Below are 55,577 nucleotides of genomic sequence, written 5' to 3'. Positions count from 1 at the left end.
CCAGCCAGGTCCGTACGAGGCGCCCCTCCTCGCCCGCCTTGGCGGCGTCGTCCACGTACGCCACGGCCTGCGGGAAGCGGCGGCGCAGCGCGGCCAGGTTCTTCAGGCCGTCGCCGGAGGTCTGCCCGTACACGGCGCCGAGGACGGCGAGCTTGGCCATGTCCCGGTCGCCGGAGAAGCCCTGGCGGGAGATGGCCGTGTACAGGTCCTCGGGGCGCCCGGCCACCTCCATGAAGGCGGGGTCGCGCGAGATCGCGGCCAGGACGCGGGGCTCCATCTGGTCGGCGTCGGCGACGACGAGCCGCCAGCCTGGGTCGGCGACGACGGCCCTGCGGATCACCTTCGGGATCTGCAGGGCCCCGCCGCCGTTGGTGACCCAGCGGCCGGTGAGGGTGCCGCCGGGGACGAACTCGGGGCGGAAGCGGCCGTCGCGCACCCAGTCCTGGAGCCAGGACCAGCCGTGGGCGGTGTAGATCCGGTACAGCTTCTTGTACGCGAGGAGGGGCTCCACGGCGGGGTGGTCGAGCTCCTGGATCTCCCAGCGGCGGGTGGACTTGAGCCGGATCCCGGCCTCGGCGAAGGCCTTGATGACGTCGGCCGGGAGATCGGGGCGTACGCGGCGGCCGAACGCGGCGGAGATCTCGTCGGCCAGCTCGGCCAGGCGGCGGGGCTCGCCGCCGCCGGCGTAGCGCTCGCCGAGGAGCTCGGTGAGCAGCGCGCGGTGGACGTCGGCCCGCCAGGGGAGCCCGGAGCGGTGCATTTCGGCGGCGATCAGGAAGGCGGCGGACTCGGCGGCGACGAGGAGGCGCAGGCGGTCGGGGTGGGCGGTGGCGGCGCTGCGTTTCGCCTGGTCGTGGAAGACGGCGACGAGCGCGTCGAGGGGGAGGGGGGCGGAGGTGGGCTGGGGGTCGAAGAGGGAGTCCTGGGTGGTGGGTGTCGCGGTGCGCTGCGGGGGATCGGGGGGTACGGGGGCGCCGGTGAGGCGGGCCCAGGCGGCTGCCGCCGAGCGGGGTTCGCCGTAGCGGCCCTCGTGGGCGAGCAGGAGGAGCTCGGCGTCCTCGATGTCGTGGCAGCGCTCCACACGGGTGCCGGCGGCGAGGAGGCGGGGGTAGACGGCGCTGGTGCTCCGCCAGATCCAGCGGGTGGTGGCGGGGGCGGAGCGGATCGCGTCCGCGGGGTCGTGGACGGTGAGGGGGCGGCTGCCGGGGCCGGGGTTGGGGGTGAGCGGCGTGGCGTGCCAGAGGCCGTCGCCGGCTTCGGCGAGGGCCCAGTGGGGGGTGGGGTCGCTCATGGGTGCGAGTGTCCCACCGGGGTCTGACAGCCCGCCTGCCTGCCACTCCGGGGGCGCTCCGCTCCCGGACCCTCCCCACGCTGCCGCTGGGGGTACCCGCAGCGGCAGCGTGGGGGAGGGCGGGCTGTGCGCGGTGGGGGCGTGCAAAGCTGAGGGGGTGAGAGAGATTGTCGACCGTGCCTGTGAAGCCGCCCTTTACAGCCAGGACGATGCCGGGCTGGATGCCGGGGCCTCGGTGCTCGTCGGGGACGGCGGGCAGTGGGGCGCGGTCGGGCGGGAGCTGTTGGGGCGCGGGGAGGCGTACGTACGGCAGGCCTGGGAGCGGGGGTGGCAGCCCGCCGACGTGCTCCGGCTGGTGGGGCGGGACCTCGGCGACCGGCATTTGCGGATCACCTGCGACCTGATCGCCGCCGAGGCGAGGCGCTACGCCCGGCTGCCCGAGCGGTGGACCGACGCCGAGGTGTGGTGGGCGGACGACGCGGAGTACGGGGAACTGCTCGTGCGGCGCGAGAAGGCCGACCGGTTCAGCCTCGCCACCTCCGTCCTCGAGGTGTTCCGGCTGCTGATCCGGCTGCCCTCCATCGAACCGGTGGGTCCGGTTCCCGGGGACCCGGCCGCCGATGCCCTGGAGCACGCGCACATCGAGCCGCGCATGCTCGGCCGCATCCGGGCCCTGCTCGCCAAGGCCGAGGCGACCACCTTCCCGGAGGAGGCGGAGGCGCTCAGCGCCAAGGCCCAGGAGCTGATGGCGCAGCACACCGTCGACGAGGCCCTGCTCGCGGCGAGCGGCAAGGGGCCCGCCCAGGTGCCCGGGGCCTGCCGGATCGGGGTCGAGGCGCCGTACGAAGAGGCCAAGGCCGTGCTGCTGGACGCCGTCGCCACGGCCAACCGGTGCCGGGCGGTGTGGAACAGCGCCTACGAGTTCTCCACCGTGGTGGGGTTCGAGAGCGACCTGGAGGCCGTCGAGCTGCTCTACACGTCCCTGCTCGTGCAGGGGACCGCCGCCATGACCCGCGCCGAGGCCGCCCAGCGCTCCGGCGGGCGCAAGCGGACCAAGACGTTCCGGCAGTCCTTCCTGCTCGCGTACGCCAGCCGGCTCGGCCAGCGCCTCGCCGAGACGGCCGAGCACACCGTGGCCGAGGCCCCCGACAACCTGCCCGCGCTGGTGGCCCGCGACGTCGCCGTCACCTCCCGGGCGGACGAGATGTTCCCCCGGACCACGACCACCCGGCTGCGCGGGGCCACCGACCATGCGGGCTGGGAGGACGGCACGGCCGCCGCCGACCGCGCGCACATGGGCGGCAAACGCCGCCCGCTGCCTCGCTAGGGGGTGTTGCCGCCCTCGTCTCGCAGGGCCTGGGTCTCCGACTTCAGGATGCGCATCGACCTGCCCAGGGAACGGGCCATGTCGGGCAGCTTCTTCGAACCGAAGACCAACACGCAGACCACGAGGAGCAGGATCAGGTGCCAGGGCTCAAGGGCATTGCGGAGCATGCGCGTTCCCACCTTCGGGCGGCGACGGGTGTTTCGGACGGACCCGGCCATCGAACAGCTCCGCACGCATCCGTACAAATCTGAAGGAGTGCTGAAAGGCGTGCCGTGCACGCCGATGACCCCCGCTGCGCCTTGATCCAATCCTTATAAGGGTCTGATTCGCCCCTGATCCACCCGAGTTCTTCCCTGACAGTGATCGGGAGAGCACCCTCCGCGTGCACGTGCATCTGCCCATGCATGCGCTTATGAACACAGCTATGATCCGGTGCAGTTGACATCTGCACTATCGGGGGCTTCCTGTGGACCACGCGTACAACGGGATGGCAGCTGCAGAACTCGACGGAGTGACCTGGCAGAAGAGCAGACACAGCAACTCGCAAGGTTCCTGTGTGGAGTTCGCCAAGCTGCCGGGTGGAGCTGTCGCCATGCGCAACTCGCGCTTTCCGGACGGGCCCGCGCTCGTCTACACGCCGGCCGAGATCGAGGCGCTGCTGCTGGGCGTCAAGGACGGCGAGTTCGACCACCTGATCGCCTGATCGACCGATCGGCACATCGCCCGATCGCCCGAGGAACGGCGCACCGATCAAGCCATGCACGTGCACTGGCCGGGACTGATCGAAATGATCAACCCCGGCCAGTCGTCGTATGCCCGTGTGTGCCCGCGAACGACCCGCTGTCTATTCGTGCAGCATGAACAGCGCCCAGACCACCTTGCCGGTCAGCCGTCCCGCGAGCGGATGCCAGCCCCAGCTGTCGCTGTACGCGTCCACGAGGAACAGCCCGCGCCCCGACTCCAGGTCGCAGTTCTCCTGCGTCCGCTCCGGCGCGAACGATCCGCCCGGCCGGTCCTCGCTGGGGTCCCGTACCGCGCACACCAGGCGGGTGCTCCACCGCATCAGGTGCAGCCGTACCGAGGCCTCCGGCTCGCCGGCGCCGCCGGTCGCGGGCCTGGTGTCCTCGGGCAGGGCGTGGCGCAGCGCGTTCGTGACGAGTTCGGAGACCACCAGGGCGACGTCGTCGAAGCGGTCGTCGAGGCCCCACTGGGACAGGGTGGACCGGGTGAACGAACGGGCGCCCCGCACCGCCTCGAACCGGGCGGGCAGAGCGCAGGAGGCGGACCCGGAGACAGCCGTGGGGTCGACCGGGGGCAGCCCCTGCCGTAACGGCTCGAGCATGGTCGATCCATTCGTCCCCATGCGAGGCACTCCCGGGATTCGCGGGCAGAGCGGCGCGCTCCGTCCAGAAAGAACTGCGGGGTGGGTCCGGCGCCGGCGCGAAGAGCACGCAGGTGCGCGGCACCATCGTTCCGAATGCAGAAGCTGGATGCAAGGGCAGATGCACGTGCACGCGCCGGACCTGTCCACTCCCGTGATGGTTCTTGCTCATTTCTTCCTACGCATACTTACGGACTTCTTTTCCGGCAGGCGGGATTCCGTTACAGAACGAGTACGGACCGATGCGTTTTGGTGGCAGACTGCGGGACCTGGGGTGCGGGGGCCCCGGCGACGCACATCACGCGCAGACCACGCGTACACATGGCGATGGGGAGGGCAGGACTAGTGACCGCAGAAGCAAGCGGTTCTGTGGTGCGCCGCATCCTCCTGGGCTCTCAGCTCAGGCGACTCCGAGAATCCCGCGGCATCACCCGTGAGGCGGCCGGCTACTCGATCCGCGCATCCGAATCGAAGATCAGCCGCTTGGAGTTGGGAAGGGTGAGCTTCAAGGCAAGGGACGTGGAGGACCTCCTCACGCTCTACGGAGTCACGGACGGCGCGGAGCGGGAGTCCCTGCTGGGGCTGGTCCGCGAGGCCAACGCGGCCGGCTGGTGGCACAGTTACGGCGACGTGCTGCCCGGGTGGTTCCAGACGTACGTCGGCCTGGAGGGCGCGGCCTCGCTCATCCGGATCTACGAAGTCCAGTTCGTCCACGGCCTGTTGCAGACCGAGGCCTACGCGCAGGCCGTCGTCAGCCGCGGCATGCCCGGCGCCACGAAGGCCGAGATCGACCGCCGCGTCGCACTGCGCCTCGAGCGCCAGAAGGTGCTCGTCTCCGAGAGCGCCCCGGTCTTCCACGCCGTCCTCGACGAGGCCGCGCTGCGCCGCCCGTACGGCGACCGCGATGTCATGCGCGGACAGTTGGAGCACCTCATCGAGGTCTCCCAGCGGCCCAACGTGCAGCTCCAGGTGATGCCGTTCTCCTTCGGCGGCCATGCGGGCGAAAGCGGAGCCTTCACCCTGCTGCGCTTTCCGGAGTCCGACCTCCAGGACATCGTCTATCTGGAACAGCTCACCAGTGCCCTCTACCTGGACAAAGACGAGGAAGTGGCGCAGTACGAAAGGGCGATGGAACGGCTCCAGGCAGACTGCCCCGACGCCGACCGGACGCGGGATCTTCTCCGCGGTCTTCTTCAACTGTCTTGATTCGCACGTAGTATGACGTCTGATCAGTGCATGATGACCGATCGGTCTCCGGTGCAGCGCACGGGTGCGCGCTCGCAGTAAGGGATGGCATGTCCATATTCGACGACCTGGCTCACCAGTACATCGACGGCGAATGGCTGGCCGGCACCGGTTCGTGGGACATCATCGACGTCAACCCGTACAACGGGGAGAAGCTCGCGGCCATCACGGTGGCCACCGTCGAGCAGGTGGACCAGGCCTACCTCGGCGCCGAGCGCGCCCAGAGAGAGTGGGCCGCCACCAGCCCGTACGCCAGACGCGCCGTCCTGGAACGCGCCCTGCGGATCACCGAGGAGCGCGAGAAGGAGATCATCGAGGCGATGATCGACGAGCTCGGCGGGACGCGTCCCAAGGCCGAGTACGAGGTCTACCTCGCCAAGGAGTTCATCCGCGAGTCGATCCAGCTGGCCATCCGCCCCGAGGGCCGCATCCTCGCCTCGCCGGTCGAGGGCAAGGAGAACCGGGTCCAGCGCCTCCCGGTCGGCGTCGTCACCGTGATCAGCCCCTTCAACTTCCCCTTCCTGGTCACCCTGAAGTCGGTCGCCCCGGCCCTGGCGCTGGGCAACGCGGTGGTGATCAAGCCGAACCAGAACGCACCCGTGGTCGGCGGCGGGGTCATCGCCAAGATCTTCGAGGACGCGGGCCTGCCGGCCGGGCTCCTCAACGTGCTGGTCACCGACATCGCCGAGATAGGCGACGCGCTCCTCACGCACCCCGTCCCGAAGGTCATCTCCTTCGCCGGCTCCGACCGGGTCGGCCGGCACGTCGGCTCCGTCGCCGCCCGGCACTTCAAGCGGACGGTCCTGGAGCTCAGCGGCAACAGCGCCCTCGTCGTCCTCGACGACGCCGACCTCGACTACGCGGTGGACGCGGCCGTCTTCAGCCGCTTCGTCTACCAGGGCCAGGTCTGCATGGCCGCCAACCGCATCCTCGTGGACGCCTCGGTCGCGGAGGAGTTCACCGAGAAGTTCACCGCCCGGGTGCGGAGCCTGAAGACCGGCGACCCCCACGAGGCGGACACCCACATCGGCCCGCTGATCAACTCCTTCCAGGCCGACGCCCTGACCGCGCTCGTGGACCAGGCCGTGGAATCCGGGGCGCAGGCCCTCGTCCGCGGATCTACGCGCGGCAACCTGGTCGAGCCGACCGTGCTGGCCGGCCTCCCCGAGGACTCCCCGCTGCTCGGCCAGGAGATCTTCGGCCCGGTGGCGCTGCTGGTGGTCTTCGACGGCGAGGACGAGGCCGTACGGCTGACCAACGCCACCCCGTACGGGCTGAGCGGCGCCGTGCACACGCGGGACGTGGAGCGCGGCGTGCGCTTCGCGCAGCGGATCGAGACCGGCATGATCCACGTCAACGACTCGACCATCGGGGACGAGCCGCTCGCCGCGTTCGGCGGGGAGAAGTCCTCGGGCCTGGGCCGGCTGAACGGCGAGGCCACGATCGAGGCGTTCACCACCCAGAAGTGGATCTCGGTGCAGCACGGCCGCACCAGTTTCCCCTTCTGACCGCGCTTCCCCTTCCGGGCTCGCTCTAGACTCGTGCGAGTCAGCGGCAGGCAGCGTTCCGGGGGAGACCTGAGTTGAGCAACATTCCGGAGACGGGGCGCACGCCCCGGGTCCAGAACCGCCTGGTCGTCATCCAGGTGGTCGTCTTCTCGCTGCTGCTCACCCTCGGCGGGCGCCTGTGGTACCTCCAGGTGCGCAACGGCCAGGAGTACACGGACGAGGCGAAGAACAACCACACCCAGCAGGTCGTCCAGCCTGCGGTGCGCGGTTCGATCCTGGACTCGCGCGGGGTCCCGCTCGCCGACAACGAGACGCGCATGGTCGTCTCCGCCAGCCGTACCGACCTCACCAGGATGAAGGACAGGGGCAAGGACGTCCTGACCCGGCTCGCGGGCGTCCTGGGCCTCAATCCCGAGGACGTGGTCAACAGCGTCCGGCTGTGCGACGTCAAGACGCCCAAGCCGTGCTGGAACGGCTCCCCGTACCAGCCGATCCCCGTCACCGACGAGGCGACCACGGACCAGGTGCTGGAGATAAGGGAGCACGCCGAGCAGTTCCCCGGCATCACCGCCGAGCCGACCGCCCTGCGCCGCTACGCCGGCCCCGACGGGGCCAACACCTCGCAGGTGCTGGGCTACCTCTCGCCGGTCACCGACGCGGAGATCACCAAGGCCAAGAAGACCGACTCCCCGTACCTGCGCTCCGACCAGGTGGGCCGCTCCGGCCTGGAGCGCACGTACGACAAGGAGCTGCGCGGCAAGGCGGGCATCACGCGCTACGAGGTGGACAACCTCGGGCGGGTCATCGGGCAGGCGCAGGCCGACAAGCCGACGCCCGGCTCGAACGTCGTCACCTCGATCGACTCGCGCGTGCAGGCGGTGGCCGAGCGCGAGCTGAACAACGCGATGATCGAGGCCCGCAAGGGGTACGACAAGAACACGCACAAGAACTACGAGGCCGACTCGGGCGCCGTCGTCGTCATGGAGGCCAAGACGGGCCGCATCGTCGCGATGGCCTCCAACCCGACCTACGACCCGAACGCGTGGGTCGGCGGCATCTCGGCCAAGGACTACGCGTCCCTCACCGACAAGGACTCCAACTACCCGCTGCTCAACCGCGCGATCCAGGGCCAGGCGGCCCCGGGCTCGATCTTCAAGGTCGTCTCCTCGACCGCCGCGGTGAACGCCGGGTACCCCTTCAACGGGCGGTACGGCTGCCCCAGCTCGTACTCGGTGGGCAGCCAGACCTTCACCAACTTCGAGTCGCAGGGCTACGGCGACATCACCATCGGCCGGGCCCTCGAGGTCTCCTGCGACACCGTCTACTACGCCCTCGCGGACAAGGAGTGGAAGAAGGACGGCGGGATCAACCCCAGGAAGGACCCGGGCGACTGGTTCCTCAAGACCGCCCATGAGTTCGGCCTGGGCAGAGCGACCGGCATCGACCTGCCTAGCGAGGTGAACGGCCGGGTCCCCGACCGCCAGTGGAAGAAGGACTTCTTCGAGGCGAACAAGGCCGCCTGGTGCCGGGACGGCAAGAAGGACGGCTCGTACGCCGAGAAGATCGCGTACGAGAACTGCCGCCAGGGCAACCAGCTCCGCGAGGGCGACGCGATCAACTACTCGATCGGCCAGGGCGACACCCTCGTCACCCCGATACAGATGGCGTCGATCTACGCGGCCATCGCCAACGGCGGCACGATGCACCAGCCGAGCGTCGGCAAGGCGATCGTCAGCGCCGACGGCACCTCGGTCAAGGAGATCGCGCCGAAGGAGCAGGGCCGGCTGCCCATGGACGCGGAGCTGCGCGACGACATCGACGGCGCGCTCGCCGCGGTGGCCACCACGGGCAGCGCGGCCTGGCGGTTCGGCGGCTGGCCGCAGAAGCAGATCCCGATGCACGCGAAGACGGGCACCGCGGAGGTCCAGGGCAAGCAGACCACCTCGTGGTTCGCCTCGTACACCGAGGACTACTCGATCGTCATGACGATCTCCCAGGGCGGTACGGGCTCCGGGGCCTCCGGACCGGCGGTGCGCAAGATCTACGAGGCGATGTACGGGCTCGACGAGAAGGGCGGCCAGGACCTGACCAAGGCCCTGCTCCCGAAGCCGCAGACGGCCCTGCCGGCGATCCGCCCCGACGACGCCGGAAATTGAGGCAGGGATCAGGTGGGGATTGAGGACAGAACCTGACCTCAATCCCCCGTACCGTCGTTCTTGTCAGCAGGAAGACGCACGGAAAAGGCGGTAGGTCATGGCGCACATCTCCGAAGAGGTCCTGGGCGACGAGCGCGGCACGCTCATGCTCTTCGTCGAATCCCAGCGCATTGCGATCCGCGCATCGCTGGCCGGGCTGACCGAGGACCAGGCGGCGAGCCGGCCCAGCGCCAGCGAGCTGTCGCTGTCCGGGCTCGTCAAGCACGTCGCCGGGGTCGAGCTGAACTGGCTGCGCATGGCACAGGGGCGGGCGGGCGAGACCGAGCACAGCCCCGAGGCCTGGGCCGACGCCTTCCGGCTGGTCGGGGACGAGACCATCGCCTCCGTCCAGGCGTTCTGGGACGAGGTCACTGCAGAGCTGACGGCCTTCGTCCGGGACCTGCCCAGCCTCGACGAGACCTTCCCGCTGCCGCCGGCGCCCTGGTTCCCCGAGAACCACAAGGTCTCCATGCGCTGGATGCTGCTGCACCTGGTGGAGGAGTTCGCGCGGCACGCGGGCCACGCGGACGTCATCCGGGAGTCCATCGACGGCACCAAGGCCATGGGATAGCCCGTAGGGCGTTTCCCGCCCCGGCGGCGGACTTGCACCTCACGTGGCGTGAGGACTCAGAGTGAAGGGCGTACCCAACCAGAGGAGCGGAAACGATGAGTCACTCCGTGGGACAGGTCGCCGGATTCGCCGGAGTCACGGTGCGCACCCTGCACCACTACGACGAGATCGGCCTGCTCTCCCCGAGCACCCGCAGCAGCGCGGGTCACCGGCGTTACGACGACGCCGACCTCGACCGGCTGCAGCGGATCCTGTTCTACCGGGAGCTCGGCTTCCCGCTCGAAGAGGTCGCGGTCCTGCTGGACGATCCGGAGTCGAACCCGAGGGAGCACCTGCGCCGGCAGCACGCCCTCCTGTCCGACCGGATCGCCCGGCTCCAGCAGATGGCCGAGGCCGTGGAGCACGCCATGGAGGCACAGAGAATGGGCATCAACCTCACGCCCGAGGAGAAGTTCGAGGTCTTCGGGGACTTCGACCCCGACCGGCACGCGGACGAGGCGCACCGGCGCTGGGGCGGCACGGACGCGTACAAGGAGTCCGCCCGCCGGGCGGCCACGTACACGAAGGACGACTGGAAGCGCTTCCAGGCCGAGGCGGACGAGATCAACCGGCGGTTCGCCGCGCTGCTGGACGCCGGTGCGGCCGCGGAATCCGACGAGGCCATGGACGTGGCCGAGGAGCACCGCGGCTGGATCGACCGGAACTGCTACACCTGCTCGCACGAGATGCACACGTGCCTGGGTGAGATGTACGTCGCGGACGAGCGGTTCACGGCCTACTACGACACGGTCCGCCCCGGTCTGGCGGTGTTCGTACGGGACGCGATCCTCGCGAACGCCGTCCGCAAGGTGTAAACAGCCGGATGTTCCCCACACGGCCCCCTCCCGGTGACTGGAACCGGGAGGGGGTCCTGTGCGTTGATAATTGAAACCGCCGTCATGTCCGATGCACCCGCGGACGCCCGCCGCGATACCCCCGATCCAGGAGAGCCCGGAACTCGTGTACACGCTTGCGCTCGCCCCTGAGTGGCTGTCCCCGGACTATCTGATCTCGCACTACGGCCTGATCGGCATCCTGGTCATCGTCTTCGCGGAGTCCGGGCTGTTCGCCTTCCTGCCCGGCGACTCCCTGCTGTTCACGGCGGGCCTGCTGGTCGCGAACGGCGAGTACATCAAGCAGCCGCTGTGGCTCGTCTGCACCCTGATCTCGGCCGCCGCGATCGTCGGTGACCAGGTCGGGTACATGATCGGCAAGGTCTTCGGGCCGAAGCTCTTCAACCGCCCGAAGTCGAAGCTCTTCAAGCGGGAGAATCTGGACAAGGCGCACGAGTTCATGGACAAGCACGGCCCGAAGGCCATCGTGCTCGCCCGCTTCGTGCCGATCGTCCGTACGTTCGCCCCGATGGTCGCGGGCGCCGGCTCGATGAAGTACCGCACGTTCCTGACCTACAACGTCATCGGCGGCGTCGCCTGGGGGGCCGGGCTCACGGTTGCGGGCTTCTGGCTCGGCCAGATCGACTTCATCAAGACCAACGTCGAGGCGATCCTCGTCCTGATCGTCCTCCTCTCGCTCATCCCGGTGATCTTCGAGGTGCTGAAGGCCCGCAAGGAGGCCAAGGCGAACGGCGGCGGCTCCGAGGCGGCGCCGGCCGGCGGCGAGCGCCGCCGCCACGCCAAGCGCTAGGACGCAGGCCGGGCCGCTGCAGGCGGCGGAGCCGCGCGAAGGGCGGGCACCCCTCAGGGGTGCCCGCCCTCGTGCTGTTGCCGTTCGTCGTGGCCGTCAGAAGGGCAGCGGCAGCGGGAAGGGGAACGGCAGCTTCGGCAGCGGGATCGGCAGCTTGGGTACCGGCGGCAGCGGGATCGGCAGCTTGGGTACCGGCGGCAGCGGGATCGGGAGCTTCGGTACCGGGGGCAGCGGGATCGGGAGCCTGGGCGGGACCGGCAGCGGGATCGGGAGCTTCGGTACCGGGGGCAGCGGGATCGGGAGCCTGGGCGGGACCGGCAGCGGGATCGGCAGCTTCGGCGGGATCGGCAGCGGGATCGGCAGCTTGGGTACGGGCGGCAGCGGGATCGGCAGCTTGGGCACGGGCGGCAGCGGGATCGGCAGCTGCGGCGGCAGCGGGATCTTCGGCAGCTCAGGCGGCGGCACCGGGAGCTTCGGCGGGAACGGTATCGGAAGCTGCGGCAAGGGCAGCTTCGGCGGCGCCGGAAGCTTGTTGTGCCCGCCGTTTCCCTTTCCCTTCCGCTGCTTGTTGTTGTTCTGCTTTCCTCTGTGGTTGTTGTTCCGGCTGTCATTTTTGTCGTTGACAAGGTCGGTGTGACTGACTGAGGCAGTCTTGTGCGGCGTCGCGGCGAATGCGCTCGCGGGTAGCGCCACGATTCCGGCCGCCAGGGCGGTCGTCGTCGCCAACGTCACGAAATGCCGGGTCAAGGCTGTCTTGGGCATGGGATTCTCCTTGTGCGTCGAGAGGGCGAATCCCGGCTCCGGCGCTGGTCCGGCCGGTGCCGGGATGTCACGAACCTGGTCGGCCCGTGCCTCAAGTAAGCGCGGGTCGCCACACAAGGGCACGTCCCGGGAATTCGGGACTTGACAGGTCGGATTGACGCATCGGGTGAATCCACGGAATCCGCGCTGCGGTTTTCCGGAAAAGGCGCCCATGCCGCGGCGACGGCATCCCGAAAACCGGGACGCCGTCGAGCGATCAGCTTGACGAAAAGGGCTCTAGAAGCCGCGGGTCCGCTTCGCCGCACGGCGCTTGGCGGCGCTGGCGGCCCCCGGGATCCGCATGAACAGCCGAGAGGTCTCGGAGCCCAGGTTGACCCCGATCGCGATGGCCAGCGCGATGGCGGCGGCGTTCACGAGCGAGCCGAGGCCCTCGTTCAGCCGGTTCTCGGCGATCAGCAGCAGCCCGTAGTACGTCGCCGAGCCCGGCAGCAGCGGGCCGATGGCCGCTGTCGTGTACGGCAGGGCCGACGCGAAGCGGTAGCGCGAGAAGAGCTGGCCGAACAGGCCGACCAGCCCGGCGGCGATGGCCGTGGAGGGCACGGGCGGGATGCCGCCCGCGTAGTGCAGGGCCCCGAAGGTCACCCAGGCGACCCCGCCGTTCAGCGTCACGATCCACACGGTGGAACGTTCCTGCTGGAGCAGGATCGCGAACGTGAACACCAGAACCATCGAGGCCGCGATCTGGATCAGCGGCCGCTGGGTGATCTGGAGGACCTCCTCCGGCTTCGGCGAGGTGCCGAGCTGGAGCCCGAGGTACAGCACGACCAGCACGCCCATGATGATGCCGATGAAGAGGTACATGACCTCCAGCAGCCGGGCGGAAGCGGTGATGTAGAAGCCGGTCAGGCCGTCCTGCACGGCTGCGACCAGGGCCCGCCCGGGCAGCAGCGCGAACAGGCCGCCGGTGATCACCGCGGACGCGCGTACGTCGATCTCGGCCAGCGCCAGGGCCACGCCTATCGCGGCGGGCGGCATCGCGGCGACCACGAACTGGTAGAACTCCGGCAGCCCGCGCCCGGCGCACAGCCAGGCCAGCCGGTCGCCGAGCATCGCCCCGATCGCGGCCGCGAAGAAGACGAGCACGCCACCGCCGACCAGGGTGGAGGCGGCCCCGGCGAGCAGCCCGGCGGCGGTCGTGAGGACCCAGGAGGGGTACGGGTGCCGGTTGCGGCGGATCTCGGCGAGGCGCCGGTAGGCCTCCTCCAGCGAGAGCTCGATCTCGTGCGCGCTGATGTCGTCGACCAGCTGGTAGACGGCGGCCAGGCGGGTGTAGTCGGTACCGCGGCGGCGCACGGTCCGGCTCGCCGAGACCGGGTCGTCGACCAGGGAGGGCTGGTGGGTGATCGACAGCAGCGTGAAGGTGACCGTGGGCTCGCAGCGGTCCAGCCCGTACGAACGGGCCACCGCGAACATCGCGGCCTCCACGTCCTCGGCGCCCTCGCCGCCCGCGAGCAGCAGCTCGCCGATGCGCAGGGTCAGGTCGAGTACGCGGCCCACGGCGGGCCCGGTCTCGCTGTGCTTGTGCAGTGCAGCCTCGGGGACGGGCCGTACGTCCACCGGCATGCGCAGCATGGTGCGCATGCGGTCCTGCCAGGGGGATTCCTTCATCAGGGAGACGGGGAAGCCCTGGCCGGGGGTGTAGGCGGGCGGGGACTGCCGGCCGCTGTAGGTGGCCGGGGGCGCGAACGCGGAGCCCTCGGGTTCCGGCTGCACCGTTTCGGCGCCCGCCGGACGGACGAACTCCGAGGTGGGCTGGTCCTCCTCGGGAACGCCCGGCTCCATACCGGGCGGGGCTGTGAAAGCGCTGTGCGCCTCGTCGGACTGGGGCTTCCCGTCCTCGGCCCCATCGGCCTCCGCCACGCGTCCTCCAGTCCGTGATCACCCGCGGGTACCAGTATGCGGAACCCTTCCGTCCCCGGCGCAACCAGACGACGAACGGGCGGCACCCCCTCGATGAAGGGGTACCGCCCGTCGTGTTCGAGCCTGTTACCGGCTGAGCGGACTCAGCGGATTCAGTGGTGGCCGCCCTGGGCCTCGAGGCGCTTGTAAGAGGCCTCGATCTCGGCCTCGGCCTCGGTGCGGCCGACCCAGTTCGCGCCCTCGACCGACTTGCCCGGCTCCAGGTCCTTGTAGACCTCGAAGAAGTGCTGGATCTCCAGGCGGTCGAACTCGGAGACGTGGTGGATGTCGCGCAGGTGCTCGACACGCGGGTCGGAGGCCGGCACGCAGAGCAGCTTGGCGTCGCCGCCCGCCTCGTCCGTCATGTTGAACATGCCGATGGCGCGGCACTTGATCAGGCAGCCGGGGAAGGTCGGCTCGTCCAGGATGACCAGCGCGTCCAGCGGGTCGCCGTCCTCACCGAGGGTGTTCTCGACGAAGCCGTAGTCCGCCGGGTAGCTGGTCGAGGTGAAGAGGCGACGGTCCAGGCGGATCCGGCCGGTCTCGTGGTCCACCTCGTACTTGTTCCGCGAACCCTTGGGGATCTCGATGGTGACGTCGAACTCCACGTCCTGCTCCTCCATGATCAGCTTCATTGCTTCGAGACTGCATTGATTCATCCGCGCGAGCGCCCGGCCCAGCCTCCCCCACTTACCGCTGGGAGGTGCCCCCAGCCGGGTGGGGTGCCATGCTCGCGGCAAGACGCAGTGGTTAAGTGTCCCTCACGCACATGTGTGATCGCGAAAGGGGCTGGTCCGAGGTGCCATTGGTCAAGACGTGGCAGCTCATCGCGGTGTCGGCCGTCGCCGGCCTCGCCCTGTCGGTGGCTGCGGTGGCCGCTGCCGGTCCTTGGGACTCCGGCCAGCGTAAGGCCGAGCGGGACAGGGCCGCCTCCTGGGGCCTTACGGGTGGCGCAGATCACGGTGCGGACGACGGCGGCGGGGCTCTGCCGCAGGCCGCGCCCAGTGCCCCCGGAGTGCTCCCGGGGATCGGGCCGGGCGTCACGATCAAGGCCGGGAGCGGGGTCGCGGCCGCGGATCCCGGGCGGCTCGCCGCGGCCCTGGGCCCGCTCCTCGCCGACCCCGCGCTCGGATCGGTCCGTACCGCGTCGGTCGTCGACACCGCCACCGGCCAGGTGCTCTTCGAGTCCGGGCCGCGCGAGGCCATGACCCCCGCATCCACCACCAAGATCGCCACCGCGACGGCCGCGCTGGCCGCGCTCGGCCCCGAGCACCGGATCCGGACCACGGTGGCCCCCGGAGCCGGCCCCGGGGAGATCGTCCTGGTCGGCGGCGGCGACCCCTCCCTCACCGCCAAGAAGAAGAGCCCCGCCGGATCGGGCGGCAGCCTCGTCGCGCTCGCCGCCGACACCGCCCAGGCCCTCAAGGCCGCCGGCACCGACACCGTGCGCGTCGGCTACGACGACACCCTCTTCACCGGGCCCGCCCTCCACCCGATCGGCGAGAACCCCAACCTCGCGCCGGTCACGGCCCTGGCGGCGGACGAGGGCCGCCCCGACGACTCCACCTCCGGCCCCGTCGAGCGGGTCGAGGACCCCGCCAAGGAGACCGCCCGCTCCTTCGCCGCCCTCCTCAAGGAACGCGGCATCAAGGTCACCGCCGACCCCGCCCAGGCCAAGGCCCCCGCCGGCGCCCAGCCGCTGGCCACCACCCTCTCCACCCCGCTTGCCGGGCTCGTCGAGCGGATGCTGACCAACAGCGACAACGACATCGCCGAGGTCCTGGCCCGCCAGACCGCCCTCGCCTCCGGGCAGCCCGCCAGCTTCGAGGGCGCCGAGAAGGCCGTCAAGGACCGGCTCACCGCCCTCGGCATCGACACCGGGGGCGCCCGATTCGCCGACGGCAGCGGCCTCAACCGCGCCGACAAGATCAACACCGGCCTGCTGACGGGGCTCCTGGCCAAGGCCGCCGACCCGCAGCGCCCGGAGCTGCGGCCCGTGCTCACCGGCCTGCCCGTCGCCGGATTCACCGGGACCCTGCGCAGCCGCAACGCCGGCAGCTCCCCGGCCGCCGGCCTCGTCCGGGCCAAGACGGGCACCCTGAGCGGGGTGAACTCCCTCGCCGGGACCGTCGTCGACCCCTCCGGCCGACTCCTCGCCTTCGCGTTCCTGACCGCGAACACCCCCGACGCGGGGGCCGCGGAGAAGGGCCTCGACAAGCTCGCAGCGGCCGTCGCCCGCGCCTCGTAGCGGTTCCGGGGGGCTCCGCACCGGCGCTGGTCCACGTACCGTTGACGCATGACGAGCATCGGTGGTGCCGAGATGGTCGACTGGAATCTCGCGGTGGCGACCGCGACCCGGCTGGTGCGGCCGGGTCCCGAGGTCAGCCGCGACGAGGCCCGGGCCGTGGTGGCGGAACTGCGCAGGCATGCCAGGACCTCCGAACGCCACGTGCGCGAGTTCACCCGGATGATCCCCGAGGGCGCGGCCGTCCCCGACACCCCCGTCCTCGTCGTCGACCGGGCCGGCTGGGTCAAGGCCAACGTGGCCGGCTTCCGCGAGCTCCTCGCCCCCCTGCTCGGCAAGATGCAGGACCGCCGCGCCGGCGCCCCCGGCGGCGCCGTGCTCGGCGCGGTCGGCGGCAAGGTCACCGGCGTCGAGCTCGGCATGCTGCTCAGCTTCCTGGCCTCCCGCGTGCTCGGCCAGTACGAGACCTTCGCGCCGGCCGGCCGCGACCTGCCGGGCTCCGCCGCGGGCGGCGGCCGGCTGCTGCTCGTCGCCCCGAACATCGTCCACGTCGAGCGCGAGCTGGACGTGCGCCCGCACGACTTCCGGCTGTGGGTCTGCCTGCACGAGGAGACGCACCGTACGCAGTTCACGGCCGTGCCCTGGCTCCGCGACCACCTCGAGGGCGAGATCCAGACCTTCCTCGGCGCCACCGAAGTGGACCCGGCGACCATCCTCGAGCGACTGCGCGAGGCCGCCCAGTCCTTCGCCGGCGCCCGCCCCGACTCCCAGCAGGGCGACGAGGGCCGCTCCCTGGTCGAGCTCGTCCAGACCCCCGAACAGCGCGAGGTGCTCGGCCGCCTGACCGCCGTCATGTCCCTGCTCGAGGGCCACGCCGACTACGTCATGGACGGGGTCGGCCCCGCGGTGGTGCCCTCGGTCGCCGAGATCCGGGAGAAGTTCCAGCAGCGCCGGGCCAGCGGCGCGGGGCGCCTCGACGCCACGCTGCGCAAGCTGCTGGGGCTCGACGCCAAGCTGCGCCAGTACCGCGACGGCGAGCGCTTCGTACGGGCCGTCGTCGGCCAGGTCGGCATGGACGGCTTCAACCGCGTCTGGACCTCACCGAACACGCTGCCGACCAAGGCGGAGATCGCCAAGCCCGCGGACTGGGTCGCGCGGGTGCACCGCAAGGGCGAATAGAAGCGAAGGGGAGTGACTCAGGGGGCGTAAACATGTCTCACTGGGGGAAGCAGCGTCACCCGTCCGAGGGACCGTGAGGCGTGGAAGGCCGTGCGATGCTCAGGGAACGGCTCGGTTCTGTCACCATCGACGCACTCTGAGTGACAACCCCTCATCTCGTGGGGGCTCCCGGCGGGGGCTCCTCACGGGGCCGGGGCACCGGGCAGCGTCGAACAGCACCGAACAGCAGCCGTTGCAGCACCACACCCCCACGGGGGCACCTCCCGGCGTCGGCCAGGGGGAGCCTCCGAGGCATCCGAACTCCACCGAAGGGCACCGGACATGGGTCCCCATCCTGCGGTCGCGGCGATACGCCTGGCGGTCCGCCGCGTACTCCACGACGTCCTCACCGACCTCACAGACCGTCCCGCCGGCCTCTCCACGGCTCCGCCCGGGGGGACCCCCGCCCCCGCGGCCGGCTCCCCGCCACTCGTACTCGTCGCCTGCTCCGGCGGCGCCGACTCCATGGCGCTCGCCTCCGCCCTCGCCTTCGAGGCGCCCAAGCTGGGCATCCGGGCCGGCGGCATCACCGTCGACCACGGGCTCCAGGCGGGCTCCGACCTGCGCGCCGCCGAGGTCGTCACCCGCATGACCGCACTCCGCCTCGACCCGGTGGAGTCCGTCGCCGTGCGCGTAGGCCGCGACGGCGGGCCCGAGGCCGCCGCCCGCGATGCCCGCTACGCCGCCCTGGACGAGGCCGCGGACCGCCTGGGCGCCGCCGCCGTGCTGCTCGGCCACACCCGGGACGATCAAGCCGAAACCGTCCTGCTGGGGCTCGCCCGCGGCTCCGGCATCCGCTCGCTGTCCGGCATGCCGGAAGTCTCGGGTGGTCCCGGCGTCTCCGGCCGCAGCCACCGCTACCGCCGCCCCTTCCTCCAGGTCGACCGGCAGACCGCCCGCAAGGCCTGCATGGTCCAGTCCCTGCCGGTCTGGGACGACCCGCACAACATCGACCCCGCCTACACCCGCTCCCGGCTCCGCCACGAGGGGCTGCCCGCCCTCGAGAAGGCGCTGGGCAAGGGCGTGGTCGAGGCGCTGGCCCGCACCGCCCAGCTGTCCCGCGACGACGCCGACGCCCTCGACGCCTGGGCCGCCGAGGCCGAGGCCGGCGTACGGGACGCGGACGGCCGCCTGGAGTGCGCCAAGCTGTACGCCCTGCCCCCGGCCGTCCGCCGCCGCGTGCTGCGCAGGGCCGTGGTCGCGGCCGGTTCCCCCGCAGGCTCGCTCTTCGCCCGCCACATCGAGGAAGTGGACCGGCTCATCACCGGTTGGCGGGGTCAGGGCGCCATCAACCTGCCCGGCCGGGTCGAAGCCCAGCGGCAGGGTGGCAGACTTGTCATCCGGCAGGGCTGATTGGTGCTGAAACACGGCTGAGTCCTCCGGGGGAACCCCCGGAGCCCCGGCCGACAACGAAAGTGATGCGGGTGGACGAGAAGGACATGGGCAGCGACCTCCAGTCGGTGCTCATCACCAAGGAAGAGATCGACGCGAAGCTGGCCGAGCTGGCCGCGAAGATCGACGCGGAGTACGCGGGCAAGGACCTGCTCATCGTCGGCGTCCTCAAGGGCGCGGTGATGGTGATGGCGGACCTGGCGCGTGCCTTGTCCACCCCGCTCACCATGGACTGGATGGCGGTGTCCTCGTACGGCGCCGGGACCCAGTCCTCCGGTGTGGTCCGGATCCTCAAGGACCTGGACACCGACATCAAGGACAAGCACGTCCTGATCGTCGAGGACATCATCGACTCGGGCCTGACCCTGTCCTGGCTGCTGTCGAACCTGGGCTCCCGCCAGCCGGCCTCGCTCGAGGTCGTCACGCTGCTGCGCAAGCCCGACGCCGCCAAGGTCGCGATCGACGTGAAGTGGGTCGGCTTCGACATCCCGAACGAGTTCGTCGTCGGCTACGGCCTCGACTACGCGGAGAAGTACCGCAACCTGCCGTTCGTCGGCACGCTCGCCCCGCACGTCTACGGCGGCTGACGCCGCGGGCCCCGGTCGGGGTCCGCACAGGGGAACCCTGGAACGATTCCTGCCGTTGGAGCAGGGGAAAGCAGTTCTGTCAGCCGTCCCACGAGGCCGCGGGTGACAATACAGGGGTACATTCCGAAGAACAGTCTTTACTCAGAGCAGCATTTACCTACGGGCAGGAGGGACGGGGCGCCTGGCGCCCCGTATGGATGGACGTGAAGCGATACTTCCGTGGGCCGGTCATGTGGATCGTGCTGGCCGTCCTCGCCGTGGTCGTGTTGATGAACGTCGTCGGCTCCGGCGGCGGCTACAAGTCGGTGGAGACCAGCGAGGTCATCAAGGCGATCAACAGTGGCCAGGTGCAGAGCGCCAAGCTCACCACCGGTGACAGCCAGATGATCAAGATCGAGCTGAAGAAGGACCAGAAGCTCGGCGACAACGACGGCACCAAGTTCCAGGCCAACTACATCGGGGACCAGGGCGTCCAGCTCGCCCAGAACCTCCAGACCAAGTACGAAGCCGGTCAGATCCCGAACGGGTACACCGTCTCGCCGGACAAGACCAGCCCGTTCCTCAGCGTGCTGCTCTCGCTGCTGCCCTTCGTCCTCATCGTCGTCGTCTTCCTGTTCCTGATGAATCAGATGCAGGGCGGCGGCTCCCGGGTGATGAACTTCGGGAAGTCCAAGGCCAAGCTCATCACCAAGGACACCCCGAAGACGACGTTCGCCGACGTCGCGGGCGCGGACGAGGCCGTCGAGGAACTCCACGAGATCAAGGAGTTCCTGCAGGAGCCGGCCAAGTTCCAGGCCGTCGGGGCCAAGATCCCCAAGGGCGTGCTGCTCTACGGCCCGCCCGGCACCGGCAAGACCCTCCTGGCGCGTGCCGTCGCCGGCGAGGCGGGCGTCCCGTTCTACTCGATCTCCGGTTCCGATTTCGTCGAGATGTTCGTCGGTGTCGGTGCCTCGCGTGTCCGCGACCTGTTCGAGCAGGCCAAGGCCAACGCCCCGGCGATCGTCTTCGTCGACGAGATCGACGCCGTCGGCCGGCACCGCGGTGCGGGCCTCGGCGGCGGCCACGACGAGCGCGAGCAGACCCTGAACCAGCTGCTCGTCGAGATGGACGGCTTCGACGTGAAGGGCGGCGTCATCCTGATCGCCGCCACGAACCGCCCGGACATCCTCGACCCGGCGCTGCTGCGCCCGGGCCGCTTCGACCGGCAAATCGCGGTCGACCGTCCCGACATGCAGGGCCGTCTGGAGATCCTCAAGGTCCACCAGAAGGGCAAGCCGGTCGCTCCGGACGTCGACCTCTCGGCCGTCGCCCGCCGCACCCCCGGCTTCACGGGTGCCGATCTGTCCAACGTCCTGAACGAGGCGGCGCTCCTGACCGCCCGCTCGGACCGCAAGCTGATCGACAACCACATGCTGGACGAGGCCATCGACCGCGTCGTGGCGGGCCCGCAGAAGCGGACCCGGATCATGTCGGACCGGGAAAAGAAGATCACCGCGTACCACGAGGGCGGCCACGCCCTGGTCGCGGCGGCCTCCCCGAACTCCGACCCGGTCCACAAGATCACGATCCTGTCCCGCGGCCGGGCCCTGGGCTACACCATGGTCCTGCCCGACGAGGACAAGTACTCGACCACGCGCAACGAGATGCTCGACCAGCTGGCGTACATGCTGGGCGGGCGCGCGGCCGAGGAGCTGGTCTTCCACGACCCGACCACCGGCGCGGCGAACGACATCGAGAAGGCCACGGCGACGGCCCGCGCGATGGTGACCCAGTACGGCATGACCGAGCGCCTCGGCGCGATCAAGTTCGGCGGGGACAACACCGAGCCGTTCCTGGGCCGCGAGATGTCGCACCCGCGGGACTACTCGGAAGAGGTCGCGGCGCTGGTCGACGAAGAGGTCAAGAAGCTCATCGAGACGGCGCACAACGAGGCCTGGGAGATCCTGGTCGAGAACCGCGACGTCCTCGACAACCTGGTTCTCGCGCTCCTCGAGAAGGAGACGCTGAACAAGGAGCAGATCGCCGAGGTCTTCTCGACGATCGTGAAGCGCCCGGCCCGCCCGGCGTGGACCGGCTCCTCGCACCGCACCCCGTCGACCCGTCCGCCGGTGCTCTCTCCCAAGGAGCTCCAGCTGACGAACTCGGCGAACGGCACGTCGGCGAGCACGCCGGCCGTGTCCGTGGAGAAGGACCCGTCCCCGGAGGACCGCGCCGAGTAGCCTTCGGCCGGACCGTCCCGGAATGGATGCCGCGCCCCCCAGGTTCTAGCCTGGGGGGCGCGGCACTTTTGCGTGCCCGCGAGCGCCAGTGCACACAGGAACGAGGAAGAGATGACCGACCCAGTGACCCTGACCGGTGACGAGGGCACGATCGGCGAGTTCGACGAGAAGCGCGCCGAGGCGGCGGTCCGCGAACTTCTGATCGCGGTCGGCGAGGACCCGGACCGCGAGGGCCTCCTCGAAACCCCGGCACGCGTGGCGCGGGCGTACAAGGAGATATTCGCCGGCCTCTACCAGAAGCCCGAAGAGGTCCTGACGACCACCTTCGACCTGGGCCACGACGAGATGGTCCTGGTCAAGGACATCGAGGTCATGAGCAACTGCGAACATCACCTCGTGCCGTTCCACGGCGTCGCGCACGTCGGCTACATCCCGTCCATCGACGGCAAGATCACCGGCCTGTCGAAGCTGGCCCGCCTCGTGGACGTGTTCGCCCGCCGCCCGCAGGTGCAGGAGCGGCTGACCACGCAGATAGCGGACTCCCTGATGGAGATCCTGGAGCCGCGCGGGGTCATCGTCGTCGTCGAGTGCGAGCACATGTGCATGACGATGCGCGGGGTCCGCAAGCCCGGCGCGAAGACGATCACCTCGGCGGTCCGCGGCCAGCTCCGCGACCCAGCGACCCGTAACGAGGCCATGAGCCTGATCATGGCTCGCTGACCGGGTGCCCACGGGGGAGGACACGGCCGGGGCCGCGGCCGGGAACGAGGCGCCGGGTGCGGCCGACGACGGCTGGGAGCCGCTGAGCGAGGACATCCGGCGGACCCTGGAGCTGCTGTTCGACGGGGATTCGGACGCCCACCGGGGCTTCCGGGCGCAGATCCCGCAGGCCGTGATGAAGACGGACTGCTGCTCGTGCCCGTGCGTGTTGCTGAGCGTGGACACCGACGCGGTGGCGGCCGTGCCGATGGAGAAGGGAAGGGATTCGGTCGCGGGTGCCTCCCTCTTCAATGCGCAGGGCGGCTACGACGGCGAGGCGACCGTCCTCGCGGGCGGCGGTTTCCTCGACGATCTGCAGTTCTGCGACTGGGAGGGCCAGGGGCCGGAGCCGCTCCGGCTCTGGGAGTGGCTGGGACCCCGCCACGCCATGGGCTCCGGCGCGGGCTGAGCCTCCGCGACGGGCGGACCCTTCAGGGCCGGCCGGGGGTGCTTCAGGCGCGGGACGGGGCGTGGGGGGTGGTGTCGTCGTCTTCCGGGAGCTTCAGGACGTGCTCCAGGAAGAGGGCGGCGGCGATGACCGCTGCGCCCGCCAGGACCGAGAAGGCGGCGTACCAGGCCTGGTCGCGGCGGGCGGGCACCTCCAGGCCGTCGGTCCAGAGAAAGACGCCCACACCGCCGTACATGCCCGCCACGAGGGCCGCCACGAGGGCGCTCGCCTGTCCGAAGACGACGGCGCGGGCCGCCATCAGCGGCTCCACGCCCTTGGCGCCCGGCCGCCGCTCGCGCTGGGCCTTGAGGCGGGCCCGGAGCGAGAGGGCGGTGGCCAGCAGGACGACCGCGATGGCGCCGAGGACGATGGGCGCGGCCAGCGGGACGCCCGGCAGGGTCCCGTACGCGTTCCACAGCCGGGCGCCCGCCCAGGACAGCACCCCGGCGACGATGAAGATCCCCGCCAGGACGGCCGGCCTCAGTTGCTTCACGTGCCCGTTCCCCGCTTTCCGCGCCAAGTCGTCAGCCGCCGCAGTCCACAGGCGGCAGCCACAGGTTAACGACTACTCGGGGAGGCGGAGTTCCAGGTCCGGGCGCGGCGTGACGCCCGCCAGGCCGATTCCGGCCAGGAGGGACGCGACCGGGCCGTGCCCGGGGATCTGCGCCTCGGGGTCGATGTCGTTCCACGGGGCCAGGACGAAGGCCCGCTGGTGGGCGCGCGGGTGCGGGAGGGTGAGGACCGGGTCGCCCGAGACCACCTCGGCGTACGAGACGATGTCGACGTCGATGGTGCGCGGGCCCCAGCGCTCCTCGCGCACGCGGTCGAAGGCCTCTTCGATGGCGTGGCCGCGCTCCAGCAGGGAGGACGGGGGCAGGGTGGTCCGTACGCGGACCACCGCGTTGAGGTACGACGGCTGGGAGCCGGGCGCGACGCCCCACGGCTCGGTCTCGTAGACGGGCGAGACGGCCTTGACCCGCAGGCCGGGGGTGTCCCCGAGGGCGTCGATGGCGCCCTGGAGGGTCTCCAGGCGGTTGCCGAGGTTCGCGCCGAGCGCGATCACGGCCCACCTCGGGTTGGACAGCGTCGTGTCGGCCGCGTCCACCGTCTCGACGACGGATGCGGGCACCGGCTGGACGGTGGGGTCGCTCTGGGCGTTCAGTCCGTTGTTCACACGCGGCTCCGGGTGATCGTGATGGTCACGTCGTCGAAGGGGACGGTGATGGGGGCGTCCGGTTTGTGGACGACGACCTCCACCTGTGCCACCGCTTCGTGCTTGAGGCACTGCTGGGCGATCCGCTCGGCGAGGGTCTCGATCAGGTCGACGGGCTCTCCCTGGACCACATCGACGACCTCCTCGGCGACGACCCCGTAGTGCACGGTCTTCGCCAGGTCGTCGTCGGCCGCCGCGGGGCGGGTGTCGATGTGCAGCACCAGGTCGACGATGAAGGTCTGGCCTTCCTCGCGCTCCCGGGGGAAGACGCCGTGGTGCCCGCGAGCCTTGAGGCCGCGCAGCGCGACACGATCCACGCGAATCACTCCTGCTTTCGTAGGTGCTTCCGGTCCGGGACTCCCGGATCCATGGGCCTACGCCGAGTGCGGTCGGCGTCGTCCATCTTCGAATTTACCTGCGAAAGGACTCGGATCCCGCCGGAGGGGTCAGGCCGGGTCCTCCTCTTCGTCCTCGGCGGAGTCCGTCAGGACGGGAGAACCGTGGTGGGACCAGAGCCGCCAGCCCCCGGATGTGCGTCGGAACACATTCGTGGCGACGACCAGCTGGCCGACGAGCGGGCCGAGCTCTCCGCCGTCCTCGGCGGGCCCGCCGCTGAGGATGTTCTCCGTGCACGTCACCAGTGCGGTGTCGCCTATGACGGCGACCTTCGTGTCGGTGAGGAAGAACTGGATGTAGTCGGTGTGGGACATGATCAGCGCGTACGAGCGCAGTACCTCGCCGCGGCCCGAGAGCACCGGCCAGCCCGGGTGCACGCAGGAGATCTCGTCCTCGAGCCAGAGCGCCGACAGCGCGTCGAAGTCCCCCCGCTCCATGGCCTCGTAGAAGGCCGTGTTGACCTCTTCGACGGTTTCGATGTCGCTGCGGCTCACCGTTCCCCTCTCCTGGCTGCTGTACGGGTCACACCGCCGGCGGGGCGGATCACAGGGCCCCTTCCACGGCGCGGGCCACCCGAACCGCGTCGGCGGTGGCCCGTACCTCGTGGACCCTGACGGCCCAGGCGCCCTGGTGGGCGGCGATGGCGGAAACGGCGGCGGTGGCGGCGTCGCGCTCGCGGGCGGGCGGCGGGGCGGCGTCGGCGGCGCCGGCCAGGATCCGGCCGAGGAAACGCTTCCGCGACGCGGCGACCAGCAGCGGGAAGCCGAGGGCGCGCAGCTCGGGGAGGTGGGCGACGAGGGCGAGGTCGTGCTCGGCCATCTTCGCGAAGCCGAGGCCGGGGTCGACGACGAGCCGCTCGGGGGCGATCCCGCCGGCCACGACCGCGTCGATGCGGGTGCGGAGTTCGGCGGTGACCTCGGCGACGACGTCCTCGTAGACGGCGAGGCGGTTCATGCCGTCGCTGAAGCCGCGCCAGTGCATGACGACGAACGGCACCTCGGCGGCGGCCACGGCCGGGATCATGCCGGGGTCGGCGAGCCCGCCGCTGACGTCGTTGACCAGCAGCGCGCCGGCGGCGACGGCCTGGGCGGCGACGGAGGCGCGCATGGTGTCGACGGAGACGGTGACCCCCTCGGAGGCCAGGCCGCGCACGACGGGGACGACGCGGCGCAGCTCCTCCTCCTCATCGACGCGGGAGGCGCCGGGGCGGGTGGACTCGCCGCCGACGTCCACGAGGTCGGCGCCCTGGACGACGAGGTCGAGGCCGCGCTTGACCGCGGCGGTGGTGTCGAACCAGCGCCCGCCGTCGGAGAAGGAGTCGGGGGTGACGTTGACGACGCCCATGACCCCGCAGCGGTCCCATTCCGGCAGGCCTGCGACCCGGCCCCTGCCGGCGGCCCCGCGCTTGATGTTCATGGCTCCAGGGTAGGGCCGCGTCCCTGACCGGGCCGTACGCGGGCCCGGGCCCCCGGAGCCGGGCCGCAAACGCCGGAGCCCGGCCCGCCGCGGGTGCGGCGGGCCGGGCTCCGGGGGCCGGGGCTGGGCCCGGGCCGGGGTCAGGCGACCTGGACCTCGCGCTCGGGCGGGGCCTGGGTCGGGACCTTGGCGGTCACGTGCGTGTGGGCGCAGGTGCGGACCGGCTTGGGGCGACGCCGGCTGGCGAACAGGCGGGGGAGGGCCAGCGTGACGAAGCCCTCGGCCTGCATCACGGCGAAGCCGATGCGGGGCAGGTCGCGGCTGGAGCGGTAGACCATGAAGCGCGGCTCCCAGCGGGGGCGGAACTTCTCGTTGAACTTGTACAGCGACTCGATCTGGAACCAGCGGGAGAGGAAGACGAGCAGGCTGCGCCAGGCGCGCAGGACCGGGCCGGCGCCGATCTTCTCGCCGCGGGCCAGGGCCGCGCGGAACATCGCGAAGTTCAGGGAGACCTTCTCGATGCCCAGGTCGGGGGCCTGCTGCAGGGAGGCGACGATCAGCAGCTCGTTCATGCCCGGGTCGGCGGCGCGGTCGCGGCGCATCATCTCCAGCGACATGCCGTCCTTGCCCCACGGCACGAAGTGCTGGATGGCCTTGAGGTCGCCGAACGGGCTGGTGTCGCCCTCCTCGACCCGGTGGGCGGTGGCGATGAAGCAGTCGCCGTCGCCCTCGTCGCCGACGCGGCCCAGGGCCATGGAGAAGCCGCGCTCGGTGTCGGTGCCGCGCCAGGCGACGGCCGCGCCGCGAACCTGCTCCAGCTCCTCCTCGGTCAGCTCGCTGACGCGGCGGACCTTGGTGGTGTAGCCGTTGCGCTCGATGCGCTTCACCATCTGGCGGACGTTGCGCATGGGGCGGCCGGTGAGCGAGAAGTCTTTGACGTCGACGATCGCCTCGTCGCCGAGCTCCAGGGCGTCCAGCCCGGTCTCGCGGGTCCAGACCTCGCCGCCGGTCTCGCTGCAGCCCACGACGGCCGGGGTCCAGGAGTGGGCCTTGGCCTCCTCCATGAACCGCTCGATGGCGCCGGGCCAGGCCTCGACGTCGCCGATGGGGTCGCCGGAGGCGAGCATCACGCCGGAGACGACGCGGTAGGTGACGGCGGCCTTGCCGCTGGGGGAGAAGACGACGGCCTTGTCGCGGCGGAGCGCGAAGTGGCCGAGGGAGTCGCGGCCGCCGTGCTTGGCGAGCAGCTCGCGCAGCTTCGTCTCGTCGTCGGCCGTCAGCCGGGCGGCCGGGTGCTCGGGGCGGAAGGCCAGGTACATGGTGGTGAGCGCGGTCAGCATGCCGAGGGCGCCGAGCGAGTAGCCCACGGTCCAGGAGACCCGGCCGGAGTAGTCGACGGGTCCCTCGATGCCGAAGAGCCCGTACACGACGTGGCTGATCTGCTCGTAAATACCCGGATGGCCGACGACGCGGCTCGGGTGGGAGTTGACGATGACCAGACCCAGGCCGATGGAGCCGGCGCTCATCAGCACGAAGTTGGCCAGCGCCTTCCAGCGGCTGCGCGGGTCCGGCAGCGCCTTGAATTCACCCTGGTGACGCACGATGAGCGCCAGGAGTACCGCCGCGATGACGAAGCTGACGACCGAGTGCCGGTACGCGAACTGCGCCACGGCCCCGGCCGGGAGCAGGGCGACGGCGGCCCTCCACGCGCGGCGCTTGCGGCGCTTGAGGCCGTGCGCGAGCAGGAGCAGCAGGACGCCCGCGCTGATGGCGAGGGCGGCTGCGAAGGGGCCCAGCGAACCGGGCAGCACCTCGGTGACCGCGTGGAACCGGCTGTGCCGGAACCGCGGGAACACTCCCGCCGCGACATCCAGAAGGCCGACGATCATGACGGCCGTACCTACCAGGCCGGGCACCGACTCCGGTCGTGGGCCGCGGAAGATTCGGCGGACCTGCTTCGGAACCTGTCCCGACTTATCGCCATCTATCCTGCTAGACATCGCTTCCCGTTGCTCCGCGAGAGATCATGTGGCCGAAGGCCGCGACAGCCTCCGGAGTGTGGTGCGTCCACTAGGACGACATCGGGGTCGAGCGGGTTCACTCTTCCGCCGAGAAAATCTAGTCCTGCCATCAGAAAGTCGACTGACTGCTCATGGGTCTCACCAGTAATACGGTCCTGGCGCTGGCCATCGTCGCCGGTGTGCTGCTGTTCGCAGCCACGGTGTGGTTCTGGCCCCGGCTCTCGGGCCGCACCTGGCGTGCGCTGCTCGGCCGGATCGGCCTCCTGCTCGCGACCCAGCTGGCACTGTTCTCGGCCGTCGGCCTGGCGGCGAACAAGTCCTTCTCCTTCTACGGCTCGTGGGCGGACCTGTTCGGCCAGCAGACATCTGTCGGCAAGGTCGTGGACCACTCGATGAGCAGCAAGGACATCAAGGTCGTCGACAAGCAGAAGCTCGACGTGCCGGGCGGCGCCCAGCCCCAGGTGGGGGGACAGATCCTGAAGGTTGCCATAACCGGGGAGAAGTCGAAAATAACGAGCCCAGGGTACGTGTGGCTGCCGCCGGAGTACTTCCAGCCGCAGCACAAGGACAAGAACTTCCCGGCCTCCATCGTGCTGACGGGCTACCCGGGCACCGCCGAGAACCTGATCAAAGGGCTGAACTACCCGATGACGGCCTTCAAGCAGGCCAAGGCGGGCAAGATGAAGCCGATGATCCTGGTGATGCTGCGCCCGACGATCGCGCCGCCGCGTGACACCGAGTGCGTGGACATACCCGGCGGACCGCAGACCGAGACGTTCTTCGCCCAGGACCTGCCGCAGGCCATCCAGGACACGTTCCGCGTCGGCAAGAAGCCGCAGAACATGGGCTTCATCGGCAACTCCACGGGCGGCTACTGCGCCCTGAAGATCGCCGCGCACTACCCGCAGACCTTCGGCGCCGCCGCGGGTCTGTCCGCGTACTACGAGGCCGCGAACGACGCGACGACGGGCAACCTGTTCCAGGGCGACGACAAGCTGAAGAAGCGTGCGGACGTCCTCCACAGCATCGAGCACAAGCAGCCGTCGGGTACGTCCTTCCTGGTCACCAGCAGCGAGCAGGGCGAGCCGAACCTCGGCGACACCAAGAAGTTCATCAAGCTGGTCAAGGGCCCGGACCGGGTCTCCTCGATCATCCTCGACAGCGGCGGCCACAACTTCAACACGTGGCGCCGCGAGATCCCGCCGATGCTCGTGTGGATGAGCAACCGCATCCAGGCCTGACGCCGGGCCTCTTCAAGCCCGACGCCGGGCCTGGGCCCCGGGCCTAGGCCCCTTGCAGTCGGGCCCGGCGCAGCGCCCGGTGGACCCCCTCCGGGGTCAGTACGCCGACCAGCTCGCCGGAGTCCGGGTCCGTGACCCCGATCCGGCCGGAGTCCTCCTGCAGCAGCAGCGCGAGCGCCTCGCGCAGACTCGCCCCCAGCGCCACTTCGGCGGTGGGGGCTTTCCCGTCCGCCTCCGCCAGGTCGGCCTGCCCCACCGGGGTGACCGCGAGCCGCTTCAGGCCCCGGTCCGCGCCGACGAAGGAGGCCACGTACTCGGTGGCCGGCGCACCCAGCACCGCGGCCGGGCGGGCGAACTGCTCGATGGTGCCCGCACCGTAGACGGCGATGCGGTCGCCGAGCCGGACCGCCTCCTCCAGGTCGTGCGTGACCAGCAGGATCGTCTTGCGCACCGTCTTCTGCAGCGCCAGGAACTCGTTCTGGAGGCGTTCGCGGACCACCGGGTCCACCGCCCCGAACGGCTCGTCCATCAGCAGCACCGGCGGATCCGCGGCGAGGGCGCGGGCGACGCCGACGCGCTGGCGCTGCCCGCCGGAGAGCTGCTCCGGGTACCGGCCCCCGTACACGGCCGGGTCCAGCCCCACGAGTTCGAGGAGCTCGGCCGCCCGCGCACGGGCCTTGGCCTTGGGGGTGCCGATCAGCTGGGGCACGGTCGCGGTGTTCTCGAGCACCGTCTTGTGCGGGAACAGCCCGACCTGCTGGATGACGTACCCGATGTGCCGGCGCAGTTCGACCGGATCGGCGTTCGCGATGTCCTCGCCGCCGAGCAGGATCCGGCCTGAGGTCGGCTCGATGAGCCGGTTGACCATCTTCATCGTGGTGGTCTTGCCGCAGCCGGACGGGCCCACGAGGGTGACCAGCTCGCCCTCCGCCACCTCGAAGGACAGGTCCTCGACGGCCGTCGTCCCGTCGGGGTAGCGCTTGGTCACATGCTCGAATCGGATCACCCGCCCATCCTCCCCCACGGGCGCCGCGTTGATTGTGACGGGAGTATTACCCCACTGCGAAGGATTCCGGCCATTGTCGGTCCCGGGGGTTAGGGTCGCTGTTGACCGCGCCCTTTTCGGACGGGTGTACGCAGCGGCGGCAGGGGGTGAGGGCATGGCCGGGCAGAACTGCCTGGTGGCGAACGACTGGATCTGCTGGAAGTACGTCACCTCGCGCTCCCAGGAGCTCACCGACGCCACGGTCCAACATGTGTGGATCACGGGGGTGTCGGTGCTTATCGGCCTCGCCGTCTCCCTCCCGCTGGCCCTGCTGGCCCGCCGCGGCCGGCGCTGGGCCGCGCCCGTGCTGGGCCTGACCACCCTGCTCTACACGGTCCCCTCGCTCGCCATGTTCTCCCTGCTGCTGCCGCTGTTCGGGCTGTCGGCCTCGCTCGTGGTGACCGGTCTGGTGCTGTACTCGCTGACCATCCTGGTCCGCAATGCGATGGCCGGCCTGGAAGCCGTCCCCGAGGAGGTGCGGGAGGCCGCGCGCGGGATGGGCTACGGGCCCGCGCGGCTGCTGTGGCAGGTCGAACTGCCGCTGGCGCTGCCCGCGCTGCTCGCCGGGGTGCGGATCGCCACGGTGTCCACGGTGGCGCTGACCACCGTCGGCTCCATCGTGGGCAAGGGCGGCCTCGGCAACCTCATCGCCCCGGCGGTCAACAGCTCCTTCAAGGCCCAGGTCCTCACCGCCTCCGTGCTGTGCGTGCTGCTCGCGCTGGTGGCGGACCTGCTGCTGCTCGGCGTGCAGCGGCTGCTCACCCCGTGGACGCGGGCGACGCGGCCGGCGCGGACGGCGCGGGCCGGCCGGGCCGCGCGCGTGACGCAGCCGGTGAAGGGGGCCTGAGGCGATGGGCGTGATGGGACAGGCCTTCGACTGGCTGGCGAACGGGGCCAACTGGTCCGGGGAGAACGGCGTGTGGCACCGGCTCGGCGAGCACGTCTACGTCAGCGGGATCTCCCTCGCCATCGCCTGCGCGGTGGCCCTCCCCGTCGGCCTGTGGCTCGGCCACATCGGCAAGGGCGGGGCGCTCGCCGTCAACATCTCCAACGTGGGGCGGGCCGTGCCCGTCTTCGCGGTGCTGGCCCTGTTCATGGTCTCGCCGCTGCGCAGCGCGGGCTATCTGCCCACCATCGCCGCGCTCGTGCTCTTCGCCCTGCCGCCGCTGCTGACCAATGCGTACGTCGGGATGCGGGAGGTGGACCGCTCCGTGGTGGAGGCCGCCCGGGGCATGGGCATGTCCGGCGGTCAGCTCTTCTGGCGGGTGGAACTGCCGCTGGCCCGCGAGTTGGTGATGACCGGGCTGCGCTCGGGCGCCGTCCAGGTCGTCGCCACGGCCACGATCGCGGCCATGGTCGGCCAGGGCGGCCTCGGCCGGATCATCACCGCCGGCTTCAACACGTACAACACCCCGCAGGTCGTCGCGGGGGCCCTGCTGGTGGCGGCGCTCGCCCTGCTGGTCGAGGGCGCCCTGGTGGCGGCCGGCCGGCTGTTCCCGCGTCCGGCGGCGCGCTGACCCCTCCGGCCCGCCCGCGGGCCCTTCCCTTCCCCGTCGTTTGTCGTTCCCACTCCCTTGGAGGAGCAAAGATGAGCAAGTCCACGCGCGTCCTCGGCGCCGTACTGGGGGCGGCGGCCCTGACTGCCTCGCTCACCGCGTGCGGCGGAGACAGCCTCGAGAAGAGCAAGGACGCCGGTGCAGCCGCGTCCGCGCCCTCGGACTCCGGCTCCGGCAAGGGCAAGGTCGTGATCGGTGCGGCCGGGTTCACCGAGTCCAACGTGCTGGCGGAGCTGTACGCGCAGGTCCTCAAGGACGCCGGCTACAGCACCTCGATCACCACGGTGAACAACCGCGAGCTGTACGAGCCCTCGCTGGAGAAGGGCGAGATCGACGTCGTCCCGGAGTACGCGGCCACCCTCGCGGAGTTCCTCAACGCCAAGGTGAACGGGCCGAAGGCGCCGGAGGAGAAGCCGGTCGCGTCGAGCGACGTGGCGGCGACGGTGGCGGGGCTGGAGAAGCTGGCCGGCCCCCTCGGCCTGAAGGCGCTGCCGGCGGGCCAGGCGGTCGACCAGAACGCGTTCGCGGTATCGAAGGAATTCGCCCGGAAGAACAACCTGAAGACCCTTTCCGATCTTGGCAAGTCGGGTCTGAAGGTGAAGATCGCGGCGGGCGACGAATGCGCCGTACGGCCCTTCTGTGCGCCCGGGTTGAAGAAGGCGTACGGAATCGACGTTTCCGGCATCGACCCGAAGGGCGTCGGCACCCCGCAGGCCAAGCAGGCGGTCAAGGACGGCGTGGACCAGCTGGCGCTCACCACGACCACGGACGCCACCCTCGAGAGCTTCGACCTGGTCCTGCTGGAGGACGACAAGAAGCTCCAGAACGCCGACAACGTCCTGCCGGTGGTCAACGCCAAGGACGCGGGATCCCCGGAGATCGCGGCCGCCCTCGACAAGCTCACCAAGGTCCTGACGACCGCCGACCTCGTCGAGCTGAACAAGCAGGTGGACGCGCAGCGCGAGAAGCCGGCGGACTCCGCGAAGGCCTTTCTGAAGGCGAAGGGACTGACGAAGTAGGAGTAGCTACGGGTTTGGTGGAGAAATGACGGGTAACTGCCCGGCCACAGATTGCCGGGCAGTTACCCCACGGGACCCCGACGCCCTGTAAATTTCAGGCCATGCCCCGTGGACGCCACCGCAATCCCGAACCCCTGCACCGGCTGCTCACGCCGACGACCGTGGCCGGAGTCTCCGTCGCCAGTGCGGCCGCGGCCTGGCTGATCGCGGAACCCTTGCCACTACGCCTGCTCGTGGCCCTCTCGGCGGCCGCAGGCGTGGCCGGCGCCGTCGTCATGCGCTCCTGGGACCGCTCGGCCGGGCGCCGCGTCGCGGAACTCGCGCGCGAACGCGTCAAGGACGAGTGGAAGACCGAGGAGCGGATAGCCGAGCTCGAGTCCGACCTCGAAGAGGCCCGGGCGCTGCGCGCCAAGCTCGACGCGAAGCTGCGCGCCAAGCGCGTCGAACTCGCGGGGCTGCGCGGCGAACACGCGGCGCTGCTGCGGCGGTACGCGACCGCCGAGACCGAGCGCGCCAGCGCCCTGGAGGGCCGCCGGCTGCTCGCCATCGAGGCCTCCGCGGCTCCGGCGGCGGCGCCGAAGGAGCTCCCGCCGGTCTCCGAGGAGCGCACCTCGAGCGGCGCGCCCACCAGCGTCGGCTACGCCCGGGCCCATGCGGCCATGAAGGCCCTCGCCCACAAGGCCGAGGCGGACCAGGCCCGGCCGAAGATGCTGGAGGGCAGGGGCGCCGAGCCCAGGGCGCTGGAGGCCGGGTCGCCGGACGGTGGAGCGCATTCCCGTACGGGCGGGCCCGCGGGCACCGCGTCCACGGTCCCGGCGCGCCGGCCGGCCGCGGCGGTGGCCCCGTACTCGGCCGTACGCCGCTCGGCGTCCCGCGTCGAGGGCGGCTTCGACTTCTTCGGCACCAAGACCGCGGCCCAGGCCCGGGCGGTGATCGAATCGGTCCAGAACGAGGACCTGGCCGACGTGGTCGGCGCGGAGGCCCTCGCGGTCCACAAGGCGGAGTCGGCCCGGGCCGCCGCCGAGCCGCCGGTCAAGGAGCAGGGCTTCAAGCCGGCCACGCCCGAGCAGCGCGCGGTGGGCCAGGTCATCGACCTGACGGCGCACGACGAGACCGAGCCGATCGACGTCGTCCGGCTGCGCACGGCCATCTCCTAGGCCGTCTCCAGCCGGCCCTCCTGCGGGGCTCAGGGGTAGGCCAGGACCATGAGCACGGCCAGGGTCTCCAGGGCCGACTGGGCCGCGAAAGCGCCCTTCCGGAACCTGCGGGGCGCGGCCTGCGCCGCCACGAGGGACACCACGACGGCGGCGAGCAGCGCGAGGAAGACCTCCTCGGGGAACGGCCGGCAGCCGCCCTCCATCAGGCAGTAGGTGCCGACCTCCGTGGACAGCACGAAGAGCTTCGCGGCCACCAGGGCGGGCAGGAACAGGAGGGCGGTGATCCCCGCGTTCCTGCGGATGCGCCGGGAGGCGGCGTCGGCCGGCGATTCGGGGGCGAGGAGGGCGGGCTCCGGGTTCCAGGACATGCCGCCATCCTGGCGCCGCCGCCGGTAGCGGGGATCCGGGCGGGTACTCAGATCGGCGGACCGCCGTACTCAGGCCGGGCCGTGCGTTCAGAACAGCGGCAGCTGCCCCGGCAGTTCCGCCAGGACGAAACCGTCCAAGGTCGGCGCGGACGCCCCGAGCACCACCCGCGCCCGGGATCCGGGGCAGGACACCAGGTCGCCGCGGCCCCGCCCGGCGGGAGGGTCGTGGCGGGCGATCCGGCCGGCGGTCACGGCGCAGTCGCGCCCGCATGCGGGGCAGGCCCGTCTGGGGGAGTGGGACATGCCCCAAGTCTGCACTCCCGCACCGACATCGCCACCGCCGTCAGCTCCCGGACCCGGCCCCCTCGGCGGCCCTGCCCGCCTGAGCCCGGTCGGCCAGCCACGTCTCGTGGGCCGCGCACACCCGGTCCCACAGCGTCGCCCGGTCCGCCGGCGTCAGATCGTCGAGCTGCCGCTCGAAGAGCCCGCCCACCACCGCCCAGAACTCCCCGGGCGTGTCCAGGACCCGCTCGTTCGTCCCCTTCACGGGATCGATGCGGCTCAGCACCCGCCCCCGCAGCGTGTCGACCCCGTGCGCGTCGCGCCGCAGCAGCGCGAGGGTCCGTACGAAGCCGGAGTCCGGCTGGGTCGACAGCCGTACGTGCGTGGCCTCGAAATCGGCCGTCGTCGCCGGCGCCGAGAGGATGTTGACCGCCGGGCAGGGGCTCGCCTCGTTGACGTACCTCCAGCCGCTTGCGTCCCCCTCCAGCGGGCCCAGCCCGTACGTGAACTCCCCCTGCCGGTGCATGCCGGCGCGCAGCGGCAGCGGCTCGTACGGGCCGTCGCCGAGCCCGGCGTCGACGAAGTACTCCTCCGCGCCGACCCGGACGGTCAGCGCGAGGTGGTCGCCGCTGACGTCGCGGCGCTCGCGCTCCGACGCCCCGAGGACACCCGCGAGGTGCCGGGTCACCTCGAAGCCGAGGGTCTCCAGGAGCAGCGCGAAGGCGCCGTTGAGGTGGAAGCAGTACCCGCCGCGCCCGGCCGCGAAGCGGCGTGCGGACAGCTCGGGGTCGATGCCGGGCGGCCGGCCGAGCTGGATGTCGAGGTTCTCGTACGGGATGCGCTCGAGGTGGGCGCGCTGGAGCGCGAAGAGCGCCTCCACAGTGGGCTCGGGCGGCCGCGGGAAGCCGAGCCGCCGCAGGTAGCCGTCGTATACGCCAGGGGTCATCCCCGCACCCTAAGCAGAAAACTCCCGCGCCATCGCGGGAGTTCCCGCGACTTGTCACTTGTCGATATCGCCCACGACGAAGAACAGCGAGCCCAGGATCGCCACCATGTCCGCGACCAGCTGGCCGGGCAGCAGCACCGACAGTGCCTGGATGTTGTTGTACGAGGCGGAGCGCAGCTTCAGCCGGTACGGGGTCTTCTCGCCCTTGGAGACGAGGTAGTAGCCGTTGATGCCGAGGGGGTTCTCGGTCCAGGCGTACGTGGCCCCCTCGGGCGCCTTCAGCACCTTCGGGAGGCGCTGGTTGATCGGTCCGGGCGGCAGCTCGGCCATCCGGTCCAGGCAGGCGACCGCGAGGTCGAGCGCGTTGTGGGTCTGGTCCAGCAGGCATTCGAAGCGGGCCAGGCAGTCGCCCTCGGTACGGGTGACCACCTTCAGGACGTCCTGGAGCTCCCCGTACGCCAGGTACGGCTCGTCGCGCCGCAGGTCGAAGTCGACGCCGGAGGCGCGGGCGATGGGCCCGGAGACCCCGTACGCGTGCACCGCCTCGGGCGACAGCACGCCCACCCCGCGCGTACGGCCGCGGAAGATCTCGTTGCCGTGGACGAGCTTGTCGTACACGTCCATGCGGGTGCGGACGTCGGCGATGGCGGCGCGCGCCCGGCCGAGCCAGCCGGCCGGGAGGTCCTCTTTGAGGCCGCCGACGCGGTTGAACATGTAGTGCATGCGGCCGCCGGAGATCTCCTCCATGACGGCCTGGAGCTCTTCGCGTTCGCGGAACGCGTGGAAGATCGGGGTGATTCCGCCGAGTTCGAGCGGGTACGACCCGAGGAACATCAGGTGGTTCAGCACCCGGTTCAGCTCGGCGAGCAGGGTCCGCATCCACACGGCCCGCTCGGGGACCTCCATGCCGAGCATCCGCTCGACCGCCATGACCACGCCGAGCTCGTTGGAGAACGCGGACAGCCAGTCGTGGCGGTTCGCGAGCATCACGATCTGGCGGTAGTCGCGCGCCTCGAAGAGCTTCTCGGCGCCGCGGTGCATGTAGCCGACGACCGGCTCGGCGCTGACGATCCGCTCGCCGTCGAGGACGAGGCGCAGGCGCAGCACGCCGTGCGTGGAAGGGTGCTGGGGTCCGATGTTGAGCACCATGTCGGTGCTCTCCGCCGCGCCGCCGATGCCGACCGTGGTCTCCGTCATGGCCGCATTCTCGCAGCCCTACGCTGAACGGATGGAAACGGGGACTGAGGGTGGGACGAGCAGGCCCGATTGGGTGGGGCTGCCGGGCGGGCTGCTCACGCTGCGGCGGCTGCTGCTGGTGATCTGGACGGTGCCGCTCGCGGCCGGTACGGCCCTGCTGCTGGGGCTGACGGCCGGCCCGCTCTGGGCGGCCGCGGGGGCGTTCTGGCTCGGGGGCCTGGCCTGGGGCTGGGTGCTGCTCGGCCGCAACTGGCGGTCCTGGCGGTACGCGGAGCGCGCCGACGACCTGCTGATCAGCCGCGGCGTGCTGTGGCGGGCGCAGACGGTGGTCCCGTACGGGCGGATGCAGCTGGTCGAGGTGACCTCGGGGCCGCTGGAGCGGCGCTTCGGGCTGGCCTCCGTACAACTGCACACGGCGGCAGCGGCCACGGACGCCAAGATCCCGGGTCTGGTCCCGGCCGAGGCGCAGCGGCTGCGGGACCGGCTGACGGAGCTCGGCGAGGCAAGGTCGGCGGGCCTGTGACCGCCGAATCCGCGGCGGAGTCCGCCGCCGAATCCGCGGCCGAACCCGCAGGCGCGCCCGCAGCCGCGCCCGCCGGGGAGCGCCGGCTGCACGTGCTCACGCCGCTGCGCCGGGCGTGGGTTCCGATCGCCGCGACCGTCGGCGTCGTCGTCCAGCAGGGCGAGCAGGTCGAGCGGTGGGTGCGCGGGCTGCCGTCCGGGCTGCGGGCCCTGACCCTGGCCGGCCTGGTCGTGGTCTTCGGCCTGTACGGGTTCCTGAGCTGGTGGTTCACCCACTACGCGGTGACCGACACCGAGCTGCGCATCCGCAGCGGGCTCCTCTTCCGGCGCACCGCGCACATCCGGCTCGACCGGATCCAGGCCGTGGACGTGACCCGGCCGCTGCTGGCCCGGGTGGCCGGTGTCGCCAAACTGCGGATCGACGTGATCGGCACCGAGGACAAGGACGAGCTGGCCTTCCTCGACGAGCGCGAGGCCATGGCGCTGCGCGCCGAGCTGCTGGCCCGGGCCGCGGGCTTCGCCCCCTCGCAGGCCGTCACGCTCGGCGAGGCCCCGCAGCGCGAGCTGCTGCGCGTCCGCCCCGCGGACCTGGTCGTATCGCTGCTGCTCACCCTCTCGGCGTGGGCGGCGCTGGCCGCCGGGCTGATCGCCCCCGTCGCCGTGTGGTGGTTCAGCGGGAACCCCTGGGCGACGCTCGCCACCCTGCTGCCCATGCTGGGTGGGGTGTGGTCGGGTACGGCCGGGCGCTTCCTCGCCGAGTTCGACTGGCGGGTCGCCGAGTCCCCGGACGGGCTGCGCCTCGACCACGGGCTGCTGGACCGGGCCCACGAGACGGTGCCGCCGGGGCGGGTGCAGACCGTACGGATCGTGGAGCCGCTGCTGTGGCGGCGCCGGGACTGGGTGCGGGTGGAGCTGGCGGTGGCCGGCTCGAAGAACGAGGTCCTGGTCCCGGTGGCCTCGCGGGCCGCAGCCCAGGCGGTCGTCGCCCGGGTGCTGCCGGGCGTGGATTTCGCGGCCCTCGCCTTCGGCCGGTCGCCGAAGACCGGGTCGCGGTGGGTGGTCCCGGTGTGGTGGAAGGGCTATGCGCTGGCCGTTTCGGCGGACGTGTTCGCCGCCCGCAAGGGGCTGCTGTGCCGCCGTACGGAGATCGTCCCGCACGCCAAGGTGCAGAGCGTCCGGCTCACCCAGGGCCCGTGGGAGCGCGCCCGGGGCGTGGCCGACGTGCATGTGGACACCGGCGCGAACGGCACGGTCACGGCCCGTCTGCGGCCGGCCGCCGAGGCCGCCGACCTGCTGGACGCCCAGGCGGCCCGCTCCCGCACCTCCCGCGCGGACGCCCGCCCGGACCGCTGGATGACCTGATCGGCGGCCCGGGGGAACGGGCCGCTACACGCCGCCGGCGCGGACCAGGCCCGTCTCGTACGCGAGGACCACGACCTGGACGCGGTCGCGCAGGCTCAGCTTGGTCAGGATGCGGCCCACGTGCGTCTTCACCGTGGCCTCGGAGAGGACCAGGCGGGCCGCGATCTCGCCGTTCGACAGGCCCTGGGCCACCAGCAGCATGACCTCGCGCTCGCGCTCCGTCAGCCGCTCGATCTCCTTGTTCTGCGGCTCCTGCGTGGTCGTCGGGAGCATCGGCGCGAAGCGGTCCAGCAGGCGCCGGGTCGTGGACGGGGCCACGACCGCGTCTCCGCTGTGGACCGAGCGGATCGCGGCCAGCAGCTCCGCCGGCGGCACGTCCTTCAGCATGAACCCGCTCGCGCCCGCCTTGAGACCCGAGAAGGCGTACTCGTCCAGGTCGAAGGTGGTCAGGATGATCACGTCGGGGTGCTCGTCGCGCTCGCAGATCCGGCGCGTGGCCTCGACCCCGTCGAGCTTCGGCATCCGGACGTCCATCAGCACCACGTCCACCTTCGTGGCCCGCAGCACCTCCAGCGCCTCCAGGCCGTCGCCGGCCTCGGCGACGACCTCCATGTCCGGCTGGGCGGCGAGCACCATCCGGAAGCCCGTGCGCAGCAGCACCTGGTCGTCGACCAGCATCACTCGGATGGACATCAGTTACCTCGACCTCGTCATCTCGTCTTGAGCGGGAGCAGTGCGCTGATCCGGAAGCCGCCACCGGGCCGCGGGCCCGCGTCCAGGGTGCCGCCGACCATGCCGATCCGCTCGCGCATGCCGATCAGCCCGTGCCCGGCGCCGTCGGCGCCGCCGTCCTCGTACAGCTCGTGGGCCGCGCCCCGGCCGTCGTCCTCGACCAGCAGGCCGAGCCCGTCGTCGAAGTAGACCAGCCGGACGCTCGCCTTGGCATCCGGGCCGCCGTGCTTGCGGGTGTTCGTCAGCGCCTCCTGCACGATCCGGTACGCGGTGAGCTCGACGCCGCTGGGCAGCCGGCGCGGTGCGCCCTCGACCTCGAAGTCCACCGTGAGCCCGGCCGCCCGTACCTGCTCGACCAGGACCTCGATCTGCTCCACGTCCGGCTGGGGCACGTAGTCCTCGGACTCCTGGGGCTCCCCGGTGCGCAGGACGCCGAGCAGGCGGCGCATCTCGGCCAGGGCCTGGCGGCCGGTGCCGGAGATCGTCTGCAGGGCCTCCTTGGCCTGATCCGGGGCCACGTCCATGACGTACGCGGCGCCGTCCGCCTGGACCACCATCACCGAGACGTTGTGCGCGACGACGTCGTGCAGCTCGCGGGCGATCCGGGCGCGCTCGGCGGCGACGGCCACCTTGGCCTGGGCCTCGCGCTCCTTCTCCAGCCGCTGGTTCCGCTCGACGAGCTGGGCGTAGTAGGCCCGGCGGGTGCGCAGGGAGTCGCCGAGCACCCAGGCGAGGACGAACGGGACGATGGCGAACAGGGTGAAGAAGACGTTGTCGGAGGTCTCACCCTTGTCCACGTGGAAGCGCAGGGCGTAGAGCGGGGCGGCGGTGAACCCGATGGCGAGCGCGGCACGGGACATCCGGCGCGAGATCTCGGCCGAGGCCGCGACCGTGTACAGGATGATCAGCATGGCGAAGTCGGCCATGTTGGTGTCGGTGTGGGTGACCAGCTTGTAGACGCCGGCGCCGACGGCCAGCCAGAACATCGGCAGGGTCCATCGGCGGCGCAGGGCCACGACGAGGCCCATCGCGATCACGGACGGGACGGCGATCAGCTTCGTGATGGCGCTGTTGCCGCCGTTGTCGGCGACCTCCAGCATCGCGATCCCGAACAGGAGGACAGCCCAGAAGCTGTCGACGCCCGTCGGGTGTCTGCGGAGGAAGTCGTAGAGGCGCTGCACGTAACCCAGAGTAGGCAAAGCGGATAGGTGCTGGAGTCAACCACAGGTGCGATCCGTGCACCGGAGGAGTACTCCCCAAGGTGGAGGCCGAGCTTAACCTTTCGGGGATGAGCACTCAGGGAGAAGTCGCGGATCTCGTTCCGGTTCCGGTTCCGGTCCGCTGGCGGACGGCGATGGAGGCCGCGCTGTACGGCCCGGACGGGTTCTACGTGCGGCCGGGCGGGCCGGGGCCGGCCGGGCACTTCCGCACCTCCGTGCACGCCTCGCCGCTGTACGCGGGGGCGGTGGCCCGGCTGCTGCAGCGGGTGGACGCCGAGCTCGGGCATCCGCAGGAGCTGGACCTGGTCGACGTCGGGGCCGGGCGGGGGGAGCTGCTGACCGGGGTGCTGGGCGCGCTCCCGGCGCAGCTCGCGGCGCGGGTGCGGCCGTACGCGGTGGAGCGGGCGGAGCGGCCGGGCGCGCTCGATCCGCGGATCCGGTGGGTGCCGGAGCCGCCGGAGGGGACGCGGGGCCTGCTGTTCGCGAACGAGTGGCTGGACAACGTACCGCTGGAGATCGCGGAGGACGGGCACTACGTGCTCGTTGCCCGGGACGGTACGGAGAGCCCCGGGCCGGCGGTGGACGGCGCGGACCTGGCGTGGCTGGAGCGGTGGTGGCCGGGGCCCGGTCGGGCGGAGATCGGGCGGGCGCGGGACGAGGCGTGGGCGGAAGCCGTGGCCACGGTCGACCGGGGGCTGGCGGTGGCGGTGGACTACGCGCACGTCCTGGAGGCCCGGCCCCCGTACGGCACCCTGACGGGTTTCCGCGCCGGGCGGGAGGTCCCGCCCGTGCCGGACGGCACCTGCGACGTGACGGCCCACGTGGCGCTGGACGCGTGCGCGGGGTCGGGGGCGGTGCTGGTTTCGCAGCGCGAGGCCCTGACCGCTCTCGGCGTCTCGGGGGCCCGGCCCCCGCTGGCCCTGGCCACCTCCGACCCGGCGGGGTACGTCCGCGCCCTCGCCTGCGCCGGGGAGGCGGCGGAGCTCACCGCGCGCGGCGGGCTCGGCGACTTCGGCTGGCTGGTCCAGCCGGTGGGCGTCGCCCCCTGGCCGGCCTGACCGGTTCCGCTGCCCGGAGCCCCGCCCCCTCCCGAAACCGGGGGCTCTGACCCGGCCCCGTACCCCCGGACGGAGCTTGGGGGTACGGGGCCGGGGGCGGAGGCCCGGAAGGCCTACTCGGTGGCGTCGTGGCCGTGGCCCGGGCGGAGGCCGCCGCCCGCGCTGCCGCCGGTGGTCGGCGTCGAGGCGACCGGCCTCGACAGCGGGGCCAGGTCGAACGCGTAGTGGCCGACCGCGTTCGCGATCACGTCCACGTTGATGTCCAGCGCCTTCTGGTCGATGTTCGTGATGTCGTCGCCCTTGCCGTGGTAGTTCACGTCGTACGCGACACCCGCCTGCCCGCCGAACTTCGCGGCCTGCGCCGCCGTCTTGATCCCTTCGGCGCCGGTGTCCGTACCGCCGGACGGGATGCCCGCCTCGATGAACGGGCCGTAGTCCGAGCGGCCCGTGAAGTCCGAGCCCTCGTGCGGGATCTTCTGCGCGTCGAGGAAGTCGGTGATGCCCTTCTCCAGCTGCGCCGAGCCCTCGGGCCCCGGGCCCGAGCCGACCTTGTCCGAGTCGTCGCCGTCGTAGACGAAGTACGCGGCGTTCGGCGAGGCGATCATGTCGAAGTTCAAGTACAGCTTGATCTGCTTCTTCTGCGCGTCCGTCAGACCGCCGACGTACGCCTCGGAGCCGAGCAGGCCGAACTCCTCCGCCGACCACCAGGCGAACTTGACCTTGTTCTTGATCTTGTTCTGGCTGCTCGCGAGGCGCTGCGCGACCTGGAGGATGCCGGCCGAGCCGGACCCGTTGTCGTTGATGCCGGGGCCCGCCGCGACCGAGTCGAGGTGCGAGCCGAGGAAGACGGTGTTGTTCTCGTCGCCGCCCCGGGTCTCCGCGATGACGTTGTACGTCTTGCGGTTCTCCCGGAACTCGCGGATGTCGAGGGTGACCTCGACCGGCCCGGCCGCGGCCTCGGCGGCGAGCCGCTCGCCCTCTGCCTGGGTGACGCCGCCGGTCGGGACCTTGCCCGCGTCCGGCGCGCCCAGGGTGCCGTTGAGGGCGCCCTCGGTGTTGTTGTAGATGATCGTGCCGACCGCGCCGGCCGCCGCCGCGTTGGCCTGCTTGGCCGCGAAGGTGCAGCCGCCGCGCTTGACCAGCGCGATCTTGCCCGTGAAGGCGCCCGCGGCGAAGTCGCCCGGCTCGCAGCCGTTCGTACCGTCCGCGTCCACCGGGGCGACGGCGATCTGCGCCTTGACCCCGGCCTCCGGGCCGCTCGCCGTGTACGTCATCAGCTTGATCGGGACGTCGCGCCCGCCCGCGCCGTCGACCTTCAGCGTCTCGGCGATCGTCTCGACGTACACGAACTCGAACTCGTTCTTGGAGACCTTGTAGCCGGCCGCCCGCATCACGGCCTCGACGTACTGGGCGGACTGCACGTGGCCCTTGGAACCGGCCACGCGGGTGCCCTTGTTGTAGTCGGCGATGGCCTGGAAGACCTTCAGGTGGTTGTTGGCGCCTTTGCCGGTCGAGTCCTTGACCAGCTTCCTGGCCAGTGCGTCGCCCCGTGCGGCGTCGCTCTGCGGGCTGCCGGTGGCACCGGCCGGCCCGGCGAGCACGAGCGGGGAGACGAGGGCCGCGGCGGCCAGGGCGGCGGTTGCTGCGGCTATACGGCGTGAGGGCATGAAGGTCCTTCCACGACAAGTACGAGCAGACAGACGGAAGCGGTGCGCGGTACATGGGGTGAGCGGTGGACGCACGGTATAGACCAGGTGGCCGACCTGGCCAGAGGTTTCGCCGTTTCCGGTTGGTGAATTCCGCATATCGGTGAATCTGCGCCGTTGAAATCCGGCCACCGTCCGCCCTGTTGTGCCGCGGGGGAGCCGTCAGCGCAGGATGCCCTCGATGAACTCCGAGCCGATCCGGGCCACCTTGCCCAGGTCCAACTGGTGCTGGACGTACCGGCCTTGGCGCCAGGTGTTCAGCAGGCCCGCCTTCTTCAGCGCCGACAGGTGCCGCGACACCTCCGGCGCCGTGATTCCGTGCACGGTCGCCAGCTCGCTCGTCGTGTACGGGGCCCGGGCCAGGCTCCGGCACAGCATCATCCGCATCGGATGGGCCAGCGCCTCCATCCGCCTCTGGAGCAGCTCCACCGAGCCCGGCTCGGGCAGTTCGGGGGAGCGGAGCGGATAGTGGACCACCGGCATCCAGCCGGGCGCGTGCAGCACCAGCAGGTGCGGCCAGCCGAAGTTGGTCGGCACGAAGACCAGGCCGGGGCCTATCTCCGGATCGGTCGCGGTCGCGGAGCCGTGGACCATCTTGTCGACGGTGATGGTGGTGGCGGCCTCGTCGACGCTCAGCGCCGTCGACACCTCGTTCAGCGTCGTCGCCAGCCCCTTGCGGCGCAGCACCTCGGTCTTGTGCCGGGCATCGGCGCTCTGCTGGGGCTCTATCCGCCGCCAGGTCTCCGCGAAGAACGCCTCGTCGCAGTCCTCCAGGAGCCGCCGCAGCCACACCCGTACGGACGCCGTGTCGTCCAGCAGCCGCAGCGAGAAGTCCAGCTGGCGCGGGCCGCGCGCGGCGGCCGTCTCCAGCGCCTTGGCGCGGGCCTGCGGGTTGTTCAGCGGGGAGGGCCCGCCGCCCTCGTTGTACAGCGCCAGCCAGCAGTGCTCCAGGGCGGCCATCACGAACCGCTCGTCGTCGATCCGGTCGAGTACGTCGAGCTCCTCGGCCAGGGTCGCGGCGGGCAGCCCGCTGCCGCCGGGGGTGCCCGCGAAGGCCATGAAGATGTCGGAGAAGGAGCTGCGCCACATGAAGTCGCCCTCCAGCAGCCGGTCCGCGAGACAGGGCTCGAGCGCGGCCGCGGTGGCGGTGGTCCAGGAGGTGAGGCCGGGGTGGTGGGCGGGCTGCGAGAGCGCGTGCAGCGCCATGCAGAGCTCGGAGAGCGGAGAGGGGGCGAAACGGATGCGCTCCGCGGGGAGCCCGGCGATGTCGATGGTGACGCTCATCGGGCCATTCTGACCCGTCGGAGGCCTGTGACCTGGACTGACACGGATCAATTGACGAGGAGCGTCAATCGTCGTGCGGGGTGGCGCAAGCAGGTCCAGTGTGGAGGGATGACAGCGATCGAGCAGTACCTCATCGACACCTGGCGGGCCTCCCAGCAGGGCGCCCCGATGCCCCCGCCGCCGGGCCGCGACGACATCGCCGTCCTGCGGGCGGCCCGGACGTACGCCCAGTTCCAGGCCGTCCTCGACGGCCGGGCGGCCCGCCACCCCTGGTGGGCCGCTCTGCGCCGGCTGACCCACGTCCCCGGGCGCACGTGAGGGGCCCGGTTTGCGGTCCCGGCCCGGTCAGCGGTCCCCGGGATGGAAGTCGATCTCGTACGCGATCTCGGAGCGGCGGTCGGCGACCACGATGTCGGCGGTCTCCACCGCCCGGCCGTCCGTCGCGTAGTACGTCCGCTCGATCTCGGTGATCAGGTCGCCGACGCTGATGCCGAGCAGATTGGCCTGCCGCTGGTTCGCCCGCGCCGGGCGGGGGACCTCCAGCGACGAGGCGACCAGCACGCCGATCGAGCGCATCCGCTCGATGACCCCGGCGCCCTTGAACGGGCCCGCCTCCGGCAGGACCACCGGAGTGCCGTCCGTGACCGCCATCGGCTCCCAGGACTCGCAGATCTCCACGGGCCGGCCCTCGGACAGGAACTCGTACGTGGTGAGCACGCACGGGTCGCCCGGCGGGACGGCGAGGCGCTCCGCGATCCGCTCCGGTGCCGGCGTACGGGCGGCGGAATGCGACTCCCAGGTCACGCCCGCGCCGCCGAGCCCGGCCAGCCGGCGCCGCCGGGAGCGGACTATGCGCAGCCGCTCGCGCGGCTCGCACCGGTACGTGCCCGAGCCGGCGCGGCCTTCCAGGAGCCCCTCGATGATCAGCAGCTCCAGCGCGCGCTGCGTGACGCTCTGCCCGACCGCGTACTCCTCGGCGAACCGGGACCGCGACGGCAGCTTGGCGCCGACGGGCCACTCCTCGGCCCGGATCCGCGCGCGCAGCGCGTCGGCCACCTTCAAGTACGCCGTGTCCCGGGCCATATGCGCCGTCCTGTGCCTGTCGACGAGTTGGGCCCAAGCTAATTCATCAGGTCCAACCCGAGTCTTCAGAACGGCGATGCGTGAAACGTCGCAGTACGCCGCCGCCCGCCCGGCGGGCGGCGGCGTCGCAGGGCCTCAGCCGAAGTTCGGCGCGTTGCGCTCGTAGACCAGGCGCAGCCCGATCAGCGTCAGCCACGGCTCGTGGTCGTCGATGACCGAGGACTCGCCGAGGACCATCGGCGCCAGGCCGCCCGTGGCGATCACGCGGACGTCGCTCGGGTCGCCGTGCGGGCCGGCCAGCTCCTTGGCCATCCGCGTGACCACCCCGTCGATCTGGCCCGCGAAGCCGTAGACCACGCCCGACTGCATCGCCTCGACCGTGGACTTGCCGATCACGTTGCGCGGCCGCGCCAGCTCGATCTTGCGGAGCTGGGCGCCCCGTACGCCGAGGGCCTCCATCGAGATCTCGATGCCCGGGGAGATCACCCCGCCCACGTACTCGCCCTTCGCGGACACCGCGTCGAAGGTGGTCGCCGTACCGAGGTCGACCACGATCGCCGGGCCCCCGTAGAGCTCGACCACCGCGACCGCGTTCACGATGCGGTCCGCGCCGACCTCCTTGGGGTTGTCCATGAGGATCGGCACGCCCGTCTTGGTGCCCGGCTCCACGATCACCGCGGGCACGTCGCCGTAGTAGCGGCGGGTCACCTCGCGGAGCTCGTGCAGGACCGACGGCACCGCCGAGCAGATCGAGATGCCGTGGATGCCGTCACCGAGCTCGCTGCCGAGCATCGGGTGCATGCCCATCAGCCCCTGCATGAGCACGGCCATCTCGTCGGCCGTGCGCTGCGGGTCGGTCGAGATGCGCCAGTGCTCGACGACCTCGTCACCGTCGAACAGGCCGAGCACGGTGTGAGTGTTGCCGACGTCGATGGTCAGCAGCATTACCGCTCCTCGCGCAGGTCCAGGCCGATGTCCAGGATCGGGGACGAGTGCGTGAGCCCGCCGACCGCGAGGTAGTCGACGCCCGTCTCCGCGTACGTACGGGCGTTGGCCATGGTCAGGCGGCCCGAGGACTCCAGCACCGCGCGGCCGTGGACCAGCGCGACGGCCTCCTCGGTCTCGATCGGCGTGAAGTTGTCGAGCAGGATCAGGTCCGCGCCCGCGTCCAGGGCCTCGCGCACCTGCTGGAGGGTGTCCACCTCGACCTCGATCGGCAGGTCGGGGAACTGCTCGCGGACGGCCTTGAAGGCCTCCGAGACACCGCCCGCCGCGATCACGTGGTTGTCCTTGACCAGCGCCGCGTCCGACAGCGACATCCGGTGGTTGACGCCGCCGCCGCAGCGCACCGCGTACTTCTCCAGGGAGCGAAGGCCCGGCGTGGTCTTGCGGGTGTCGCGGACCTTCGCCTTCGTGCCCTCCAGCTCGTCGGCCCAGGTGCGGGTCGCCGTCGCGATGCCCGACATCAGGCACAGCAGGTTCAGCGCGCTGCGCTCGCCGGTGAGCAGGTCCCGGGTGCGGGCCTTGACCGTCAGCAGCACCTGGCCGGGCTGCACGCGGTCGCCGTCCTCGACGTGCCGCTCGACCTCGAACTCGTCCTCGCAGACCACCGAGAGGACGGCCTCGGCGACGCGCAGGCCGGCGACCGTGCCCGCCTCGCGGGCGGTGAAGTCGGCGTGCGCGACGGCGTCCTCGGGGACGGTGGCCACCGTGGTCACGTCGACCCCGCCGTCCAGGTCCTCGGAGATCGCCATGTGGGCGATGTCCTCGACCTCGATCGGGTCCAGGCCGGCGTCGGCCAGCAGCTGGGCCAGCGCCGGGTCCAGGCCGCTCTCCTCGCCGTCGCCGCAGCCGCAGTCGTCGCCGCAGCCGCCCGCGGACTCGTCGAGGAGCGGCAGCTCCGCGTGCTCGTGCTCGTGGTCGTGCTGTTCGGGGGTGCTCACGATGACTGCTCCTGGCTCAAAGGGTGCTGTACGGACGGAAAGCCCGCGGAGTCGGTGGGGGTGACGACCAGCGCCCGCTTCTCGGCGGCGGACAGCCGGACGACGAGGTGGCGGCGCCAGGCGGCGTCGTCCCGGTCGGGGTGGTCCTCGCGCCAGTGGCAGCCGCGGGTCTCCTCGCGGCGCAGGGCGGCGGCGACCAGGACCCGGGCCACGCACAGCAGGTTAGTGGCCTCCCAGGTCTCGGTGCCGGGCACGGCGGTCTTGCCGTCGCTCTCCAGCGCCGTCAGGGCCGTCGCGTAGAGGTCCTCGAGGGCGGCGGCCGCCGTGCGCAGGGACTCGGCGGAGCGGAGCACGCCCGCGCCCTGCGTCATGATGCGCTGGACCTCGTACCGCGCCTCGGCGGGCTGCAGCGGGCCGGTCGCGGGGACCGGGATGCCCGGGCCGTTGCCGGCGGCCGCGCCCGCGACGATGTCGTCGGCGATCCGCTCGGCGAAGACCAGCCCCTCCAGCAGGGAGTTGGACGCGAGCCGGTTCGCGCCGTGCACGCCGGTGCACGCCACCTCGCCGCACGCGTACAGGCCGGGGACGGTGCTGCGGCCGTGCAGGTCGGTCCGTACGCCGCCGGAGGCGTAGTGCGCGGCGGGCGCGACCGGGATGGGCTCGGTCACCGGGTCGATGCCGTGGGAGCGGCAGGCGGCCAGGATGGTCGGGAAGCGCTGCTCCCACATCTGCGCGCCGAAGTGCCGGGCGTCCAGGTACATGTGCTGCGCGCCCTGCTCCTGCATGCGGCGCATGATGCCCTTGGCGACGATGTCGCGGGGGGCCAGCTCGGCCAGCTCGTGCTGCCCGACCATGAACCGGACGCCGTCGCCGTCGACCAGGTACGCGCCCTCGCCGCGGACGGCCTCCGACACCAGGGGCTGCTGCCCCTCGGCGTCCGGGCCCAGGAACAGCACGGTCGGGTGGAACTGGACGAACTCCAGGTCGGAGACCTCGGCCCCGGCCCGCAGCGCGAGCGCCACCCCGTCGCCGGTGGACACCGACGGGTTGGTGGTCGCCGAGAAGACCTGGCCCATGCCGCCGGTCGCCAGGATCACGGCGGGCGCGTGGACCGCGCCGACGCCGTCGTGCTGGCCCTCGCCCATGACGTGCAGGGTGACACCGGCCGTACGGCCCTGCGCGTCCTGCAGCAGGTCCAGTACCAGGGCGTTCTCGACGGTCTCGATGCCGGCCGCCTGGACGGCCTCGACGAGCGCCCGGGAGATCTCGGCGCCGGTGGCGTCGCCGCCCGCGTGCGCGATCCGCCGGCGGTGGTGGCCGCCCTCGCGGGTCAGCTCTATCTCACCGGTCTCGGCGGAGGTGTCGAAGACCGCGCCGGTGGCCATGAGGCGGCGCACGGCGTCCGGTCCCTCGGTGACGAGGAGCCGTACGGCGCCCTCGTCGCACAGCCCGGCACCCGCGACCAGCGTGTCGTCCAGGTGCTGCTCGGGGGTGTCGCCGTCGCCGAGCGCCGCGGCGATCCCGCCCTGTGCCCAGCGGGTGGAGCCGTCGTCGAGCCGGGCCTTGGTGACCACGACCGTACGGCGGCCCGCGGCGGCGCAGCGCAGTGCGGCGGTCAGGCCGGCGACGCCGGAGCCGACGACCACGACGTCGGCGTCGACGGCCCAGCCGGGGGCGGGGGCGTGCAGCCGTATGCCGGTACCGGCGGTGCCTGTGCCTGGGGTGCTCACGTGTGTGCTCCGAACTCCAATGGGATGTTGTCGATCAGCCGGGTCGTCCCCACCTTCGCGGCGACGGCCAGCACGGCCTGCCCGGTGAAGTCGGGGCCGACATCGGTGAAGTCCTGCGGATCCACCAGTGCCAGATAGTCCAGCAGCAGCGGCGGATCGTGCCGGCCCGCCTCCTCCAGGACGTGCCGGGCGGCGGCCCGTACGGCCTCCGGCAGGCCGGTGCCCGCGGAGGACGCGGCGGACACGGCGTGGGCGTCGGCAGAGGCCCGGATCTCGCCGAGCCGGGCCAGGGCGGTGGCCCGCTCGTCGCTGGCCGGGGAGGCCTCGGCGCGGGCGCGCAGCGCGGCCTGCGCGGCGAGCCGGTCCTGTCCGGCGAACAGGGCCCGGGACAGGGCCAGGGCGCTGCGGCGCTCCTGCGCGGAGAGGTACCGGTTGCGGGACGACAGCGCGAGCCCGTCCTCCTCGCGGACGGTCGGTACGCCGACCACCTCGACGGGGAAGTTCAGGTCGGTCACCATCCGCCGGATCAGGGCGAGTTGCTGCGCGTCCTTCTGGCCGAAGAGGGCCAGGTCGGGGCGGGTGAGGTGGAGCAGCTTGGCGACGACGGTGAGCATGCCGTCGAAGTGGCCGGGCCGGGTGGCCCCTTCGAGGCGCCCGCCCATCGGGCCGGCGCTGACCCGCACCTGGGGGTCGCCGCCGGGATAGACCTCGTCGGCTGCCGGGGCGAACACCGCGTCGGCGCCGGCCTCCCGGGCGATCTCCAGGTCGGCGTCGAGGGTGCGCGGGTAGCGGTCGAGATCCTCGTTCGCCCCGAACTGCAGCGGGTTCACGAAGACGGTGACCACGACCTGGCCCTGGGGCCCGGCCTGTTCGCGGGCCGCGCGGATCAAGGTGGCGTGGCCCTCGTGGAGGGCGCCCATGGTCATCACGACGGCGCGGGGCCCGTCGGCGCTGCGCGGGAGCTCGTGCAGCTCCTGCGCGGTGTCGATCAGCAGCAGCTCGGTCACTGGTCCCCACCCTCGGGATCGGCGAGCACGCCGAGCAGATCTTCGGCGAGTTCGGGCTTGAGCAGGCCGTGCGCGAGGGCCCGGTCGGCGGTGGTGCGGGCCATCGCCAGGTACCCGGCGACCGAGGCCGGGGCGTGCTTGCGCAGCTCCGAGACGTGCGCGGCGACGGTGCCGGCGTCGCCGCGGGCCACCGGGCCGGTCAGGGCGGCGTCACCCGAGCGCAAGGCGTTGTCGAGGGCCGCGCCGAGGAGCGGGCCGAGCATCCGGTCGGGGTGCTCGACCCCGGCCTTGTGCAGCAGCTCCATGGCCTGGGCGACCAGGGTGACCAGGTGGTTCGCGCCGAGGGCGAGGGCCGCGTGGTAGAGCGGACGGTTCTCCTCCGCGATCCACTCGGGCTCCCCGCCCATCTCGATCACCAGGGCTTCGGCAGCGAGCCGCAGCTCCTCGGGGGCCGTGACGCCGAACGAGCAGCCGGCGAGCCGCTGGACGTCGACCTCGGTGCCCGTGAAGGTCATCGCGGGGTGCAGGGCCAGCGGGAGCGCGCCCGCGCGGCGGGCCGGGTCCAGCACGGCGGTCCCGTACCGCCCGGAGGTGTGCACGAGGAGCTGGCCGGGCCGGATGGCGCCGGTCTCGGCGAGCCCCTCGACGAGCGACGGCAGCGCGTCGTCGGGCACGGTCAGCAGCACCAGGTCGGCCAGCTCCAGCACCTGCGCGGGCGGTACGAGCGGCACGTCGGGCAGCATCCGCTCGGCGCGGCGGCGGGAGGCGTCGGAGACGCCGGACACGGCGACCGGCCGGTGCCCGGCCTGCTGGAGCGCGCGGGCCAGCGCGGGGCCGACCCGGCCGGCGCCGACGACGCCGACGGTGAGCCGGGCGGGGCGCGGTTGCTGGGATGAGTTCACGCGGGGAGGGCCTTCCGTTCCAGTCCGCGGGGGGTACCGGACGATACGCCGCCATGCTAGCCCCTGGGCGTGTTGGCCGGTCGGCGATGATCGGGGGCATGACTGGTGAAGACGATCTGACGGAGCGGCTGGTGGCGGCGGGACGCGGGGCCGAGCGGATGCTCTCCCGCAGCCTGCGCGAGGCGACGGTCGGTGAGCTGCTGTCCGGTCTGGCGGCGCCGGATCCCGACGAGCCGGCCGACCTGTACGGGGACGGCGCGGTGACCCGGCTCGAGCACCGGGTCGCGGAGCTGCTGGGCACCGAGGACGCGGCGTTCTTCCCGTCGGGGACGATGGCCCAGCAGATCGCGCTGCGCTGCTGGGCGGGGCGGACCGGGAACCCGGTGGTGGCGCTGCACCCGATGAGCCATCCGGAGCTGTGGGAGGGCGGTGCGCTGTCGCTGGTCTCCGGCCTGCGGACGGTGCACCCGACGAAGGACCCGCGCCAGCCCACGGCCGAGGAGGTCGCGGACCTGCCCGAGCCCTTCGGCACGCTGATGCTGGAGCTCCCGCTGCGCGACGCGGGCTTCCTGCTCCCCACCTGGGAGGAGCTGGAGGCGCTGGTCGGGGCGGCCCGCGAACGGGACGCGGTGGTGCACTTCGACGGGGCCCGGCTGTGGGAGTCGACGGTGCACTTCGGGCGGCCGCTGCCGGAGATCGCGGGGCTCGCGGATTCGGTGTACGTGTCCTTCTACAAGTCCCTGGGCGGCCTGAGCGGCGCGGCCCTGGCGGGCTCCTCCTCGCTGATCTCGGAGGCGAAGGTCTGGCGCCACCGGTACGGGGGCCAGATCTTCCGCCAGTTCCCGCAGGCGCTGTCGGCGCTGGCCGGCCTGGACCGGGAGCTCCCGCGCCTCCCGTCGTACGTGGCCCAGGCGCGCGTGGTGGCGGCGGCGCTGGGGTCCGCGCTGGAGTCGGCCGGGGTCCCCTGGTTCCGGATCAACCCGCAGACCCCGCACACGCACCAGTTCCAGGTGTGGCTGCCGTACGAGGCGGACCGCCTGACGGAGGCGGGGATCCGCCTGGCGGAGGAGACGGGCACGGTCCTCTTCCGCAGGTGGTCGGCGACGGTGGTCCCGGGCGTCTCGGCGACGGAGCTGGAGATCACCTCCCCGGGCCTCACCTGGACCCCGGAGGACGTGGCCGCGGCGGTCGAGGCCTTCACGGCCCGCCTCCGCCCGTAGGGGGTGGGAGAGGGGACCCGGGGTTGGTGAATGCAACGAGGATGTACCGAATTCCGCCGAAGTCGTCGGCGCCGGGCCTCCTCGGCGTTACCGTCCCTCCACGGGAAGCAAGGAGCCGTCCCCCGGAGGAGAGAAACCATGACCGCTCACCCCGCCTGGCAGAAGTCCACGTACTGCGGCGAAGGAGACGCCTGCGTCTACGTCTCCGCGGCCCCCGGCCACCTCGTCCGCGTGGCCGACCGGGCCGACCCGGCGCATCTGATTCTGGCCACGACCCAGTCCGCCTGGGCGGACTTCCTTGACGCCGTCAAAGCGGACGGGTAAACGTCGGCGCGCCCGGAATCACGCCGCTCAGGGGATTTTGTCCGATTAGCGCGTATCTTCGGCCCATGCCCACGCCCTACGGATCCCGCGGCGGCATGGCGTTCAGCGCCGCCGAGCTGCACGTGCTCAGGCGAACGCTCGCCCACGCCCTCCAGTCCTCCACGGCCCCCCTGACGACCTCCGAGGTCCAGGACTGCCTGCGCCTCGCGCAGTCGGTGGACGACGCGGTCCAGGAGGCGGGGCGGCTCAGAGAGTTCCTCCTCGCCGACCTCGTCCGCTACCGCGGCGCCCTGCCCGGCAGCCTCTCCGGATACCTGGAGCTGCTCCAGGACGCCCTGGCCGCGGGGTACGAGCCCGCGCCCGACGACCTCGCGGCCCTGCGCGCCCTGCGGGCCAACCCGGTCGCGGCGGCGCTGCTGGAACGCTGCCAGGGCATCGCCGAACGCTCCGTACGGCGGCGGCTCTCGATCACGCCGGCGCCCCGGACCCGGCTGCTCGCCCTGGCCGGCGGCAAGGACGCCGCGGGCGCCTGCGCGGCCAAGGACGGCAAGGACGGCAAGGAGGAGCCCGCCCGGCCCGCCCCGGCCCCCAAGGAGCCGCCGCGCCCCGAACGTCCCTCCGAGCGGCCCATCCCGACCCCCGGCGAGGTGTTCCCGCCGCGCCGCAAGCCCACCCCGCCCCCGTCGGCCGGGCTCGCGGCCGGGTAGCTACGCTGGGGGCATGGACTACGTTTCCGCGCTCGTGCCCCCCGTAGTGATGGCCGGCTTCTTCATCGCGCTCGTCGTGACGATCGTGAAGAGCCAGGGCGGCGCCAACAAGGCCAAGGAAGACGCGGCGGTCGACGCCGTGATCGCCCGCGCCGAGGCCGCCCGGCAGTCCCAGCCCGGGAAGTAGCACCACGGCCGGCCAGGGCATCGAGGCGCCAAGGCGCCGAGGCAGCGGACCGGCAGGGCGTACGGCTTCGAGAGCCGTACGCCCGATTTTGTTGAGCGTTGCGTTCCGAATAGCCGGGCAATTCCGCACATTCCGCACTATCGTGCTGTTGTGCCTCGCCCCCTGGGAGAACTCGAAGACGCGGTCATGACGCGGGTGTGGCAGTGGAACCGCCCGGTCACTGTTCGTGAAGTCCTGGAAGACCTCCAGCAGGAACGGTCCATCGCGTACACCACCGTCATGACGGTTATGGACAATCTCCATCAGAAGGGCTGGGTCCGCCGGGAAGCCGAAGGCCGCGCCTATCGATATACCGCGGTCTCCACCCGCGCCGCCTACTCGGCCGCACTGATGAACGAAGCCTGGTCGACGAGCGACAACCCCGCGGCCGCCCTCGTCGCCTTCTTCGGCATGATGTCCGCGGAACAGCGCGACGCCCTCCGGGACGCCTTCCGCATCGTCGGGTACGACGACGGGTCGGCCGTCGAACCCGCTGCGGAGCCGGCAGCGGGGGCGACCGCCGGATCTGCGGCGCAGCCCCCCGCCGGAGCCCCTGCCGCGGCGCCCCCCGAAGTCCTCCCCGCCGAAGGGGACTCCGCCGGGCGCGGGACCGAGTCGGGGCGATAGCGTCCGGGCATGGGTGAGTTTTCCGCTGCACAGGCAAAAACAGTGACGATCCGCCGTGCCCGCACCGGCGATGTTCCCGCGCTGCGGCGCCTGCTCGACCAGTACGTGCAGCAGCGGATCCTCCTCGACAAAGCCCCGGTCGTCCTTTACGAGGACATCCAGGAGTTCTGGGTCGCGGAACACGACTCCGACGGCCAGGTGGTGGGCTGCGGCGCTCTCCACGTCATGTGGGAAGACCTCGCCGAAGTACGCACTCTCGCCGTCGACCGCGAGTTGAAGGGGGCCGGAGTCGGCCATCAGCTGCTCGGGCAGTTGTTGGACACCGCCCGCGCGCTGGGTGTCCGGAAGGTTTTCTGCCTGACCTTCGAAGTGGACTTCTTCGCGAAGCACGGCTTCGTCGAGATCGGCGAGACCCCGGTCGAGACCGATGTCTACATGGAGCTCCTGCGTTCCTATGACGAGGGCGTCGCCGAGTTCCTCGGTCTCGAACGAGTGAAGCCGAACACCTTGGGCAACAGCCGGATGCTTCTGCACCTCTGAACGATCACGGCGGCTTTTCCCGTGCTCCGCGCACCTGTGGCCTATGTCCGAATCGCGCACGTTTCCCGCCGCGTTGCGGTCTCGAACCTCTCCCCGGGGGTTTGTGTTTTCCAGGGAAAAGCGGTTTCCTTTCCGCGTACTGCTTTTCGATGAAAGGAAATCCCGGTGGCACAGAAGGTTCAGGTCCTTCTTGTCGACGACCTCGACGGTGGCGAGGCGGACGAGACCGTGACGTTCGCTCTGGATGGCAAGACCTACGAGATCGACCTCACCACCGCCAACGCGGAGAAGCTGCGCTCCGCGCTCGCCGACTACGTCAAGGGCGCCCGCCGCACCGGTGGCCGCGCTTCCGGCGGCCGCGCCAAGACGCGGACGGCCGCGACGTCCGGCAACCCGGACACCGCCGAGATCCGCGCGTGGGCCAAGGCCCAGGGCATGAGCGTCAACGACCGCGGGCGCGTCCCGCAGGAGATCCGCGAGGCCTACGAGAACCGGGCCTGACCCGTCAGGGTCTGACCCGGCCGGCCCGCGCAGGGTCAGGCCGCGGCGCTCCTCGGGGGCGTACGCCGCCACAGGCGCGCCCGGTGGCATTCCGTCGCCGCCGCGGCGACCAGGCGTACGAGATCGGGCCCGGCACCACCGTGCCGGGGACCGGCACCCTGCCCGGGGCCGGGCAGGGACGGCAGCAATGCCTCACACCCCTGCTCGGGGGGTCGCAGCCACACGGCGGCCCCCCG

General features: G+C 71.6%; 58 protein-coding genes and 1 pseudogene (2 of these 59 cut by a window edge). 31 read left to right on the top strand and 28 right to left on the bottom strand.

Annotation, left to right across the window (positions count from 1 at the left end):
• A protein-coding gene (locus OG299_RS18410) for a bifunctional 3'-5' exonuclease/DNA polymerase (RefSeq protein ID WP_327362026.1) crosses the window boundary here: on the bottom strand, positions 1–1,291 show its 5' portion. Its footprint begins 398 nt before the window's first position; 1,291 of the gene's 1,689 nt are visible here — the first part of the coding sequence; it begins with the start codon at positions 1,289–1,291; the stop codon falls past the left edge of the window.
• A 157-nt stretch (positions 1,292–1,448) separates the two neighbouring features.
• On the opposite strand from OG299_RS18410, the gene OG299_RS18405 reads away from it, so the two are divergent.
• Positions 1,449–2,618: a DUF2786 domain-containing protein gene (locus OG299_RS18405; protein ID WP_327362025.1), complete on the top strand. Its 1,170-nt coding sequence runs from the start codon at positions 1,449–1,451 to the stop codon at positions 2,616–2,618.
• Here OG299_RS18405 and tatA read toward each other — a convergent pair.
• Complete coding sequence (gene tatA, locus OG299_RS18400) at positions 2,615–2,785, bottom strand: Sec-independent protein translocase subunit TatA (protein WP_266626928.1); 171 nt, start codon at positions 2,783–2,785, stop codon at positions 2,615–2,617. The genes OG299_RS18405 and tatA overlap by 4 nt on opposite strands.
• 299 nt (positions 2,786–3,084) lie before the next feature.
• On the opposite strand from tatA, the gene OG299_RS18395 reads away from it, so the two are divergent.
• Positions 3,085–3,321 carry a DUF397 domain-containing protein gene (locus OG299_RS18395; protein WP_030868010.1) on the top strand — a complete coding sequence of 79 codons (237 nt, stop codon included), beginning with the start codon at positions 3,085–3,087 and terminating at the stop codon, positions 3,319–3,321.
• A gap of 141 nt (positions 3,322–3,462) precedes the next feature.
• Here the strand turns inward: OG299_RS18395 and OG299_RS18390 are convergent, their stop codons facing one another.
• Entirely contained in the window at positions 3,463–3,981 is a 519-nt protein-coding gene (locus OG299_RS18390; protein WP_266626925.1) for an ATP-binding protein, read from the bottom strand.
• A gap of 345 nt (positions 3,982–4,326) precedes the next feature.
• On the opposite strand from OG299_RS18390, the gene OG299_RS18385 reads away from it, so the two are divergent.
• The 6 genes and pseudogenes from OG299_RS18385 to OG299_RS18360 all read left to right on the top strand — a co-directional run.
• Positions 4,327–5,205, top strand: a complete 879-nt coding sequence (locus OG299_RS18385; protein WP_266633347.1) for a Sco1979 family transcriptional regulator — start codon at positions 4,327–4,329, stop codon at positions 5,203–5,205.
• Positions 5,206–5,294: 89 nt separating this feature from the next.
• Positions 5,295–6,752, top strand: a complete 1,458-nt coding sequence (locus OG299_RS18380; RefSeq protein ID WP_266626923.1) for an aldehyde dehydrogenase family protein — start codon at positions 5,295–5,297, stop codon at positions 6,750–6,752.
• A gap of 74 nt (positions 6,753–6,826) precedes the next feature.
• Positions 6,827–8,908: a penicillin-binding protein 2 gene (gene mrdA, locus OG299_RS18375; RefSeq protein WP_327362024.1), complete on the top strand. Its 2,082-nt coding sequence runs from the start codon at positions 6,827–6,829 to the stop codon at positions 8,906–8,908.
• A 97-nt stretch (positions 8,909–9,005) separates the two neighbouring features.
• Positions 9,006–9,518 carry a DinB family protein gene (locus OG299_RS18370; protein WP_266626919.1) on the top strand — a complete coding sequence of 171 codons (513 nt, stop codon included), beginning with the start codon at positions 9,006–9,008 and terminating at the stop codon, positions 9,516–9,518.
• Positions 9,519–9,613: 95 nt separating this feature from the next.
• A complete protein-coding gene (locus OG299_RS18365; protein ID WP_327362023.1) occupies positions 9,614–10,372 on the top strand; it encodes a MerR family transcriptional regulator in 759 nt (252 codons plus the stop codon).
• 145 nt (positions 10,373–10,517) lie between these two features.
• A pseudogene (locus tag OG299_RS18360) lies at positions 10,518–11,091 on the top strand (DedA family protein); the annotation flags it as partial.
• A 206-nt stretch (positions 11,092–11,297) separates the two neighbouring features.
• Here the strand turns inward: OG299_RS18360 and OG299_RS18355 are convergent.
• The 3 genes from OG299_RS18355 to OG299_RS18345 form a co-directional block, all read right to left on the bottom strand.
• Positions 11,298–12,176 (bottom strand): hypothetical protein, encoded by an 879-nt coding sequence (locus OG299_RS18355; protein ID WP_327362022.1) that lies wholly within the window; start codon positions 12,174–12,176, stop codon positions 11,298–11,300.
• Positions 12,177–12,239: 63 nt separating this feature from the next.
• Positions 12,240–13,883, bottom strand: coding sequence for a threonine/serine exporter family protein (locus OG299_RS18350; RefSeq protein ID WP_327362021.1), 1,644 nt, complete (start codon positions 13,881–13,883; stop codon positions 12,240–12,242).
• Between the two features lie 152 nt (positions 13,884–14,035).
• A complete protein-coding gene (locus OG299_RS18345; protein ID WP_214947725.1) occupies positions 14,036–14,530 on the bottom strand; it encodes an inorganic diphosphatase in 495 nt (164 codons plus the stop codon).
• A 161-nt stretch (positions 14,531–14,691) separates the two neighbouring features.
• Here OG299_RS18345 and dacB point away from each other — a divergent pair, with 161 nt between their 5' ends.
• From dacB to OG299_RS18310, 7 genes are all read left to right on the top strand, one after another.
• Entirely contained in the window at positions 14,692–16,170 is a 1,479-nt protein-coding gene (dacB, locus tag OG299_RS18340; RefSeq protein WP_442817517.1) for a D-alanyl-D-alanine carboxypeptidase/D-alanyl-D-alanine endopeptidase, read from the top strand.
• A 48-nt stretch (positions 16,171–16,218) separates the two neighbouring features.
• Positions 16,219–17,346 carry an Rv3626c family coenzyme F420 biosynthesis-associated protein gene (locus tag OG299_RS18335; RefSeq protein ID WP_266626909.1) on the top strand — a complete coding sequence of 376 codons (1,128 nt, stop codon included), beginning with the start codon at positions 16,219–16,221 and terminating at the stop codon, positions 17,344–17,346.
• Positions 17,347–17,667: 321 nt separating this feature from the next.
• Positions 17,668–18,738, top strand: a complete 1,071-nt coding sequence (tilS, locus tag OG299_RS18330) for a tRNA lysidine(34) synthetase TilS (protein ID WP_266626907.1) — start codon at positions 17,668–17,670, stop codon at positions 18,736–18,738.
• Positions 18,739–18,803: 65 nt separating this feature from the next.
• Positions 18,804–19,364, top strand: coding sequence for a hypoxanthine phosphoribosyltransferase (gene hpt / locus OG299_RS18325; protein WP_030158549.1), 561 nt, complete (start codon positions 18,804–18,806; stop codon positions 19,362–19,364).
• Positions 19,365–19,561: 197 nt separating this feature from the next.
• On the top strand, positions 19,562–21,583 hold the full coding sequence (gene ftsH, locus OG299_RS18320; protein ID WP_266626905.1) for an ATP-dependent zinc metalloprotease FtsH: 2,022 nt from the start codon (positions 19,562–19,564) through the stop codon (positions 21,581–21,583).
• Between the two features lie 111 nt (positions 21,584–21,694).
• Entirely contained in the window at positions 21,695–22,303 is a 609-nt protein-coding gene (gene folE, locus OG299_RS18315; RefSeq protein WP_053787285.1) for a GTP cyclohydrolase I FolE, read from the top strand.
• 4 nt (positions 22,304–22,307) lie between these two features.
• Positions 22,308–22,751 carry a hypothetical protein gene (locus OG299_RS18310; RefSeq protein ID WP_327362019.1) on the top strand — a complete coding sequence of 148 codons (444 nt, stop codon included), beginning with the start codon at positions 22,308–22,310 and terminating at the stop codon, positions 22,749–22,751.
• A 43-nt stretch (positions 22,752–22,794) separates the two neighbouring features.
• Here OG299_RS18310 and OG299_RS18305 read toward each other — a convergent pair whose 3' ends face one another.
• The 6 genes from OG299_RS18305 to OG299_RS18280 all read right to left on the bottom strand — a co-directional run bounded on the left by OG299_RS18305 (position 22,795) and on the right by OG299_RS18280 (position 27,815).
• Positions 22,795–23,283 (bottom strand): DUF3180 domain-containing protein, encoded by a 489-nt coding sequence (locus tag OG299_RS18305; protein ID WP_266626899.1) that lies wholly within the window; start codon positions 23,281–23,283, stop codon positions 22,795–22,797.
• A 72-nt stretch (positions 23,284–23,355) separates the two neighbouring features.
• The gene (gene folK, locus OG299_RS18300) at positions 23,356–23,964 is read right to left on the bottom strand and encodes a 2-amino-4-hydroxy-6-hydroxymethyldihydropteridine diphosphokinase (RefSeq protein WP_327362018.1); all 609 of its coding nucleotides are present in this window, start codon (positions 23,962–23,964) and stop codon (positions 23,356–23,358) included.
• Entirely contained in the window at positions 23,961–24,320 is a 360-nt protein-coding gene (folB, locus tag OG299_RS18295) for a dihydroneopterin aldolase (protein ID WP_030158540.1), read from the bottom strand. The genes folK and folB overlap by 4 nt, the downstream gene beginning before the upstream one ends.
• Positions 24,321–24,449: 129 nt before the next feature.
• Complete coding sequence (locus OG299_RS18290) at positions 24,450–24,893, bottom strand: nuclear transport factor 2 family protein (RefSeq protein WP_266626893.1); 444 nt, start codon at positions 24,891–24,893, stop codon at positions 24,450–24,452.
• Positions 24,894–24,942: 49 nt separating this feature from the next.
• Complete coding sequence (gene folP, locus OG299_RS18285; RefSeq protein WP_266626891.1) at positions 24,943–25,815, bottom strand: dihydropteroate synthase; 873 nt, start codon at positions 25,813–25,815, stop codon at positions 24,943–24,945.
• A 140-nt stretch (positions 25,816–25,955) separates the two neighbouring features.
• Entirely contained in the window at positions 25,956–27,815 is a 1,860-nt protein-coding gene (locus OG299_RS18280) for a phosphatidylglycerol lysyltransferase domain-containing protein (protein WP_327362017.1), read from the bottom strand.
• A gap of 152 nt (positions 27,816–27,967) precedes the next feature.
• On the opposite strand from OG299_RS18280, the gene OG299_RS18275 reads away from it, so the two are divergent.
• Positions 27,968–29,077, top strand: coding sequence for an alpha/beta hydrolase (locus OG299_RS18275; RefSeq protein WP_266626887.1), 1,110 nt, complete (start codon positions 27,968–27,970; stop codon positions 29,075–29,077).
• A gap of 43 nt (positions 29,078–29,120) precedes the next feature.
• Here OG299_RS18275 and OG299_RS18270 read toward each other — a convergent pair whose 3' ends face one another.
• Positions 29,121–30,083 (bottom strand): ABC transporter ATP-binding protein, encoded by a 963-nt coding sequence (locus OG299_RS18270; RefSeq protein WP_266626885.1) that lies wholly within the window; start codon positions 30,081–30,083, stop codon positions 29,121–29,123.
• Positions 30,084–30,237: 154 nt separating this feature from the next.
• Here OG299_RS18270 and OG299_RS18265 point away from each other — a divergent pair, with 154 nt between their 5' ends.
• The 4 genes from OG299_RS18265 to OG299_RS18250 all read left to right on the top strand — a co-directional run bounded on the left by OG299_RS18265 (position 30,238) and on the right by OG299_RS18250 (position 33,854).
• Positions 30,238–30,969 (top strand): ABC transporter permease, encoded by a 732-nt coding sequence (locus OG299_RS18265; RefSeq protein WP_266626883.1) that lies wholly within the window; start codon positions 30,238–30,240, stop codon positions 30,967–30,969.
• 4 nt (positions 30,970–30,973) lie between these two features.
• On the top strand, positions 30,974–31,639 hold the full coding sequence (locus tag OG299_RS18260) for an ABC transporter permease (protein ID WP_327362016.1): 666 nt from the start codon (positions 30,974–30,976) through the stop codon (positions 31,637–31,639).
• A 71-nt stretch (positions 31,640–31,710) separates the two neighbouring features.
• Positions 31,711–32,697, top strand: a complete 987-nt coding sequence (locus tag OG299_RS18255; protein ID WP_327362015.1) for an ABC transporter substrate-binding protein — start codon at positions 31,711–31,713, stop codon at positions 32,695–32,697.
• A gap of 101 nt (positions 32,698–32,798) precedes the next feature.
• Positions 32,799–33,854 (top strand): coiled-coil domain-containing protein, encoded by a 1,056-nt coding sequence (locus OG299_RS18250; RefSeq protein WP_266626877.1) that lies wholly within the window; start codon positions 32,799–32,801, stop codon positions 33,852–33,854.
• Positions 33,855–33,883: 29 nt separating this feature from the next.
• Here OG299_RS18250 and OG299_RS18245 read toward each other — a convergent pair whose 3' ends face one another.
• The 4 genes from OG299_RS18245 to OG299_RS18230 form a co-directional block, all read right to left on the bottom strand.
• Positions 33,884–34,222 (bottom strand): hypothetical protein, encoded by a 339-nt coding sequence (locus OG299_RS18245; protein ID WP_327362014.1) that lies wholly within the window; start codon positions 34,220–34,222, stop codon positions 33,884–33,886.
• Between the two features lie 87 nt (positions 34,223–34,309).
• Complete coding sequence (locus tag OG299_RS18240; RefSeq protein WP_266626875.1) at positions 34,310–34,525, bottom strand: hypothetical protein; 216 nt, start codon at positions 34,523–34,525, stop codon at positions 34,310–34,312.
• 40 nt (positions 34,526–34,565) lie between these two features.
• Positions 34,566–35,450, bottom strand: a complete 885-nt coding sequence (locus tag OG299_RS18235) for an arylamine N-acetyltransferase family protein (RefSeq protein WP_327362013.1) — start codon at positions 35,448–35,450, stop codon at positions 34,566–34,568.
• A 54-nt stretch (positions 35,451–35,504) separates the two neighbouring features.
• Positions 35,505–36,647 carry an NADH-quinone oxidoreductase subunit D gene (locus OG299_RS18230; protein WP_030300712.1) on the bottom strand — a complete coding sequence of 381 codons (1,143 nt, stop codon included), beginning with the start codon at positions 36,645–36,647 and terminating at the stop codon, positions 35,505–35,507.
• Positions 36,648–36,678: 31 nt separating this feature from the next.
• Here OG299_RS18230 and OG299_RS18225 point away from each other — a divergent pair, with 31 nt between their 5' ends.
• A complete protein-coding gene (locus OG299_RS18225) occupies positions 36,679–37,170 on the top strand; it encodes a PH domain-containing protein (protein WP_266626871.1) in 492 nt (163 codons plus the stop codon).
• Entirely contained in the window at positions 37,167–38,531 is a 1,365-nt protein-coding gene (locus OG299_RS18220; RefSeq protein WP_442817516.1) for a PH domain-containing protein, read from the top strand. The genes OG299_RS18225 and OG299_RS18220 overlap by 4 nt, the downstream gene beginning before the upstream one ends.
• A 24-nt stretch (positions 38,532–38,555) precedes the next feature.
• Here the strand turns inward: OG299_RS18220 and OG299_RS18215 are convergent, their stop codons facing one another.
• Positions 38,556–39,224: a response regulator transcription factor gene (locus OG299_RS18215; RefSeq protein WP_266626867.1), complete on the bottom strand. Its 669-nt coding sequence runs from the start codon at positions 39,222–39,224 to the stop codon at positions 38,556–38,558.
• 17 nt (positions 39,225–39,241) lie between these two features.
• Positions 39,242–40,444, bottom strand: a complete 1,203-nt coding sequence (locus OG299_RS18210; protein WP_266626865.1) for a sensor histidine kinase — start codon at positions 40,442–40,444, stop codon at positions 39,242–39,244.
• Between the two features lie 107 nt (positions 40,445–40,551).
• Between OG299_RS18210 and OG299_RS18205 the strand changes: the two genes are divergently transcribed.
• Positions 40,552–41,541: an SAM-dependent methyltransferase gene (locus OG299_RS18205; protein ID WP_266626863.1), complete on the top strand. Its 990-nt coding sequence runs from the start codon at positions 40,552–40,554 to the stop codon at positions 41,539–41,541.
• A gap of 113 nt (positions 41,542–41,654) precedes the next feature.
• Here OG299_RS18205 and OG299_RS18200 read toward each other — a convergent pair whose 3' ends face one another.
• Positions 41,655–43,208, bottom strand: coding sequence for a M28 family metallopeptidase (locus OG299_RS18200; RefSeq protein WP_266626861.1), 1,554 nt, complete (start codon positions 43,206–43,208; stop codon positions 41,655–41,657).
• 201 nt (positions 43,209–43,409) lie between these two features.
• Positions 43,410–44,531 (bottom strand): DUF5937 family protein, encoded by a 1,122-nt coding sequence (locus OG299_RS18195; RefSeq protein WP_266626859.1) that lies wholly within the window; start codon positions 44,529–44,531, stop codon positions 43,410–43,412.
• Positions 44,532–44,639: 108 nt separating this feature from the next.
• On the opposite strand from OG299_RS18195, the gene OG299_RS18190 reads away from it, so the two are divergent.
• Positions 44,640–44,849, top strand: a complete 210-nt coding sequence (locus OG299_RS18190) for a hypothetical protein (protein WP_266626857.1) — start codon at positions 44,640–44,642, stop codon at positions 44,847–44,849.
• A gap of 27 nt (positions 44,850–44,876) precedes the next feature.
• Here OG299_RS18190 and OG299_RS18185 read toward each other — a convergent pair whose 3' ends face one another.
• The 6 genes from OG299_RS18185 to OG299_RS18160 form a co-directional block, all read right to left on the bottom strand.
• Positions 44,877–45,614, bottom strand: a complete 738-nt coding sequence (locus tag OG299_RS18185) for a GntR family transcriptional regulator (protein WP_053787265.1) — start codon at positions 45,612–45,614, stop codon at positions 44,877–44,879.
• A 135-nt stretch (positions 45,615–45,749) separates the two neighbouring features.
• Entirely contained in the window at positions 45,750–46,559 is an 810-nt protein-coding gene (locus OG299_RS18180) for a type III pantothenate kinase (protein ID WP_327362012.1), read from the bottom strand.
• The gene (gene nadC / locus OG299_RS18175; RefSeq protein WP_389412918.1) at positions 46,559–47,557 is read right to left on the bottom strand and encodes a carboxylating nicotinate-nucleotide diphosphorylase; all 999 of its coding nucleotides are present in this window, start codon (positions 47,555–47,557) and stop codon (positions 46,559–46,561) included. The genes OG299_RS18180 and nadC overlap by 1 nt, the downstream gene beginning before the upstream one ends.
• A complete protein-coding gene (locus OG299_RS18170; RefSeq protein ID WP_327362011.1) occupies positions 47,554–49,287 on the bottom strand; it encodes an L-aspartate oxidase in 1,734 nt (577 codons plus the stop codon). The genes nadC and OG299_RS18170 overlap by 4 nt, the downstream gene beginning before the upstream one ends.
• Positions 49,284–50,294: a pantoate--beta-alanine ligase gene (panC, locus tag OG299_RS18165; RefSeq protein ID WP_266626849.1), complete on the bottom strand. Its 1,011-nt coding sequence runs from the start codon at positions 50,292–50,294 to the stop codon at positions 49,284–49,286. The genes OG299_RS18170 and panC overlap by 4 nt, the downstream gene beginning before the upstream one ends.
• The gene (locus OG299_RS18160; protein ID WP_266626847.1) at positions 50,291–51,196 is read right to left on the bottom strand and encodes a Rossmann-like and DUF2520 domain-containing protein; all 906 of its coding nucleotides are present in this window, start codon (positions 51,194–51,196) and stop codon (positions 50,291–50,293) included. Before OG299_RS18160 ends, panC begins: the two co-directional genes overlap by 4 nt.
• 98 nt (positions 51,197–51,294) lie before the next feature.
• Here OG299_RS18160 and OG299_RS18155 point away from each other — a divergent pair, with 98 nt between their 5' ends.
• From OG299_RS18155 to OG299_RS18125, 7 genes are all read left to right on the top strand, one after another.
• Positions 51,295–52,416, top strand: coding sequence for a threonine aldolase family protein (locus OG299_RS18155; RefSeq protein ID WP_327362009.1), 1,122 nt, complete (start codon positions 51,295–51,297; stop codon positions 52,414–52,416).
• A 138-nt stretch (positions 52,417–52,554) separates the two neighbouring features.
• Positions 52,555–52,740 (top strand): DUF397 domain-containing protein, encoded by a 186-nt coding sequence (locus tag OG299_RS18150; RefSeq protein ID WP_266626844.1) that lies wholly within the window; start codon positions 52,555–52,557, stop codon positions 52,738–52,740.
• A 95-nt stretch (positions 52,741–52,835) separates the two neighbouring features.
• Positions 52,836–53,447 carry a hypothetical protein gene (locus tag OG299_RS18145; RefSeq protein ID WP_327364544.1) on the top strand — a complete coding sequence of 204 codons (612 nt, stop codon included), beginning with the start codon at positions 52,836–52,838 and terminating at the stop codon, positions 53,445–53,447.
• A 13-nt stretch (positions 53,448–53,460) separates the two neighbouring features.
• The gene (locus OG299_RS18140) at positions 53,461–53,634 is read left to right on the top strand and encodes a hypothetical protein (protein ID WP_030300685.1); all 174 of its coding nucleotides are present in this window, start codon (positions 53,461–53,463) and stop codon (positions 53,632–53,634) included.
• 150 nt (positions 53,635–53,784) lie between these two features.
• Complete coding sequence (locus tag OG299_RS18135; RefSeq protein WP_327362008.1) at positions 53,785–54,300, top strand: BlaI/MecI/CopY family transcriptional regulator; 516 nt, start codon at positions 53,785–53,787, stop codon at positions 54,298–54,300.
• Positions 54,301–54,309: 9 nt separating this feature from the next.
• Positions 54,310–54,840: an amino-acid N-acetyltransferase gene (locus tag OG299_RS18130; protein WP_266626840.1), complete on the top strand. Its 531-nt coding sequence runs from the start codon at positions 54,310–54,312 to the stop codon at positions 54,838–54,840.
• Between the two features lie 165 nt (positions 54,841–55,005).
• Complete coding sequence (locus OG299_RS18125; protein WP_266626838.1) at positions 55,006–55,341, top strand: histone-like nucleoid-structuring protein Lsr2; 336 nt, start codon at positions 55,006–55,008, stop codon at positions 55,339–55,341.
• A 35-nt stretch (positions 55,342–55,376) separates the two neighbouring features.
• Here the strand turns inward: OG299_RS18125 and OG299_RS18120 are convergent, their stop codons facing one another.
• Positions 55,377–55,577, bottom strand: partial view of an SCO3374 family protein gene (locus OG299_RS18120; protein WP_266626836.1) — the 3' portion only. It continues 390 nt past the right edge of the window; only the last 201 of its 591 coding nucleotides appear in the window; its start codon lies off the right edge, out of view — the gene reads right to left on this strand; its stop codon occupies positions 55,377–55,379.

Source organism: Streptomyces sp. NBC_01296, assembly GCF_035984415.1.
Classification (GTDB): Bacteria; Actinomycetota; Actinomycetes; order Streptomycetales; family Streptomycetaceae; genus Streptomyces.
The sequence above is the reverse complement of the archived record's forward strand: the minus strand, read 5'-3'. Positions and strand labels throughout refer to the sequence as shown.

Bases quoted from the DNA above. Each gene is read 5' to 3' on its own strand.
- tatA (WP_266626928.1), bottom strand. From the start codon at position 2,785: ATGCTCCGCAATGCCCTTGAGCCCTGGCACCTGATCCTGCTCCTCGTG.
- OG299_RS18390 (WP_266626925.1), bottom strand. From the start codon at position 3,981: ATGGGGACGAATGGATCGACCATGCTCGAGCCGTTACGGCAGGGGCTG.
- OG299_RS18385 (WP_266633347.1), top strand. From the start codon at position 4,327: ATGGGGAGGGCAGGACTAGTGACCGCAGAAGCAAGCGGTTCTGTGGTG.
- OG299_RS18380 (WP_266626923.1), top strand. From the start codon at position 5,295: ATGTCCATATTCGACGACCTGGCTCACCAGTACATCGACGGCGAATGG.
- OG299_RS18370 (WP_266626919.1), top strand. From the start codon at position 9,006: ATGGCGCACATCTCCGAAGAGGTCCTGGGCGACGAGCGCGGCACGCTC.
- OG299_RS18365 (WP_327362023.1), top strand. From the start codon at position 9,614: ATGAGTCACTCCGTGGGACAGGTCGCCGGATTCGCCGGAGTCACGGTG.
- OG299_RS18355 (WP_327362022.1), bottom strand. From the start codon at position 12,176: ATGGGCGCCTTTTCCGGAAAACCGCAGCGCGGATTCCGTGGATTCACC.
- dacB (WP_442817517.1), top strand. From the start codon at position 14,692: ATGTGTGATCGCGAAAGGGGCTGGTCCGAGGTGCCATTGGTCAAGACG.
- OG299_RS18335 (WP_266626909.1), top strand. From the start codon at position 16,219: ATGACGAGCATCGGTGGTGCCGAGATGGTCGACTGGAATCTCGCGGTG.
- tilS (WP_266626907.1), top strand. From the start codon at position 17,668: ATGGGTCCCCATCCTGCGGTCGCGGCGATACGCCTGGCGGTCCGCCGC.
- hpt (WP_030158549.1), top strand. From the start codon at position 18,804: ATGCGGGTGGACGAGAAGGACATGGGCAGCGACCTCCAGTCGGTGCTC.
- ftsH (WP_266626905.1), top strand. From the start codon at position 19,562: ATGGACGTGAAGCGATACTTCCGTGGGCCGGTCATGTGGATCGTGCTG.
- folE (WP_053787285.1), top strand. From the start codon at position 21,695: ATGACCGACCCAGTGACCCTGACCGGTGACGAGGGCACGATCGGCGAG.
- folP (WP_266626891.1), bottom strand. From the start codon at position 25,815: ATGAACATCAAGCGCGGGGCCGCCGGCAGGGGCCGGGTCGCAGGCCTG.
- OG299_RS18280 (WP_327362017.1), bottom strand. From the start codon at position 27,815: ATGTCTAGCAGGATAGATGGCGATAAGTCGGGACAGGTTCCGAAGCAG.
- OG299_RS18275 (WP_266626887.1), top strand. From the start codon at position 27,968: ATGGGTCTCACCAGTAATACGGTCCTGGCGCTGGCCATCGTCGCCGGT.
- OG299_RS18265 (WP_266626883.1), top strand. From the start codon at position 30,238: ATGGCCGGGCAGAACTGCCTGGTGGCGAACGACTGGATCTGCTGGAAG.
- OG299_RS18260 (WP_327362016.1), top strand. From the start codon at position 30,974: ATGGGCGTGATGGGACAGGCCTTCGACTGGCTGGCGAACGGGGCCAAC.
- OG299_RS18255 (WP_327362015.1), top strand. From the start codon at position 31,711: ATGAGCAAGTCCACGCGCGTCCTCGGCGCCGTACTGGGGGCGGCGGCC.
- OG299_RS18250 (WP_266626877.1), top strand. From the start codon at position 32,799: ATGCCCCGTGGACGCCACCGCAATCCCGAACCCCTGCACCGGCTGCTC.
- OG299_RS18245 (WP_327362014.1), bottom strand. From the start codon at position 34,222: ATGTCCTGGAACCCGGAGCCCGCCCTCCTCGCCCCCGAATCGCCGGCC.
- OG299_RS18240 (WP_266626875.1), bottom strand. From the start codon at position 34,525: ATGTCCCACTCCCCCAGACGGGCCTGCCCCGCATGCGGGCGCGACTGC.
- OG299_RS18235 (WP_327362013.1), bottom strand. From the start codon at position 35,450: ATGACCCCTGGCGTATACGACGGCTACCTGCGGCGGCTCGGCTTCCCG.
- OG299_RS18230 (WP_030300712.1), bottom strand. From the start codon at position 36,647: ATGACGGAGACCACGGTCGGCATCGGCGGCGCGGCGGAGAGCACCGAC.
- OG299_RS18225 (WP_266626871.1), top strand. From the start codon at position 36,679: ATGGAAACGGGGACTGAGGGTGGGACGAGCAGGCCCGATTGGGTGGGG.
- OG299_RS18215 (WP_266626867.1), bottom strand. From the start codon at position 39,224: ATGTCCATCCGAGTGATGCTGGTCGACGACCAGGTGCTGCTGCGCACG.
- OG299_RS18205 (WP_266626863.1), top strand. From the start codon at position 40,552: ATGAGCACTCAGGGAGAAGTCGCGGATCTCGTTCCGGTTCCGGTTCCG.
- OG299_RS18200 (WP_266626861.1), bottom strand. From the start codon at position 43,208: ATGCCCTCACGCCGTATAGCCGCAGCAACCGCCGCCCTGGCCGCCGCG.
- OG299_RS18195 (WP_266626859.1), bottom strand. From the start codon at position 44,531: ATGAGCGTCACCATCGACATCGCCGGGCTCCCCGCGGAGCGCATCCGT.
- OG299_RS18190 (WP_266626857.1), top strand. From the start codon at position 44,640: ATGACAGCGATCGAGCAGTACCTCATCGACACCTGGCGGGCCTCCCAG.
- OG299_RS18185 (WP_053787265.1), bottom strand. From the start codon at position 45,614: ATGGCCCGGGACACGGCGTACTTGAAGGTGGCCGACGCGCTGCGCGCG.
- OG299_RS18180 (WP_327362012.1), bottom strand. From the start codon at position 46,559: ATGCTGCTGACCATCGACGTCGGCAACACTCACACCGTGCTCGGCCTG.
- OG299_RS18155 (WP_327362009.1), top strand. From the start codon at position 51,295: ATGACTGGTGAAGACGATCTGACGGAGCGGCTGGTGGCGGCGGGACGC.
- OG299_RS18150 (WP_266626844.1), top strand. From the start codon at position 52,555: ATGACCGCTCACCCCGCCTGGCAGAAGTCCACGTACTGCGGCGAAGGA.
- OG299_RS18145 (WP_327364544.1), top strand. From the start codon at position 52,836: ATGGCGTTCAGCGCCGCCGAGCTGCACGTGCTCAGGCGAACGCTCGCC.
- OG299_RS18140 (WP_030300685.1), top strand. From the start codon at position 53,461: ATGGACTACGTTTCCGCGCTCGTGCCCCCCGTAGTGATGGCCGGCTTC.
- OG299_RS18130 (WP_266626840.1), top strand. From the start codon at position 54,310: ATGGGTGAGTTTTCCGCTGCACAGGCAAAAACAGTGACGATCCGCCGT.